This is a genomic window from Bradyrhizobium sp. F1.4.3 (genome assembly GCF_040548375.1).
Lineage (GTDB): Bacteria > Pseudomonadota > Alphaproteobacteria > Rhizobiales > Xanthobacteraceae > Bradyrhizobium.
Genome location: NZ_JBEPRN010000012.1, coordinates 171,679 through 226,624 on the forward strand (window position 1 = coordinate 171,679; position 54,946 = coordinate 226,624).

The following is a 54,946-nucleotide window of genomic DNA, read 5'->3' on the forward strand; positions in this document are numbered from 1 at the left end:
CATTCTTCCTCGCCTTCATTCCGCAGTTCCTCGATCCGGCGTCAAACCTCACGCTGCAATTCATCGTGCTCGGCGCGATCTCGGTGACGCTGAACACGCTCGCGGATGTCGTCGTGGTGCTGATGGCCTCCGCAACGCGCGCGCAGCTGATCGGAAGGCCCCACCTGATGCGACGACTGACACAAGGCTCCGGCCTGTTCATCGCTGGCCTGGGCCTCACGCTCGCGATGACACGGCGGCCGACACACGTCTAGCCAGTAACGCCGTAGCGGCTGGTCCGCGCGCAAACGCGTAGGAATCCGCAACGGCTACGGTGCGACGGCGATGTAGGGAATGCAGCCGACGACAACGACCAGCTGGAGCGCGTTGCTCAGCATGCCGCCCCAATGTAGCCGTCGCAACCCACGCACTGCATCGGCATTCCCGGCATCTCTGTCATGAAGCCGGGCATCCATCTGCCGCAAGAACCAGCGGCGCGACGAGACCGCGAGAACCGCGATCAAGCCGATGCCGATGGCTAAAACCACACGACCAGCCATAGCAACGGCGATCGTCCCGACCGCACCGGCAACGGCCAATGCCAGGAAATAGCCATTGAACATGCCGCGCAACAGCTCGGCGACGGTCGGGACATCCAGCCTCACCAGCAGAAAGGCGGGTGCTGCCAGCAGAAAGTAAAACATCGGAAGTAGCAGGATGATGGTGGCGAACAGGGCGACATTGTCTGGCGTCATCCACACACCCTTTCCTGTCCCTGCCGGGCAAGCGGCTTCTCGCGGCTTTTCGCGAACAATATCTGCCGCGTCCCGGCACGAACGCCATTGGGCTTTGGTCGGAGGCAACAGGCGGGAGCGCTAGCTCAGCGTCCCCGAATGCACCCACCAGCCGGGATGATCCTTGCGGATCTTTTCGGCGGCGGCATGCGCATCAGCGGGTGCGCCGAAGATCGCAAAGCACGTTGCGCCGGAGCCGGACATGCGGGCGAGCTTGACGCCGGCGGAATAGCGCAGCGCCTCCAGCACGTCGCCGATCACCGGTTCGATGCGCATCGCGGGCGCTTCGAGATCGTTGGCCACGGTTTCCAGAACCTCGACCCAGTCGGCGATGGAGGCGCCCTCCTCCGGCCAGGCCGAAGCGTCAAGGACATCGGTGGCGCCGACCAGGAGCTCGCCATTGCGCAGGCCAAGCGCCTGGAACACGTCCTTGGTCGCGACCGGCACGCGCGGATTGACCATCACGCACGGCATGCTCGGCAACGCGAGCGGCAGGAGCTGCTCGCCGACACCGGTCATGTCGCAGGCGCGCGAGAGCAGGCACACCGGCACGTCGGCGCCGGTCGCGAGCGCGACCTGCTGGAGGCGGGGATCGTCGAGCGACAGATTGTTGAGGCGCGCAAGCAAGCGCAGCCCCGCGGCCGCGTCGGCAGAGCCGCCGCCGATGCCGGCTGCAACCGGCAATACCTTGTCGAGCGCGAAGGCGCCGAGCTTCAGGTTCGGCACCGCTTCGGCCAGAAGCCTTGCTGCCTTGAACACGAGATTGTCGGAGGTCTCACCGCAGGCGGCCGCGAGCGGCCCCGTGGTGGTGAGCTTGAGCTCGCCACCCGGCTCCAGCGTGAGCCGGTCGGCGCAGTCGGCAAACGCAACCACGCTTTCGAGATCATGGTAGCCGTCGGCGCGACGGCCGACCACGCGAAGGCTCAAATTGACCTTCGCCCGCCCTTCTTCGATCAACGCCGGCATTCGCGACGACCCCCTACCCCTTTATCTGGATCAGCCGCCCTTGCCGTCGTCCTTCTTCTTCTCGGCCTGCGCGGCCGAAGAATTCGAATTGTCGTCCACCATGCCGTTGGCGATCTTGGCCTCGATCTTCGGCAGATCGTCCGGCTCGGGCTTGAGATCGCGGGCGTGTGCCCACTGGAATTTCGCTTCCAGCGTGCGGCCGACGCGCCAATAGGCGTCGCCGAGATGGTCGTTGATGGTCGGATCCTCGGGCTTCAGGTCGATAGCGCGCTCGAGGTTCTTCACCGCTTCCTCGTAATTGCCGATGCGGTAATAGGCCCAGCCGAGGGAATCGACGATGTAGCCGTCGTCGGGACGCTGCTCGACGGCGCGCTTGATCATCTTCATGCCTTCGTCGAGATTCACGCCCTGGTCGATCCAGGAATAGCCGAGATAGTTGAGGACATGCGGCTGGTCGGGCTGGAGCTCGAGCGCCTTCTTCATGTCGGTTTCGGCCTTGCCCCACTCCTTGGAGCGCTCCTCGCAGATGCCGCGATAATAGTACCAGACGCTGTTGGCCTTGTCGTTTCCGGCCGGCAGCACGTCGATGCCTTGCGAATAGGTCGCACCGCAATCACCGAACTTCTTACGGCCGCGCTCGAGATTGCCGAGGGCCATGATGGCTTCGAGATCCTTGGGGTCTTCGCTCACCACGCCCTTGAGGATCTTGATCGCCTCGTCGGTGCGGTCGGCGGAATCGAGGTCGACGGCGAGCTGGATCTGGGCGTTGCGCTTCAAGGGCGAGGACGACGGCACGCGCTCATAGACCTTGATCGCCATCTGCGGCCGCTTCACCGATTCATAGAGGTCGGCGAGCGACAGCAGGGCCAGCGGATGGGTGGGCTGGAGGTAGAGCGAGAGCTGGAGATAGACCAGCGCAAGATCCTCGCCGCCGCGGCGGGTCAGCGTGGCGCCGATGCCGTAAAGCGCCTCGGCCGCGCCGGCCTGTGCGGAATCGACCAGCGGCTGCATCTTCTTGCCGGCCTTGGTCTCGCGCAGGCCTTCCACTATCAGCGGATGGCGGGCGAGCTTCTTGTCGAAGGCCTCGTAGATCGCGGTCGCGGAAGCTGCGTCCTTGTTCCGCGACAGCCAGCGGGCATAGGCCTCGGTGACGCGCAGCATGGAATCGTCGAGCTTGTAGGCGCGCTCGAAGCGGGTGCCCGCGTCCTTTTCCTTGCCGGCGAGCTCGAGGATCATGCCGGCGTGCAGGTCCTTGAACAGCGGATACCATTCCGGCCCGGCCAGCTTGTCGATGGAGGCAACCGCACCCTTGGCATCGCCGGCGCCGTAGGCGGCCCAACCGGACAGCAGCGTCGCGACCAGATCGGTGATCGGTCCGCGGATCGACTGGTTGATGTTGCTCTGCGCGCTCGGATACTTCTTCAGCTTCAGGTCATGCACGCCGACGACGAGGCGCGCGACGCGGTTGGTCTTGTCGATGGTGAGGATGCGCTCGGCGAGCTTGACCGCTTCATCGATGTCGCCATCGGCAACCGAGGAGATGAAGGCCCGGTCGAGCAGCTCGTTGTTCTTGGGATCGGTGCGCAGCGCGGAGCGGTAGAAGGCGGCGGCGGAGGCCGCATCGCGCTCGACGCTGGCATGGCGCGCGGCGAGATAGCTGCCGGAGGTGGTGAGCGCCCTCAAATCGTTTCGGGTCGGAAACTGCGCCGCCGTGTCGGCCGGATGATCCGGCGTCTGCGCCATGACCCCGCCGGGGACCGCCACAATCGCAGAGCCAGCAAGGGCGATGGCAGCAGCAGTCCAGCGGTTGAAACGATTTGAAAACATCAGGGCTCGCCTTGAGTTGGTAGTGCCTGGGTTTGGAGCAAAAGGCCGTCTCGCATGCGAACGCGGCCGGCGACATCGGGACCCGGAACCGTCAGGCCCGGACAATGCCGCTTTTGGCGCTTCACCGCAAGGATTCGGACCGGGCGATCCCCTCCGCACGTCCCAAATCGGCCAAGTGAACGGTCAAGAGCGTCCCAAGACGCTGCTAGTATGGCCTTATCGTGACCGGGGGCGCCCGCTGTGCCCCGGTTCTCACGCGAACGTGCGTCACATGCCTTTGTGACCTGGCCGCCCTCACATCGCCTCGTAATTCGGGCCGCCGCCGCCCTCAGGGGGAACCCAGGTGATGTTGCCGTTGGGATCCTTCACGTCGCAGGTTTTGCAGTGGACGCAGTTCTGGGCGTTGATCTGGTAGCGGGGGCTCGTACCCTCCTCGACCCACTCATAGACGCCGGCCGGGCAATAGCGATTCGACGGACCGGCAAAGACATCATGCTCGGACATTTTCTGGAGGTTCATGTCGGCCACCCGGAGGTGGACCGGCTGGTCTTCCTCATGATTGGTGTTGGACAGGAACACGGAGGACAGCTTGTCGAACGAGATCTTGCCGTCCGGCTTCGGATAATTCTTCGGCACGTGGCGCTTGGCCGGATCGAGCGTCGAACGATCGGGCTTGGCATGCGATTGCGTACCGAACAGCGAACCGCCGAACAGCGTGTTGCACCACATGTCAAAGCCACCGAGGGCGACGCCGATCACGGTGCCGAACTTCGACCACAGCGGCTTGACGTTGCGAACCAGGAACAGGTCCTTGCCGACCGGCGAGGAGCGCCACGCATTCTCGTAATCCACGATCTCGTCGTTGGTGCGATCGGCAGCAAGCGCGGCGGCGACGTGCTCGGCGGCGAGCATGCCGGTGCCCATCGCATTGTGCACGCCCTTGATGCGCGGCACGTTGACGAAGCCGGCCGCGCAGCCGATCAGCGCACCGCCGGGGAAGCTGAGCTTCGGCACCGACTGATAGCCGCCCTCGGTGATGGCGCGCGCACCGTAAGCGAGCCGCTTGGCGCCTTCGAAGGTGCCGCGGATCGAGGGGTGGGTCTTGAAGCGCTGGAACTCGTCGAACGGCGACAGATAGGGATCGTCGTAGTTCAGATGCACGACGAAGCCGACGGCGACGAGATTGTCATCGTAGTGATACAGGAACGAGCCGCCGCCGGTCTTCAGATCGAGCGGCCAGCCGAACGAATGCTGGATCATGCCCTTCTGATGCTTGGCGGGGTCGATCTGCCAGACCTCCTTGAGGCCGATGCCGAACTTCGACGGCTCGCTGTTGGAGTCCAGTGCGTACTTTGCGATCAGCTGCTTGGTCAGGCTGCCACGGGCGCCTTCAGCGAACAGCGTGTACTTGCCGAGCAATTCCATGCCACGGGTAAAGGAGTCCTTCGGCTTGCCGTCCCTGCCGATGCCCATGTCGCCGGTGGCAATGCCCCTCACCGCGCCCTGCTCGTCATAGAGCACTTCGGCCGCGGCGAAGCCCGGATAGATCTCGACGCCGAGCGCCTCGGCCTTGCGCGCCAGCCAGCGGCAGACATTGCCGAGCGAGCCGATATAGCAGTGATGATTGTTCATCAGTGGCGGCATGATGAAGTTCGGCAGCTTGATCGCGCTGCCGCCCGTCATCCAGTAGAAGCGGTCGTCCTTGACCTGCGTCTTCAGCGGACAGTCGGAATCCTCGCGCCAGTCGGGGATCAGCTTGTCGAGCCCGGCCGGATCGATCACGGCACCGGAGAGAATATGCGCGCCGACCTCGGAACCCTTCTCCACCACGACGACGTTGAGATCGGTGTTGAGCTGCTTCAGCCGGATCGCGGCCGCCAGGCCCGACGGGCCGGCGCCGACGATGACGACGTCGAATTCCATGGATTCGCGCGGGGGAAGTTCTTCGGTGCTCATCTGATCTCAGCCCTTGAGACGGTTCCTTGGTCGTTTGCGCTCTCTTGTTTCCGATTTTTCCGGGTAGGACAACCACGGAAATGCGTTCCGCTGGGATGCAAGGCGGCCCAAACTGATATAAAAGCCTGACTTTCCAAATGATCCCCGAACCCGCGCCCACCGTCCGAGAGCTTCTCGCCTTCTATCTGGAGGCCGGAGTCGATTGCGCGCTCGCGGAGGAACCGATTGACCGCTTGGCGGAAGCAGACGCCCCGCCTCCGGTCCCGCGTGCGGCGCCGCCGGCCGAAGCGCCGCGGCCCGTTGCCGCGCCTGCCGTCCTGCGCGGCGAGGCCGCGCCCGCACCCGACATCGCGATCGCTTCGGCCCGCGATGCCGCGCGCACCGCACCGACGCTGGAGGTGCTGCGCGAGCTGATGCAAAGCTTCGAGGGCTGCGCGCTGAAACACACCGCGACGCGGCTGGTGTTCGCCGACGGCAATCCGCAGGCGCGTATCATGTTCGTCGGCGAGGCACCGGGCCGCGATGAAGACATCGAGGGGCTGCCCTTCGTCGGACGCAGCGGCAAGCTGCTCGACCTCATGATCGGCGCGATCGGGCTCAACCGCACCACCACCTACATCGCCAATGTGATTCCGTGGCGACCGCCCGGCAACCGCACGCCGACGCCGCAGGAGACGCAAATCTGCCTGCCCTTCATCCAGCGCCAGATCGAGCTGGTGAACCCGGATGTGCTCGTGACCCTCGGCAATCCCTCGACGCAGACGCTGCTTTCGACCCGCGAAGGCATCATGCGCACCCGCGGGCGCTGGTTCGACTATGACACGGGCCAACGCACCATCCGCGCGATAGCGACGTTCCACCCGGCCTATCTGCTGCGTTCGCCATCCTACAAGCGGCTGGCGTGGCAGGATTTGCGGGCGATCGCGAAGGTGCTGGGGCAGATTGGCTCACCCTCATCCTGAGGAGCACGCGGAAGCGTGCGTCTCGAAGGATGGGCCGCGGGCCTTCATGGTTCGAGACGTCGCTTCGCGCCTCCTCACCATGAGGGTCGCCTACGTCCCCTTCGGCCGCACGATGGCCCAGCCGATGCGCAGCAACTGCTGGCGGCCGGTCACCAGCCATTCGAATGCGCGCGGCACTTCCGGCACGATATCCGGGAAGCGCTTGAGGATTTCGGGCGGCGGGGTGCCGGCGGTGTCGGAGGCGCGCCAGACCACGACGCCGCCGGTCTCGCTGAACCGCGCCGATGTCATCCACGGCGTCCGCGCTGGCTCGGCATCGATGAAGAGATGCGGGCGGCCGGAATGCAGCGTGATCAGGCTCGCGAGCTGCGTTTCGCCGGCAACCGCGCGCAGACGATGATTGGTGCGGCGGGCAAAGCTGTCGTCGAAGAAGTCCGAGATCGCGCGCGCCGGCATCGAGGTCGCGATCTCGCCGGTGCCGCTCCAGGGCAAAAAAAGCACGGCCAGCACGACACCGGCGGCGGGCGCCACGACGGCCGCAGCCCACACCGTGCGCAGCATCCGTGCGCGGCGCATCGCGATGAGATCCCCGGCCACCACGACCACGGCGAGACCCGACATGGCCAGCACGACGCCGGCGCCACCGACGACGGCATCGAGGCCGAACACGCCGGAGATCAGGACGGCGCCGAGCGCAGGCGCCAGCGCGAAGAAGTAGACGAAGTAGCGCGCGAGCAGCTCGACCGGCGGCCGGTAGATGATCGGCGCCTCCTCGCTCTTGCCGGCGAACAGGCCGGTGTTGAGGAACGTCAGCACAGGGATTGCCGCCGCGCCGAGCACGAGGCCGCCGAGCAGCCAGGCCGCGTGCAGCGCACGGGCGTTCAGCTCAGAGACGTGTGGCAAGGCGGGCAGGACAAGCGTCTCGGCGCGCATCAGCCAGACCGCATAGGGCAGCGCCAGCACGGCGACGACGATCAGCGCGAACAGCGGATCGAGCGCACGCAGCGTCCGGCGGCCGCCGGCGGTCGCGACCGAGAAGATGACGAGCAGCAGCAGGAGGAAGATTGCCGCGGGCGTCGTCAACAGCAGCAAGCCGGCCTCGATCGACCAGGCGAACCAGGCCGTGCCGCGGCGCTGGCCGATGATCTGCCACGAGTGCAGGAGCAGCAGCATCCAGAGCGGCCGCGCCAGCACCAAGGGGCCGAAGTCGAGCGCGGGCGAGGAAAAGGCCAGCACGGTCATGGTCAGCAGCACGGCAAGCACGGCCTGCTGGGCGCCGACCACGGCGCGGGCCAGATGATAGAGCGTGATGAAGGTCGCGATCTCGCAGAGCTCGGCCAGGACGTAGACGCCGAACATGTGGCCACCGGCGGCGCGATAGGCGATGTCGGCGAGCCAGATCGGCAAGGGCGGGCCGAGATCGGTGCCGACCTGGTACTCGCGACCGAAAGCCAAGAGGGTCGCGAGGCTGCCGGGAGGGCTGCGGTAGAACACGAGTGCCACGAACAACCACATCGCGGCCTGCAACAGCACGGCGATCCACACGATCAGCCGCGGCCGGGCGCGAATGAGCTCGATGACCAGGGAGGTAAACCGCATGCAACGTCCGCAAGATGCAGCCAACCCGTCCAGCCGGCCCTATTCGCTCAGGAGTGTTTTGATAAAGGTCGCTGCGCGTCGTGGCAACGACAGTCTGGTCTAGAGGCCCGCTGAAGCATCGATTTCGACGGCCGTCTCCACCTGCACGTCGACCTCGGCGACAGCAAACAAGTCCCGCACCGGCTCGACCGTCCAGGGCATGTGCTTGGCGCGAGCGGCAGCAACCGGGGCGAAGAAGCTGCGGTGGTGGATGGAGGGGCCGAGACGGTCGAGCGCGTCGAGATGGTCCGGGACGGCGTAGCCCTTGTGCTGTTCGAAACCATAGCCCGGGCAGTCCTGCGCCAGCGCGCACATCAGCCGGTCGCGCGTCACCTTGGCGACGATCGAGGCTGCGGCTATCGACAGCACGATGCCGTCACCGCCGATCACGGCCTCGCAGTCGCACGCCGTGTCCAGCCGGTCACGGCCGTCGACGAAGACGTGCCTGGGCGACTCGGGCAGCGCCACCACCGCGCGCTTCAGCGCCCACAGCGATGCGCGCAGGATGTTGTCGCGGTCGATCCGGGAGCGGGAGGCAACAACGACCGAGACCTGCGCGGTCGCGCAGATCTTGTCGAACAGCCTTTCACGCTGCTCTGCGGTCAACCGCTTGGAATCGTCGATGCCGCGCGGAATGCGGTCGGAATCGAGGATCACGGCAGCTGCCACCACGGGGCCCGCAAGTGGCCCGCGGCCGGCCTCGTCGCAGCCTGCGACCGGCCAGATCCCGCGCTTGATCAGCGCGCGCTCACGGCGGAAGGTCGGCGAAGCGACGGCGATGATGCCCTTGCCGGCAGCGGCCTTGCCAGACTCCGCCTTGCCGGCTGTGGCCTTCGCAGCCTTTTGAGGCGCGGCCTTTTTGGCCGGCTTGCTGGCGGACTTGTCCCGAATCATAGGCGGGATCGTGCGCAAGCGGTCCGGGATGCGCAACCGGGAACTCCGGACAATTCCCGTTATTCAGCGACTCGTCAAAACAAACTGAGCTGATCACCGTTCCGCTTCGGCCTGGCAAAATGATCCGTCGTCAGTTTTGCGCGCCGCTTGTTGATCCCGAGCCTGTCGCAAGCGATCTCGAAGCGGCGGCCGATGGTCCAGGCCATCGGGCCGGTGCCCTTCATGCGCTCACCCCATTTCGCGTCATAGTCGCGCCCGCCGCGCATGTCGCGGATCAGCGTGAAGACGTGGCGATAGCGGTCCGGATAGTTCGCCATCAGCCATTCGCGGAAGAGATCGCGCACCTCAAGTGGCAGCCGCAGCAGCACGTAGGACGCTTCCTTGACGCCGGCATGGGCCGCTGCATCCAGGATGCGCTCGATCTCGGAATCGTTCAGCGCGGGGATGACGGGCGCGACCATGACGGTGGTCGGGATGCCGGCATCCGAGAGCTGTTTGAGCGCCTCCAGCCGCTTCGGCGGCGTCGACGCCCGCGGCTCCATGGTGCGCGCCAGTTTCGGATCAAGCGAGGTGACGGAGATCGCGACCTTGGCGAGGTTGCGTTTGGCCATGCGTGCGAGAATGTCGATGTCGCGGGTCACCAGCGCCGATTTGGTGACGATACCGACGGGATGGCTGGTGCGCTCCAGCACCTCCAGAATGCCGCGCATGATTTTGCGCTCGCGCTCGATCGGCTGATAGGGATCGGTGTTGGTGCCGATCGCGATCATCCGCGGCTCGTAGCCGGACGCGGCGAGCTCCTTCTCGAGCAGTGCAGGCGCCTCGGGCTTGGCGAACAGCTTCGACTCGAAGTCGAGCCCCGGCGACAGGCCTAGATAGGCATGCGTCGGCCGTGCGAAGCAATAGACGCAGCCGTGCTCGCAACCGCGATAGGGATTGATCGAACGGTCGAAGCCGATATCGGGGGAGTCGTTGCGGGTGATCACCTTGCGTGAGGTGTCGACCGCAACAATGGTCTTGAACGGCGGCAGCTCCTCCAGGCTCTGCCAGCCGTCGTCGAAGGCGACGCGCGCCTCGGCTTCAAAGCGGCCGCTGGCATTGGATTGGGCGCCTCGCCCTCGCCTGCGCTGGCGATCGATCGCGACCGCCAGCTCAGGAAAGTCGGCAGGGATATCTGAAAGCGCACCCGCCGGCTCGGAGGGCGCCGTGACCGGCGGGTGCTTGAGAGCATGAGAGGATGCTGGACTCATGAAGCCAACATAGCACGCCAAAGGAACAAATCAAGAACACAAACAAAAAACGTGAAAACAACCCCATGCAAAGTAGAGCTGCCCAAACTTCGCGCGCGTTCCTTTGACTTCACGCAACACCGGCGTCGCCGCGAACCCGTTTGATCCCGCCGAAGGATCGATCGCCCCCGAACACCGTTGGTGACGATCCCGGTGAAGGTCGGCAGGAACATGACAAATCAACGACAATCGGGCGCCGCGAGCAGTGAACTCGATCTCCTCGATCGCTACTGGCGTGCCGCCAACTATCTGTCCGTCGGGCAAATCTATCTGCTGGACAATCCGCTGCTGCGCGATGCCCTGCGGCCCGAGCACATCAAGCCGCGTCTGCTCGGCCATTGGGGTACGACGCCCGGATTGAACTTCATCTACGCCCATCTCAACCGCGTCATCCGCGCGCTGGACCTCGACATGATCTACGTCTGCGGTCCCGGCCATGGCGGCCCTGGCATGGTCGCCAACACCTATCTCGAAGGCAGCTACAGCGAGATCTATCCGAACATCGGGCGCGACGCGGATGGATTGCGCAAGCTGTTCAGGCAGTTCTCCTTCCCCGGCGGCATTCCGAGCCACGCGGCGCCGGAAACGCCGGGCTCGATCCACGAAGGCGGCGAGCTCGGCTACGCGCTGGTGCATGCCTATGGCGCGGCGTTCGACAATCCCGAACTGGTTGTCGCCTGCGTCGTCGGCGACGGCGAGGCCGAGACCGGCCCGCTCGCGGCGTCATGGCACTCGAACAAGTTCCTCAATCCCGCACATGACGGCGCGGTGCTGCCGATCCTGCATCTCAACGGCTACAAGATCGCCAACCCGACCGTGCTCGGCCGGATGCGCGACGAGGAGATCCGCGATCTCTTCCGTGGGCTTGGCCACGAGCCGCTGTTCGTCGAGGGCGACGATCCCAAATTGATGCACCGGGCCATGGCCGACGCGCTCGACGTCGCGCTCGCCAGCATCCGCTCGATCCAGCAGCACGCCCGCGACGGCCGCAAGAGCGTCGAGCGGCCGCGCTGGCCGATGATCGTGCTGCGCAGCCCGAAGGGCTGGACCGGCCCGAAGGAGGTCGACGGCAAGAAGGTCGAAGGCTTTTGGCGCGCGCATCAGGTTCCCGTCGCAAATTGCCGCGAGAATCCCGCGCATCTGAAAATTCTCGAAGACTGGATGCGCAGCTATCAGCCGGACAAGCTGTTCAACGCGAACGGCGCGCTCATGGCCGAGCTCCAGGCGCTCGCACCGGAAGGCCACCGCCGCATGGGCGCCAATCCGCATGCCAATGGCGGCTTGTTGAAGAAGGAACTGAAGCTGCCTGACTTCCGCAGCTTAGCACTCGATGTGCCGCAGCCCGGCGGTGTGACGGGAGAAGCGACGCGCGAGCTTGGAAAATTCCTGCGCGACGTCATCCGCCTCAATGCGCAAGAGCGCAACTTCCGCATCATGGGTCCGGACGAGACCGCGTCAAACCGGCTCGATGCCGTGTTCGAGGCGACCGAACGGGTCTGGATGGAGCCGACCGAGCCCTACGACGTGCACCTCGCGCAGGACGGCCGCGTCATGGAGGTCTTGAGCGAGCATCTCTGCCAGGGCTGGCTCGAAGGCTATCTGCTCACCGGCCGGCACGGCTTCTTCTCCTGCTACGAGGCCTTCATCCACATCGTCGATTCCATGTTCAACCAGCACGCCAAATGGCTGAAGGTCACCCGCCATCTGCCGTGGCGGCGCCCGATCGCCTCGCTCAACTATCTCCTGACCTCGCATGTCTGGCGCCAGGACCATAACGGCTTCAGCCATCAGGACCCCGGCTTCGTCGACCTGGTTGCCAACAAGAAGGCGGATATCGTCCGCATCTACTTCCCGCCGGACGCCAACACGCTGCTATGGATCGCCGACCACTGCCTGCGCACCTATGACCGCATCAACGTCATCGTCGCCGGCAAGCAGCCGGCGCCGCAATGGCTCTCGATGCAGGACGCGGCCAACCATTGCGACGCCGGCATCGGCATCTGGACCTGGGCCGGGTCGGAGGACGCGAATGGCGAGCCCGATGTGGTGATGGCCTGCGCCGGCGACGTGCCGACATTGGAGACTCTCGCCGCCGTCGACATCCTGCGCAAGGCGCTGCCGGATTTGAAGATCCGCGTCGTCAACGTGGTCGACCTGATGACGCTGCAACCGAAGGAGCAGCACCCGCATGGCCTATCCGATCGCGACTTCGACAGTCTGTTCACGCCCGACAAGCCGGTGATCTTCGCCTATCACGGCTATCCCTATCTGATCCATCGGCTGACCTATAACCGCACCAACCATGCCGGGATGCATGTGCGCGGTTTTGCCGAGGAAGGGACCACGACGACGCCGTTCGACATGGTCGTGCTCAATGGGCTCGATCGCTATCACCTCGCGATCGAGGCGATCGAACGCGTGCCGGGCCTTGCAACCAAGGCCGCCCAGGTGAAGCAGCAGTTCCGCGACGCGCTGATCGAGCATTCGCGCTACATACGCGAGCACGGCGAGGACATGCCTGACATCCGCGACTGGGTCTGGCCGGGCAAGGCGGGGTGACGTTATGCCGGTGTCCGACACGGTGCTCGTTCTCAATGCCGGCTCGTCGAGCATCAAGTTCGGCCTGTTCGATATCGCCGCGGCCGAACCTGCCCTGTTCTGCAAGGGCCTGCTTGACGAGCACGAGGCCAAGCCGCGGCTCGTCGTGAAAAGCCCCTCGGGAGAGAATCTCTTCGAGAAGCAAAGAGCGGCGGCTGATACGGACGGCGATCATCTGTTGGGCGACGTGCTGGCCTTTGTCGAGGACCGTTTTGGTGAGCACTGCTTGCGCGCCGTAGGCCATCGCATCGTTCACGGCGGGCCTGATTATTCAGGCCCGGTCGAACTGACGGACGATGTCTACGCGAAGCTGGAAGCACTGACGCCGCTGGCGCCCCTACATCAGCCGCGCTGCCTGGCACCGGTGCGCACCATCAGGGTGATCCGGCCTACCCTGACGCAGATCGCCTGTTTCGACACAGCTTTCCACCATGGCCTGACGCCGCCCGCGAGCCGCTTGGCCATTCCGCGGCGTTACGAGGCGCGCGGCATCCGGCGCTACGGCTTTCACGGACTTTCCTTCGAACATGTTGCGGGCCGCCTCGGTGAAATCGCGCCCGAGCTCGCGGCCAGGCGCACCGTCATCGCCCATCTCGGCAACGGCGCGAGCCTCTGCGCACTTCACAACGGCCGCAGCGTCGACACCACGATGGGACTGACGCCGCTCGACGGGCTGGTGATGGGAACGCGCTGCGGCACCATCGATCCCGGCGTCCTGCTCTATCTGCAACAGCATGAGAAGATGTCGGTCGAGGATGTCGAGCACCTGCTCTATCACGAGTCAGGCCTGCTCGGCGTCTCCGGCATCTCTGCTGACATGCGCACGCTGCTTGCGAGCGGCGAGGCCGCGGCACATGAGGCTGTCGATCTCTTCACCTTCCGTGTGGCGCAGGAAGTCGCGGTGATGGCGAACACGCTTCAAGGGCTGGATTGCCTCGTGTTCACCGGTGGCATCGGTGAACACAGCAACGACGTCCGTGCAGAGATCGGCGAACGTCTGGCCTGGCTTGGCGTGCGTATCGATCCCGTTGCGAATGACGCAACGCGCGAACGCATCAGCGGCAGCGACAGTGCCGTCGACATCTTCGTCATCCCCACCAATGAGGAACTGACGATCGCACGGCATTGCGCCGCGATGCTGCAAGGCGCTCAGTGAATGCCGGTATAAATCTGGAAGCAGCCGATCGCGACCTCGATCACGATCAGCACCACCACCGCAATTTCGAGGCGCAGCGAGCGCTGGGTGTCGATGATGTCGGTCAGCGCATTTGCGGTCGCCGACACGGCCGTGAGCTTGCGCTCGAGCGTATCCAGACGTTCCTTCAGTTCGTACTCGTCTTCGAGGCGCGCATAGAGCCGGTCGAGCTCCGGCTTCTCCCAGAGCACGTCGGGCTTCTCGGCAACGGCGACGCGGCCCGCCACGCGCTGCTGGACCAGCAGCGCGTTGCCGATCAATCGCAACATGCCCTTGCGCCGGGGCGGCGTGCGGCCGCGCTCGGCGAGCTTGCGCGCGAAGGGCTCGATCACATCGAAGACCGCGGCAACGCGCCGCTCGTCGCGCGCCAGCGATGTGCTCTTGGCGAGCGCGTCCGCAATCAGGAGCAGCCGGTCGTCGGAGAATTTGGCCAGGCAGATCGGGCCGCCCGGCTGGATCGCCTCGGCGTTTTCGTCTTTGCAGAGCTGCGCCTGCGCGGTCTCTTCCTCATAGGGGCTGAGCTCGCCGATCACCCGCGGCTTGAGGCTATCGATCAGAACCTTCTCCTCCGACGGAAGGAGGCCGATCAGCACCACGACCCCGTAGCGGAAGATCACGGCAAGGCCCGCATGGACGCGGAAGGCGGCCGGCGTCGAGGACACCAACGGGCCGAGCTCGAGACCCGAGGCATTGATGCGGTCGCCCAGCATCAAGGCACGGATCCGCAAGGTCGGCGCGGCCTCCTGTTTCGGCGATGTTGGCGTCGTGCCAATGGACAATTGATCGACGTTCACGCGGACATCCTGTACGGGCCACGGCGAAGCGACCGGCCGGTGGGCGGTGTGGGCGTAACCCGGCGGCAGCTGGCCACATGCTTCGGACGGATGACGTCGCCTCTTTCCATCATTGCAGGTTTTTCCTGGCCGAGCCGTCGATCGCGATACCGACGCTTGCGAGAACGTGATCGGCAGATGCCCGACAATCGCGTCGGCGATATCCGGTTTCCTACGGTCACGTGAGCGTTTGCCGAAACATTCGGCAATATGGCCACCCTGCGCGCGACACATTCGGCTGCGATGGTTTGGCGGGTTTACCATCGAACGCCGAAGCGCGGCCAAAAAGTTGCGCTCGGCAGCGCAGCATGTTTATGACAACATCATAACAAGCTACGCTTCTCCCGAAGTCGCAGATACCGAAGCCCAATCATGTTGAGCGTCATCATTCCGACCGAAGGCGTCGAGCAGACGGCGGTCGCAACTCTGGCCGCGCTGGTACCGGGTGCCGCGGCCGGCATCATCCGCGAAGTCCTCCTGATCGACGGCACCCGCAACGGCGTCATCGAGCGCGTTGCCGACGTCGCCGGCTGCCGTTTCATCGGCTACGAGGGGTCGTCACAAGGCGCAGCGCTGGCCGCCGGCGCGCTCCAGGCCCGTTCGCCCTGGCTGATGTTCCTCCCCGCCGGCGCCGTGCTGGAGACCGGCTGGATCGAGGAGACCACCCAGTTCATCCAGGCCGTCTCGGCGAGCGGCCGGGATCGTGCGGCCGTGTTCCGATACGCTCGTTCCCCTTACGCAGATACCGGGTTCCGCGACTTCCTGCGCTCCATGGTGCGAAAGCTTGCCGGCCCCCTCGGCGATCAGGGACTTTTGATCGCGCGTGATCATTACGACCGGATCGGTGGCTATCCACCCCAGGCCCGCCGTTCCGAGGCGCGCCTTTTGCGGCGGCTCGGCCGCTCATCACGCACGCTGCTGCGGAGCCGGATCGTCATGGTCGGGTGAGCACATCAAATACTTGCCAAAGTCAAATAGTTGATTGACAATGGCAAGTATCGAGGTGCCCCATGCCATCAAGCCCGACGCATTCGACTGACCCGTTTTCCGGCGGCCAGGTCTTCGAGGATCAGGTCTCCGAGGACCAGGTTCTCGCGGTTCGCGCCTTCAACCGCTTCTACACCCACAAGCTCGGCGTGCTCGACCAGCGGCTCCTGAAAAGCCCGTTCTCGCTGAGCGAGGCGCGCGTGCTCTACGAGCTCGCTCATGGTGGTAAGCAAACTGGCGGCGAGCAATCGGCCAAGGAGATTGGCGTCGCGCTCGGGCTCGACGCCGGCTATCTCAGCCGCATCGTGCAGAATTTTGACGAGGGCGGGCTGATTGCGCGCAAGCCGCTCGCAAGCGATCGCCGGCAATACCAGTTGAGCCTGACCGCGAAAGGCCGCCAGGCTTTCGCCAAGCTCGAACGCGTGACCCAGGACGACGTCGCCGCGATGCTGCGGCCGTTGCCCGGTGAGGACCGCAAGAAGTTGACCGGCGCGATGGAGACGATCGAGCGGCTGCTCGGCCTGCCGCGCACGCCGGCGCGAGCTGCGACCTTGCGCGATCCGCGTCCCGGCGACATGGGTTGGGTGGTGCAGAGCCACGGCGCGCTTTATGCCAGCGAATACGGTTTCGATTCCGGCTTCGAGGCGCTGGTCGCCGAGATCGTCGCCAAGTACATGACATCCTATGACGCCTCGCGCGAGCGTTGCTGGATCGCCGACATCGAGGGCCGCCCGGTCGGCTCGGTGTTTCTGGTGAAGGCGAGCGACGACGTCGCCAAACTTCGCCTGCTGCTGCTCGATCCGGCCGCGCGCGGACAGGGCCTCGGCCAGCGGCTGGTCGCCGAATGCGTCTCGTTCGCACGCGCCTGCGGTTATCGAAGGATGACGCTGTGGACGCAGAGCAATCTGATCGCCGCGCGAAAAATCTACGAGGACGCGGGCTTCAAGCTGACCGCGACCGAGCCGCACCGCAGCTTTGGCCAGAACCTGATCGGCGAGACCTGGGAGCGCGATCTCTGATGCGTCCGCGGCACGAGCTCGCGAACAACGTCGCCGCAGAGCTTGTCGATCTTTACAAACGCCGTGCCCGCCGGCTGCGCGCGGAGGCATGCCGGAATTTGCGGCGGATGGTGTGGGGTTCGCTAAGGCGGAAGAAGTAGCAACGGTCACTGGATCACCAGGCGCGATGCGCATTATTGCGCCCTCGCCCCTTGTGGGAGAGGGCAGCACCGCTGGTAGACGCGCACTCACTAGGGTGAGGGGTCTGTCTCAGCGAGCATCAGTGCGCGCGGATAGACACCCCTCATCCGGCGCCATAGCCGAAGCTTCGCTTCGGCGTTCTCTTAAGAACGGCGGCCGAAGGCCGCCTATGCCACCTTCTTCCACATCCGCCTTCGCCAAGGCTTCGGCGGACATGAGGGGAGTAGGGAAGAAAGCAAGCGCTTAGACCGTCGCGCCTTGCGCCTTCGGCCGTCGCAAATGCTCGTCCAGCCGCGGCATGATCTCGACGAAGTTGCACGGGCGGGTGCGGTAGTCGAGCTGGGCGGCGAGGATGCCGTCCCAGCCATCGCGGCAGGCGCCGGGAGAACCAGGGAGACAGAAGATATACGTCGCTCCCGCAACGCCCGCGGTGGCGCGGCTCTGGATCGTCGAGGTCCCGATCTTGGCGTGGCTCATCATATGGAAGGCGATCGAGAAACCGTCCATGCGCTTCTCGAACAAGGGCTCGATCGCCTCCGGCGTGACGTCACGCCCGGTAAAGCCGGTGCCGCCGGTGGTGATGACGACGTCGATGCCGGCATCCGCAATCCAGCGGCGGATCACCGCGCGGATCGCCTCGACGTCGTCGGTGACGATCTCGCGCGCGGCGAGATGATGCCCAGCCGCGGTGAGGCGATCGGCGAGCGTCTGCCCGGACTTGTCGTCGGCGAGCGCGCGCGTGTCGGAGATCGTCAGCACCGCGATGTTGAGCGGGATGAACTGTTTTGATTCGTCGATGGAGGGCATTTCAACGCACCTTCTTTCCCGCCCACCGACGTCATCCTGAGGTGCTCGCCGTGCGGTGCAAGCGCATCGCAGGGCGAGCCTCGAAGGATGGGCCACGGGCTCGCCATCCTTCGAGGCTCGCCAAGGGGCGAGCACCTCAGGATGACGTCACAACCAGTGTACTACAATGCCCCGCTGCCGAACGTGTTGCAGGCCTGCACCGTGCCCTGCTGATAGCCGGTCATGAACCACTGCTTGCGCTGCGCGGCCGAGCCATGGGTGAAGGAATCCGGCACCACCCTGCCCGTCGCCTGGCGCTGGAGCGTGTCGTCGCCGATCGCGCTCGCCGTGGTCAGCGCGGCGTCGATGTCGCCGGCTTCGAGGAAGCCAGGCCGCTTCTTCTCCTCGCGGTTGACCCAGACGCCCGACAGGCAGTCGGCCTGGAGCTCCACCTTGACCTGAAGCGCGTTCGACTCGGCCTTGCTGCCGGCCTGCTGCTGGAGCCGCGTCACGCGCGGGATGATGCCGAGCAGGTTCTGGATGTGATGGCCGGCCTCATGCGCGATGATGTAGGCCGCGGTGAACTTGCAGGCGTTGCCGGAGCAGCCGCGGAAGCGCGTCTCGACCTCGCGGAAGAAGCCGGTGTCGAGGAAGATGGTCTTGTCAGGCGGGCAGTAGAACGGCCCCATCGCCGACTGCGCCATGCCGCAGCGGCCGCCATTGGTGGCGTTGCGGAACAGCACGATCCTAGGACCGGTGTAGGACTGGCCGCTGGCCTGGAAGATCTCGCTCCAGCGATCGTCGATCTCGCCGAGCACGCCGGCGATCATGCTGCCCATCTCGTCGGTCGGCGCACCGCGCTTGGCGGTCGAGGACGACTGGCGATCGGTCTGGTAGCTCGGTGCCTGGCCGCCGCCGGTGAGAATCTCCGCGCCGCCGATCAGGATGCGCGGATCGATGCCGAAGGCGTAGCCGATCAGGCCGAGCACGATGACGGTGCCGATGCCGAGCCCACCGCCGCCCATCGGCAGACCGAACCCGCCGCCTCCGCCGCCGCCACCATCATCGCCGCGACGATCCTCGACGTCGTCGCTGCGGCGGAAATCATCATATCGCATGGCGGGCTTCCCTCAGGTCGTCGATTGCACGGCGTGGGCACGCAGAAACGCGAAAAGCTCAGCGTGCCACAGACGTAAAATTTCCATTGCGTTAATCAATATCCCGCTCGGCAATTATTGCCTAGTGCGGCAGCGTGCCGGGGCCAGCAATTTTTTCCGAGGATCGTGCAGTTTTTTCCGAGGGAAATTTGCAGTCTCGACTGCTCCCGCAACGCGAAGAAGCACGAAATACACTGCAAAACACGGAGAATGCGCGCAACGAACCACGCGCAAAGCGCGATGCGACGCCTGCTCACAAAAGCAGCGGGTTAAGTCGATTTTTACTTTGCCGCTTCAATGTAACGGTCAGTCGGTTGTTTGGTCCCGCGTCGCCGACAGCGTCGCCTGAGTCAGAGTTCTTGAGTCATGGTAGAGTCGCGTCGCGGGGCGTCTGCAAGGGCGCCCCGCACAAATTTTGAGTCCGCCTCGCATCGCATCATTCTCGGTGATTGCGTCGCCGAGATGTCGAAGCTTCAGGCAGGTTCGGTCGATCTGGTGTTCGCAGATCCGCCCTACAACCTCCAGCTCAAGGGCGATCTCAAGCGCCCCGACGAATCCCATGTCGACGCCGTCGACGACGACTGGGACAAGTTCGATTCGTTTTCCGCCTATGACGATTTCACCCGCGCCTGGCTGCTCGCCGCGCGCGCTGCGATGAAGCCGTCGGCGACGATCTGGGTGATCGGCTCATATCACAACATCTTCCGCGTCGGCGCGATCATGCAGGACCTCGGCTTCTGGCTCCTGAACGACATCGTCTGGCGCAAGTCCAACCCGATGCCGAATTTCCGCGGCCGCCGCTTCACCAACGCGCACGAGACCATGATCTGGGCCGCGCGCGACGAGAAGGCCAAGGGCTATACCTTCAACTACGAGGCGCTGAAGGCGGCCAACGAGGACGTGCAGGCGCGTTCCGACTGGCTGATCCCGCTGTGCACCGGCGAAGAACGCCTCAAGGGCGCCGACGGCAAGAAGGTTCATCCGACGCAGAAGCCGGAAGGCCTGCTCGCGCGCGTGCTGCTGTCGTCGTCCAAGCCCGGCGATCTCGTGATAGATCCCTTCAACGGCACCGGCACCACCGGCGCGGTCGCAAAGCGCCTCGGCCGCTCCTATATCGGCTTCGAGCGCGACAAGACCTATGCCAAGGCGGCAGAGGCCCGCATCGCCGCGGTCGAGCCGCTGCCGGAGGAGAGCCTCGCTCCCTTCATGACCGCGCGCGACGCGCCGCGGGTCGCGTTCTCCGAGCTGATCGAGCGCGGCATGATCATGCCCGGCACGAAGCTGTTCGACGCCAAGAAAAAGCTCGGCGCGCTGGTGCGTGCCGACGGCGCCATCATGCTCGGCGACAAGGTCGGCTCGATCCACCGCATCGGCGCGGTGGCGCAAGGGGCTGCCGCCTGCAACGGCTGGACCTTCTGGCACGTCGAGACCAAGAAGGGCCTCAAGCTGATCGACGAACTCCGCGCCGAAATCCGCGCAGGTATGGCGGCGGAGTAGTTTCCCTCTCGATCGTCATTCCGGGGCGCTCGCAAGGCGGGCGAGCCCGGAATGACGAGGGGTGGTTGAAAGCCGCCACCGTCAGGACTAGATTTGACCGATTAGCCCCGTCCTGACCGGCCGGCTCCCATGCGACGACAGTCCGAGACATTGCTGCTGGTGCCGCTCCTGCCGATCTTCCTGGTTGGCATGTTTCCGATGTTCCTGATCGGGCTGTTGGGATTCTTCGGCCTTGCCCTCTTCGGCGTGCTCATTGTTTGCGTCGGGCTCGCCAGCAGCAACGAGGCCCACGACGCCTTCAATCACGACGTCATCGTTCACGGCTATGCGCGGGGATCGGAACGCGCCACGCAGGCCTCCAACATGCACACGGCGACGCGGCTGGCCCTGCGGCTCGAGGCCGTGGGTGCGGCCATGATAATTACGGCGGCGATCGGCCTCTGTTACGCCGGCTGATCTGCGCGGCGCGCAGATACCGTACGGCAAACTCGCCGGTTGTGCCCCCGGACCAGGTTCAGGCAAGAGAAGGACGCCCGCGGCATGACGCTGCGTTCGTTCTCTAAAACGGGAACTGGGGAGACAAACATGCTCAAGTTCTATTTCAACGGATCGCCCAACCCGACCAAGGTCGCGCTTTATCTCGAAGAAGCCGCCCTGGCGTTCGAGCCGGTAAAGGTCGACACCCGCAAGGGCGAGCAGTTCACGCCGGACTATTTGAAGATCAATCCGAACAGCAAGGTACCGGCGATCGACGATGACGGCACGATCGTTTTCGACAGCAACGCCATCCTGCTCTATCTCGCCGAGAAGACCGGCAAATTCCTGCCCGCCGCCGCTGTGCGCGGCGAGACGCTGTCATGGCTGATGTTCGTCGCCACCGGCGTCGGGCCCTATTCAGGCCAGGCCGTGCACTTCAAGCATTTCGCGCCAAAGGACCAGAACCACGACTACGCCCACAACCGCTACCAGTACGAGACCGATCGCCACTACAAGATTCTCGACGGTCACCTCGCTGGCCGCCGCTACATGGTCGGCGACAGCTATTCGATCGTCGACATGGCGCTGTGGGGCTGGGCGCGGATGGTGCCGTTCAAGCTCGGCGACGACGCCTTCACGCGATATCCGAACGTGAAGCGGCTGGTGGACGAGATCACCGCACGCCCTGCGGCGGCGCGTGCGATCGCGCTGAAGGACAAGTTCACCTTCAAGGCCGAAATGGACGACGAGGCCCGCGGCAACATGTTCAGGCACATGACGACCAAGGTGGCCTGATCGCCCTACGCCGTTGTTTGAGGCCACGCGCATGCGCGTGGCCTTTTGCTTTTGCGAGGCGTGTCGACTAGGCCGCGTGGACCGAGTTCAGGAACCTGGCGACCTCTTGCTTCAACCGGTTGCTGTCGGCCGACAGCGAACGCGCCGCCGACAGCACCTGCGAGGAGGCCGAGCCGGTCTCGGAGGCGCCGCGCTGCACGTCGCCGATATTGGTCGAGACGCGCTGGGTGCCATGGGCTGCCTGCTGGACGTTGCGAGAGATCTCCTGCGTGGCGGCGCCCTGCTCTTCCACCGCGGCTGCAACCGTCGACGAAATCTCCGACAGCCGCTCGATGGTGCCGCTGATCTCCCGGATCGAGCCGACCGACTCCTCGGTCGCGGCCTGGATGCCCGACACCTGCTGGGCGATCTCGCCGGTGGCTTTCGCGGTCTGCTCGGCCAGCGCCTTGACCTCGGAGGCGACCACGGCGAAGCCTCGGCCGGCCTCGCCCGCCCGCGCCGCCTCGATCGTGGCGTTCAGCGCCAGCAGGTTGGTCTGGCCGGCGATGGTGCTGATCAGCTCGACCACATCGCCGATGCGGGCGGCGGCCCTGGAGAGTTCACTGACGCGATCGTTGGTCCTGCTCGCCTGGCCGACGGCCTCGCTGGCGATGCGGGCGGACTCCTGAACCTGACGCGCGATCTCGCTGACCGAGGAGGAAAGCTCTTCGGTGGCGGACGCAACGGCCTGCACGTTGGCCGTGGCTTCCTGCGACGCGGACGCCACTTCGGTCGATAGATCCTGCGCGTGCGTGGCGGTCGCCGTCAGCGTGCCGGCCGAGGCTTCGAGCTCGTGCGATGCGGACGACACGGTGTCGACGATCTCGCCGACCGCCTGCTCGAACTGGTCGGCCAGCCTGACCATGTCGGCCTTGCGGCTCTCGGCCTGCCGCGCCTCGAGCTCGGTCTGCTCGTGACGCAGGCGCTCGGTGGCGACCATGTTGTCCTTGAACACGTCGATCGCCTTGGCCATGTCGCCGATCTCGTCGGCCTTGCCGCGGCCGGGGATCTCGACCTCGAGATTGCCGCCGGCAAGCAGCCCCATCGCGCGTGTCATCGAGGTCAGGGGACCTACGATGCTGCGGGCGATCAGGAAGGCGACGATCAATCCGAACAGGGTGGCGAGGCCGCCTGCGATCTCCTGCACGGACGTCGTGCCGTCGATCACGGCTTCGGCGGTGGCGCGCGACTCCTTGTAATCCTTCTTGAGGGCGGTCTCGGCAACCTTGAGCTTGCCGATGCTCTCGACGATCAGGGGCGCGAGGCTCTTGTGGTAGATCTCGTCGGCCTGAAGCATCGCCGCGGATGTCGTCTCGAATGCGGATTTGTAGATTCCGAACGAGGTCTTCACCGGAGCGATGGCAGTTCGCAATTCCGCCGCCTGCGGGCTCTTTTCGAGCGCCGCGAGCCGTTGCGCCGCCCTGTCCGCATTCGTGCGGAAATTCGCAGGCCCCTTGGTGTCGCGCAAGGCCAGGAAACGCCAGTTTGCGATTTGAACGAGAAGGAGCCGGGATTCGAGGTCTGCGACGAGCGCTGCGGTGTCTTCATCAGCGGATGCGCGCGCCGCATCGACCAGTTTGCCCATCTTGACGGTCAGCTCATCGCCGCTCGGCAACAGTGTCGCCTTCCCGGTCCTCGCCTCATTGACGGCGTCGCCGAGATTGTCGCGCAGGGTCTTCATCTTCGCGATGTCTTCGATAAGATCGTTGTAAAGCTTCCGCCGCTCGTCGGAGAGCGTTCCCTTCGCCCCGACCTTCAACAGCTCGGTCGCAGCAGTCTCCCGTTCCGACGCCTCCCTCATCGCGGGCTCGTTGGCGTCGTAAATGTAACGCAAATTGGCCCGCTGGATCGCCTGGAGATGGGTCGAGATCTCGAGCACCCGCGCGGTGCTGTCCGAAAACGCCGAGGCCTTTGCGACCTGCTCCTGCACCGCCCGCAAATTCCAGACGGCAACCACCGCCATGACGAGACCAACCGCCACCAGGGCCATGAAACCTGCGTACAGGCGTCCCCTGATCCGCAAACCAAACTTCGGCATTCCCACTGTCCACCCAGAAGCATGTGAATTCGAGCGGCCGAACAACTCCGGCGATCGTCACCGGCCACCCTGGCAGCCACGCGTCGCGACCCGGCGACCCACGCTGCACCGCGACACAATGGGGGACACTCGTTAATTGAACCTTCAAATTCTTCGCGCGCACTCAAGTCGGCCCGCACAAAATCTGCTGATTTTATCAGCAGTTGCGCAAGGTTTTGGCGCAAGGCCAGCAGCGGCCGGCGACAAAGGCTCGCCACCGGCCGAGGGCATCCCATATCCAGTTCGGATCAACCGGCCGCCGTGCGCCGTGCCGACTCTGGAAATGGCCCCAGCGCCTTCTCGGTGAGGACCGAGTCGCAATATTCCCGGATCTCCTTGATCTTGCCGTCCTCGAGACGAAACACCAGGCAATAATCGTTGTCGTAGCGCACGCCTTCCGGGGTGACGTTGTCGCCCTTGGCTTCCACCACGACGATGTCACCATCGGCGATGAAGCGGTGGGCGACAGTGCGCGTCCGGTCGCGAAGGCGGGTCCGCACGTAGCCGTGCAAATCATTCATGATCGCCTCCTTTCCCATGAAGGTGCGCGACCAGGAGTACTGGCCGGTCACGACCCATTTGGCATCGTCGGCAAGGCTTGCGGTGAACAGAGCGCGGTCGCGCGCGGCCGGATCGGGATTGGCGGCGGCGGCAAAGATATCCTGCATCAGTTTCTTGTTGGCGCTCGCGCTCATGGCGGCATCTCCTTGTGGTGGCAACACGGAGATGATCGCTGCTCGATGAGAATTCTTCAAATCGATAGAGGATATGATATCTATTCGCCTCATGAATTTGAATTCGCTCGACCTCAATCTCCTCACCGCGCTCGACGCGCTGCTGCGCGAGGCCAATGTCAGCCGCGCCGCCCTGCGCATCGGCCTGTCGCAGCCGGCAACAAGCCACGCGCTGCAACGCCTGCGCGACATCTTCGGCGATCCGCTGCTGGTGCGCACCGGTGCGCGGATGGAGCTGACGCCCCGGGCGCAAGCGCTACGCGCACCGCTGGCGCAGGCGCTCGACCAGGTGCGCGGGCTGTTCGTGTCGGAGGACTTCGACGCGGCGCGCAGCGAACGGCAATTCCGGCTGATGATGCCGGATCTCGCAGTCGAGCTCTTGATGCCACCCTTGATGGAAAGGGTGACGCAGGCCGCGCCCAACGTCCGCATTGATGTCGTGCCGTGGCGGGGGCCGGCGATCTTCCACGTCGAGTTCGCCCGCACCATCGACCTCGTGATCTCGATCGGCAACGCCTTTCGGGGTTTTCACCGCCAGTTGCTCTACACCGACAGCGATGCGCTCGCGGTGCGGCGCGACCACCCCGGGGCTGCGAAGCTGAAGCGGCGCGAGGTGTTCCTGGCCGCGCGCCATGTCGGCGTGATCATCCGCGGCAATAGCGAGGATTTGATCGACACCTGGCTCCGGGCCAAGGGCATCGAGCGGCACATTTCGCTGGTGGTGTCAGGCTATCTCGAAGCGCTGCACGTCGCCGCCCGCACCGACCTCGTCGCCTTCGTGCCGCGCCGGCTGATCGCGGCGCTGTCAAAACAGCTCGGCCTCGCCGCAGTGACACCGCCGCTCGATCCCGGCATCGACGAGCAGTTCATGTTCTATCCGACGCGGGCACAGATGGATCCCGGCTCGATCTGGCTGCGGCGGCTGATGCTGGAGACGGGGCGGGAGCTGGAGAAGCGGAAGGCTGGATAGGATGCAGCTTCAACAAACACAGTGTCGTCCCGGACAAGCGCGCCCCAAGCGCGCGCCGATCCGGGACCCATAGCCACAGGAAGAAGTGGTTACGGGGACTCGGAGTTACCGCCTTCGCGCCACAACCGCTCCCTGTGGTTATGGGTCCCGGGCCTGCGCTTACGCTTGCCCGGGACGACACCGGGGTTGTTACCCCTTCTGCGCGTCCATCACCTTGCGCACGGCGGGGCGGTCGGACATCCGCTTGAAATGATCCGCGATCTTCGGCGTCGCGTTGATGTCGACGCTGTCGCCTTCGAGCCAATTCGAGAGCGTGTGGAGATAGGGATCGCAGATCGTGAACTGATCGCCCATCACCCACGGCCCCTTGAACATCTTCTGTTCAATCAGCGAGAAGCAGGCGCTCATGGTCTTCGGGATCATCGCCTTCATGTCGGCGAACGAGCTCTCCTGCGTCGCCCAGCGCGCGCCGCGCATCTTGTGGGCATGGTTGATGTGCACGGTCGAGCAGAGATAGGAGTTGAACGACTGCACCTGGGCGAAGTCGAAGTGATCGTCGAGCGGCGCGAGCTTCGCCTTGGGGAAGGTTTGCGCGATGTACGCCAGCATCGCCGGCGTCTCGGTGAGGACGCCACGATCGGTCACCAGGGCCGGCACGCGGCCCTTCGGGTTGATCGCGAGATAATCCGGGCTGTTCTGCTGGTTGTCCTTGAAGCTCAGCCGTTCAGCCGTGTAGTCGGCGCCGGCCTCCTCCAGGGTCATGTAGGTGGCGAGCGCGCAGGTGCCGGTGGCGTAGAAGAGCTTGAGCATGTCTGACCTCATGGGAAAGCTGGAAATTAACGGCTGTCGTCCCTAAGGTCTATAGCATGACATTCTCTTCGCAGTTGCCCACATCCGCCCGGCTGTGCCAAGACGCCCGCAATCGGAGGGGTTTTGTCATGACCGTACTCATCGCCGGTGGCGGCATCGGCGGGCTGACGCTTGCGCTCAGCCTGCACGGAATCGGCGTTCCCGTAAAAGTGTTCGAGAGCGTCGCGGACCTGAAGCCGCTCGGCGTCGGCATCAACGTGCTGCCGCACGCGGTGCGCGAGCTGATCGAGCTCGGGTTGATGGACAAGCTCGACGCCAGCGGCGTCCGAACCCGTGAGCTCGCCTATTTCTCCAAGCACGGCAAACCGATCTGGAGCGAGCCGCGCGGGCTGGAGGCCGGTTACAAATGGCCGCAATTCTCGATCCATCGCGGCACGCTGCAGCAGCTCCTGCTCGACACCGCGATCGAGCGGCTCGGCCGCGAGAACATCCTCACCAGCCATCACCTGACCGCGTCGAGCGAGACCGCCGACGGCATCCGCGCTGACTTCATCGACAAGGCGACCGGCAAAGCCGCAGGCACCTACGAAGGCGCGATCCTGATCGCCGCCGACGGCATCCATTCTGCGGCGCGCGAAAAGCTCTATCCGCAGGAAGGACCGCCGATCTGGAACGGCCGCATCCTCTGGCGTGGCGTCACGCCGTCAAAAGCCTTCCTCAGCGGCCGCACCATGATCATGGCCGGCCACGAGATCCTGAAATTCGTCTGCTATCCGATCTCGAAGGCGCCCGATGCCGCCGGCAACCATTTGATCAACTGGGTCGCCGAGCGCCACATGCCGCCGACCTATCAGTGGCGCCGCGAGGACTATAACCGCACCGCGCGGCTCGAGGAGTTCCTGCCCTGGTTCGAGAGCTGGCAGTTCGACTGGCTCGATGTGCCCGGCCTGATCAAGAACTGCCCGCACGCCTATGAATATCCGCTGGTCGACCGCGATCCGGTGTCGCAATGGACCTTTGGCCGCACCACGCTGATGGGCGATGCCGCGCATCCGATGTACCCGATCGGCTCGAACGGCGCGTCGCAGGCGATCCTCGATGCCCGCGTTATCACCCGCGAGATCCTGGCACATGGTCCCACGACGGCGGCGCTGCTCGCTTATGAGGCCGCGCGAAGGCCTGCGACCACCGACCTCGTCCTGCTCAACCGCAAGAACGGCCCCGAGCAGGTGATGCAGCTGGTCGAAGAGCGCGCGCCGGACGGCTTTGAGGTCGTCACCGACGTGCTGTCGCAGCAGGAGCTGGAAGACGTCGCCGCGAACTACAAGCGCGTGGCGGGCTTCCAGGTCGAAGCGCTGAATGCCAAGCCGCCGATCGTGAGTGGGGATGCGAAGCGGGTGGGGGCGTGAGTTTTTCTAGCGAGATGCACGTTGATGTGCCCTCGCCCCTTGTGGGAGAGGGCAGCGACGCAGGTGGACACAGACTCACTCGGGTGAGGGGTATGTCTCGGCGCGCGACTCTTGCGACTCTCTTGCGTTAGCGTTCGCTGAAGCGACCCCTCATCCGGCGCTTCGCGCCACCTTCTCCCACAAGGGGAGAAGGGACATCGCGCGCGGCCCGGCTATTTGCCCACCACCCTCGCCGCCTCCAGCAACCGCTCGCTCGCCGTTGCCGTCGCCAGCACCGTGCCGTCCTCGGCCATCAGTTTGGCCTCGACGAACGCGATGGTTTTGCCGAGTTGCGTGACCGTCGCCTCGGCGATGATCGGCCCGGGCTTTGCGGGCGCCAGAAAATTCACGGTCATGCTGATGGTGGTGGTGTAGAGCCGGCCTTCGCTCATCACGAGCACGGCCGGCCCCATCGTGTCGTCGAGCATGGCCGAGAGCATGCCGCCCTGGATGAAGCCCGCCGGGTTGCAGAACTCGGGCTTGCCCTCGAAGGCGAGCTTGATCCAGCCATCCTCGGGACGGGCATCGAGCAGGCGCCATCCCAGCAGCTCGGCGCAGGGCGGCCTCTTGAAGTTGTCGAGCGCGGTCTTGACCATGCGAAACCTCCGTTGCCGTCAACAGGTAGCGTAGGCCTGCTGACATCATCGTGTCAGCAGTCGATACGCCGCAGCGCGACACTCCTGGGAAATGCGGAAAGATGTACGAATGAGGTTTCAGCCCAATCCATGCGCGATCACCTTGCGCATGACGTTGGGCAGCGCCTCATCGGCAAGGGTCGCGATCGGCACCCAGCGCATCCCCTCGGGCGCCCGCGTGCGGGCTTCGGCCTTCGCCGTATAGACCACCACCTCCAACGGAAAATGCGTGAAGACGTGGGTGACCACGCCGACCTTCCGCTGCCAGCGCGAGAGCCCCTTCAGTTCCGGCACCTGCTGCTTCGCCGTCTTGTCCTCCTGGCCCGCGAGCCAGTCTGAGCCCGGCACCTCGGTCATGCCGCCGAGCAAGCCCTTTTCTGGCCTCGTGCGGACGAGCAGCTCGTCGCCGCGCGTGACGACGAAGGCAGCACCGCGCCGCAGCGTTCCGCTCTTCTTCGGCGCCTTGCGCGGAAATGTTTCCTGGGTGCCCTGCGCACGCGCGACGCAATCCTCGTTCAGCGGACATAGCGAGCAAGCCGGTTTCTTTGGCGTGCAGATCGAGGAACCCAGATCCATCAGCGCCTGCGCGCTGTCGCCGGCGCGAGACTTCTCGTCGCCTGCGCGAGTATCCGCCAGCAACGTCGCGGCCAGTTGCTGGATCAGCGGCTTGGCCTGCGGCAGTTCCTCCTCGACCGCGAAGAGGCGTGACACCACGCGCTCGATGTTGCCGTCGACCGGCATGGTGCGGCGATCGAAGGCGATCGCGGCAATCGCGGCGGCCGTATAAGGCCCGATGCCCGGCAGTGCACGCAGCCCCTCCTCGTTATCGGGAAAGGCCCCGCCATGGTCGCGCGTCACCGCGACAGCGCAGGCATAGAGATTGCGCGCGCGCGAGTAATAGCCGAGCCCGGCCCACATCCGCAGCACGTCGTCCAGCGAAGCCCGGCCGAGCGCGCTGACATCCGGCCAGCGCGCGACGAACTTTTCGAAATAGGGCCCGACAGCCTTCACCGTGGTCTGCTGGAGCATGATCTCCGAGAGCCAGACCCGGTAAGGGTCCGACGTCTCGCCGGAAGCGGCCCGCCAGGGCAATCGGCGACGGTGGCGATCGTACCATTGGAGCAGCAAGGCGGGACGAGCGGGCGAGGTGCGCGCCGCTGACCTCTGTTCCTTCTTGAGCGCGGTTGTGGAAGGCATTCGCCTTTCCTAAAGCAGGATTCGGTCTGTGGCCAGCACGCCAGAACGTTGCGCGCTATAACGCCTTACGTTATACATGGACATGATCCAGAGCTTCGCAAACTCCGAGACAGCGTTGATCTGGTCCGGGCGGCGAAGCCGAAAGCTGCCGCCAGATATTCAGAACGTCGCTTTGCGAAAGCTGCGCTTGTTGAATCAGGCACGCGTGTTGGTCGATCTCAGGGTTCCCCCGGGCAACCGGCCGGAAGCGCTGAAGGCCGACCGCCTGGGTCAACATTCGATCCGGATCAATGATCAGTGGCGCATCTGCTTTGTTTGGGACGAGGGAGGACCGAGAGATGTCGAAATCGTCGACTACCACGGCTAGGAACGGGCTCCTCCGCAATCCCCATCCGGGCGAAATCCTGCTGGAGGAATTTTTGAAGCCGATGGAGCTCAGCCAGAACGCGCTGGCGCGCGCCGTCCGCGTGCCGCCACGGCGGATCAACGAGATCGTCCTCGGCAAGCGTGACATTACAGCCGACACGGACCTGCGGCTCGCCCGCTATTTTGGTCTGTCGGAGGGCTTTTTCCTGGGCCTCCAGATGGATTACGATTTGATGCAGCGGCGCCGCGAGATCGATCGCGACTTGAAGGCCATCCGGCCCCGCGCGGCAGCATAGCTATGGCCCGCTTTTCCAAACCTGGCCCGATCAGCGCAAAGCCGCTGTCGCTGCTGCTCAACGACGTCTTTGCCGAGGCCTATGCCAAGCAGGGCTTTGCCGCGCGCGAGCTGGTGACACGTTGGGCGCAGATTGCCGGACCGGAGATCGCGGCCCATGCCGAGCCCCTCAAGATGCAATGGCCGCGGCCGGTCGAGGGCCAGCCACAGGAGCCGGCGACGCTGGTGCTGCGGGTCGAGGGCCCGATGGCGCTGGAGATCCAGCACTCGGCCGACGTGATCCTGGAGCGGGTCAACCGCTTCTTCGGCTGGAGCGCGGTCGGCAAGCTGGCCTTCCGCCAGGCGCCGCTGTCGCGGGCCCGTCGGCCGGTCCGGCCCGGCCCGCCGGACCCCAAGAGCGTCGCCAAGGTGGCGGAGAGCCTGGGCGACATCGAAGATGAACAATTGAAGACGGCGCTGGCGCGGCTCGGGGCCGCCATCAAGCGAAATTGAGCCTTATTCCGCCGCTAATCTGGACCCGTCCTTGCCGCTCGCCATTGCCTCAAACCACGTTTCAAGCTAGCGACAGGCCGCCCGAACGGGAACTTCGGGCGACGCCACGCCAATCCCGGGAGCCGACCTTGATCATCACCCGCCGCGCCTTCACCACGATGCTGTCGCTGACCGGGCTTGCCGCGCTCGCCGGGCTCTCCCCGCTGCGGTTCATCTCCGAGGCCATGATCCCTGAAGCAATGGCGCAGGCCGCGACCGATGTCGCCAAGCCGGTGTCGCTGCCGGACATGGCGCTCGGCCCGAAGGACGCCGCCGTCACCATCACCGAATTCGCCTCGATGACCTGCCCGCACTGCGCCGCCTTCAACGAGCAGGTGTTCCCCAAGATCAAGTCGGAATACATCGACACCGGCAAGGTGCGTTACATCTTCCGCGAGTTCCCGCTCGACATCAAAGCCGCCGCCGGCTCGATGCTGTCGCGCTGCATCGCCAATGGCGACGCGCCGAAATACTTCGCCGTCACCGACATGCTGTTCCGCCAGCAGAACGACTGGGTGGTGAAGAATACCACGGAGACGCTGACGCGGATCGGCAAGCAGGCCGGCCTCACCCAGCAGCAGGTCGAAGCCTGCCTGAAGGACCAGGCGCTGCTCGACAAGATCGCCGCCGACCAGAAATATGCGAGCGACGTTCTGAAGGTCGATTCCACGCCGACCTTCTTCGTCAACGGCGAGAAGATCAAGGGCGAGACCTCGTTCGAGGAATTCGCCAAGAAGATCAATCCGCTGCTCAAGAGCTGATTTTCACGCTCAACGCCTGATTCGCATCTCAAAAGCCGTATCTTTCCCGTCACAAATCCCTTGGGAAAAGCGGCTTTGGCCGGTTGCCCTCGCGGCGCACCGCGGCCATTGTCCAGCCGCATGAGGCGCCTCGCGCGACTCGCCCGGATAGCGACATTGCATTCCATGGTATTGTCCCGGCAGGGGGATTCGCGCCTGCCAACAGAGATGCGTGCCTATGAAAATCACCCGCCTGCGCCTTCACGGCTTCAAGTCCTTCGTTGAGGCCACGGATTTCGTCATCGAGCCCGGCCTGACCGGCGTGGTCGGACCCAACGGCTGCGGCAAGTCGAATCTCGTCGAGGCGCTGCGCTGGGCGATGGGCGAGACCTCGTACAAATCGCTGCGCGCCGCCGACATGGATGCGGTGATCTTCGCGGGCTCCGGCAACCGTCCCGCGCGCAACCACGCCGAAGTGACGATGACGATCGACAACGCCGATCGCACCGCGCCGGCGGCGATGAACGACAGCCAGCTTCTCGAAATTTCCCGCCGCATCGAGCGCGAGGCTGGCTCGGTCTATCGCATCAACGGCCGCGACGTGCGCGCCCGCGACGTGCAGATCCTGTTTGCGGATGCCGCCACCGGCGCGCGCTCGCCGGCGCTCGTCCACCAGGGCAAGATCGGCGAGATCATCCAGGCCAAGCCCGAGCAGCGCCGCCGCGTGCTGGAAGACGCCGCCGGCGTCGCCGGCCTGCACGCCCGCCGCCACGAGGCCGAGCTGCGGCTGAAGGCGGCCGAAACCAACCTCACCCGCGTCGAGGACGTGATCGGTCAGCTCGCGGGCCAGATGGAAGGCCTGAAGAAGCAGGCCCGCCAGGCCGTACGCTATCGCGAGGTCGCTTCCAAGGTCCGCAAGGCGGAAGCAACCCTATTCCATCTGCGCTGGATCGGCGCGCATGCCGATGTGAACGAGTCCGGCCACACCCATGATCTCGCCGTCCGCGAGATGGCCGAGCGCACCCAGCACCAGGCTGAAGCCGCGCGCATCCAGGCAATCCGCGCCGCCGAGATGCCGGCGCTGCGCGATGCCGAAGCGCGCGCCGCGGCGGGCCTTCAGCGCCTCACCAATGCACGCGAACTGCTCGACCGCGAGGAGGCGCGCGCCAAGGAACGCGTGGCCGAACTCGAGCGCCGGCTGACCCAGTTCGAGGGCGACATTGCCCGCGCCCAGCAACAGACCATGGATGCCGATGTCGCGCTCGAGCGGCTCGACACCGAAGACGCCGAACTCAAGGAAGAGATCAAGTCGCGCGTCGAGAAGCGCTCAGGCGTCGACGAGCGCGTCGCTGAGGCCGAGGCGGTGCTGACCGAAGCCGAGGGCCAGTTCTCCGAGCTTACCACCGCGCTCGCCGACCTCACTGCCAAGCGCAATCAGTTCGAGGCCAATGTCCGCACCCACCGCGACAAGCTCGCCCGGCTCGACCAGGAGATCGCGAATGTCGCCGCCGAAGAGCAGAAGCTTGCGGATGAGACCGGCGGCTTTGGCGATCTCGACGAGTTGACCGCAATCGTCGAGAACGCGGAGCAGACGTTGGCGGCCTCCGAAGCCGCCGCGCAGGCCAGCGAATCCGCGCACGTCGCCGCGCGCCAGACGCTGGAATCCTCGCGCTCGCCGCTGAACGAGGCCGACAAGCGCGTGCAGCGGCTCGAGACCGAGGCGCGCACGATCGCCAAGATCGTCAACGGCGAGACCAAGAATCTGTGGCCGCCGATCATCGACGGCATCACCGTCGACAAGGGTTTTGAGAAGGCGATCGGCGCAGCACTCGGCGACGATCTCGATGCACCCGTTGATCCGTCCGCGCCGATGCGCTGGACCAATGCCGGCGTCACCGAAGGCGATCCCGCGCTGCCCGCGGGCGTCGTGCCGCTCGCCAACCATGTGCAGGCGCCGGCCGAGCTTTCGCGCCGCCTGGCGCAGATCGGCGTAGTGCCGCGCGAACGCGGCGCCGAACTCGTCTCGCAGCTCAAGACCGGCCAGCGGCTGGTCTCGCCCGAGGGCGACGTCTGGCGCTGGGACGGCTTCGTCGCAGCCGCTCACGCCCCGACCGGCGCGGCGCGGCGTCTTGCCGAGCGCGCCCGCCTCGTCGACCTCGAGAACGAGCTGGAGCAGGCCCGCATCGACGCGCAGATCAAGCGTCAGGCGCTGGAGAATGCCGAAGCCGAGCTGCAGATGGCGGCCAGTACCGAAGGCGCCTCGCGTGAAGCCTGGCGTGCTGCCCAGCGCGAGCTCAATACGGCGCGCGAGCGCCATGCCACCACCGAGCGCGAGATCAACCGTCACTCCGCGCGCAAATCGGCGCTGATCGAAGCGCACAGCCGTCTCGCCGCCGACCGCGCCGAGGCCGAGGCCGCGCATGAATATGCTGCCGCCGCGATCTCCGAACTGCCGTCGAGCGAAGATACCGAGACCCGTCTCGCCGCCGTCCGCAGCGACATCGAAGGCCATCGCCGCATGGCCGCGCAAGTCCGCGCCGAGGCGCAGGCACTGGCGCGCGAGGCCGAGCTGGCCGACCGCCGCGTACAGGCGATCCTCGCCGAGCGCACCGAGTGGCAGAACCGCAAGGGCAGCGCGGCCTCCCACATCGACACCATTCAGGCCCGCATCACCGAAGTCTCGATCGAGCGCAGCGATCTCGAAAACGCACCGGCCGTGTTCGCCGAGAAGCGCAGCGCGCTGATCACCGAGATCGAATATGCCGAGAACGACCGCCGCGTCGCCGCCGACGCGCTTGCGGCCGCGGAAACCGCGATGGCGGAGACAGATCGTGCCGCGAAGCTGACGCTCGAGGCACTGTCGAGCTCACGCGAGGCGACTGCACGCGCCGAGGAGCGCATGGAAGGCGCCCGGCGCCGGCTCGACGACATCGAGCGCGAGATCCGCGACATGCTGGAAGTCGAGCCGCAGGCGGTCGCCGGCCTTGCCGAGATCGAGCCCGGCGCCGAGCTGCCGCCGCTCGGCGAGACCGAGGAAGAGCTGGAAAAGCTGCGCCGCGACCGCGAGCGACTGGGCGCGGTGAACCTGCGCGCCGAGGAAGAGCTGCGCGAGGTCGAGACCCAGCACACCAGCCTGACCACCGAGCGCGACGATCTCGTCGAAGCCATCAAGCGGCTGCGCCAGGGCATCCAGAGCCTCAACAAGGAGGCGCGCGAGCGGCTGCTGACCTCGTTCGAGGTCGTCAACAGCCACTTCAAGCGCCTGTTCGTCGAGCTGTTCGGCGGCGGCGAGGCGGCGCTGCATCTGATCGAGAGCGACGACCCGCTGGAAGCCGGCCTCGAGATCATCGCCAAGCCCCCGGGCAAGAAGCCGCAGACGCTGTCGCTGCTCTCGGGCGGCGAGCAGGCGCTGACCGCGATGGCGCTGATCTTCGCGGTGTTCCTCACCAATCCTTCGCCGATCTGCGTGCTGGACGAAGTCGACGCGCCGCTCGACGACCACAACGTGGAGCGCTACTGCAATTTGCTGCACGAGATGACCAGCTCGACCGACACGCGCTTCATCATCATCACGCACAACCCGATCACGATGGCGCGGATGAACCGGCTGTTCGGCGTCACCATGGCCGAGCGCGGCGTGTCGCAGCTCGTCTCGGTGAACCTGCAAGAGGCGGTGGACATTCTCGATCAGAACGTGGCGTGAGGCCGCGCGCGTTCCGCAACCATTGACGTCATCATCCGCCTTGTGCGCAATTGCGCACTGGGGCGGATGATCCAGGATGCTGCGGCCTCTCGGTTGACGGCACTGTCCCGGAATACTGGATGCCTCGCCTGCGCGGGGCATGACGATGGAAGATGATTTCACCAACGCTTCCCGCTGAGCTAAAGGCAGCCCTCGACGCAAAGCTCCAGGGCTTTTCGCGCACCGACGCGGCGCAGCGGTCGCAGAAAATCTCGAACACCTACCGGAGCGGCGGCGGCTCGGGCACGATCAAGTCGGACGCCGATGCGCTTGCCTATGCGCTCGCGCGGATGCCAGCGACCTACGCGGCGGTGGCCGCCAGCCTGAATGCACTGACCGAGATGGCACCGGACTTCGCCCCGGAAACGTTGCTCGATGTCGGCGCAGGCCCGGGTACCGCGAGCTGGGCCGCTGCGGAAGCTTTTGCCTCCCTGCAATCCTTCACCCTGCTCGACGCCAATGCCACCCTGAGCCGGCTGGCGCTCGAGCTCGCGCAAGACAGCACGCGGCTTGCCGATTGCCGCTACCTGCCCGGCGATGCCGGCGCGAACCTCGCCGGGGCCTCGCAAGCCGACCTCGTCGTTGCGAGCTACGTCATCGGCGAGCTCAGCGAGAGCGGCCAGCGCGCGCTCACCGACGCCATGTGGGCCAAGGCGCGCCACGCGCTGGTCGTGATCGAGCCCGGCACGCCAGCCGGTTACGCGCGCATCCTCGCACTACGTCATCAGCTGATCGCGGCCGGCGCCTATGTCGCGGCCCCCTGCCCGCACGAAAAGCCCTGCCCGCTCGCAGCGCCCGACTGGTGCCATTTCAGCCAGCGGCTGCCGCGCTCCCAGGCGCACCGCCAAATCAAGGGCGCCGACGTGCCGTTCGAGGACGAACGATTCATCTACGTCGCCCTGACCCGCACGCCGCTTACAGCCCGCGCCTCGCGCGTGCTGGCGCCGCCGGATGTCGGCAAGGCCGAGATCACCGCAAAGCTCTGCACCGAGCAAGGCGTTGAACTCGCGAAGGTCCCCCGCCGCGACAAGACCGCCTACGCAAGCGCCCGCCGTTGGCGCTGGGGCGACGCCGTCATGGCCGAAAGTTAACCTCGTTAGCCGCTTTTGCCTTGAACTTGGATGGTTCCCCATTCGACCAAGTCTTACCTTTCTTGCGCGCCGGGCTCTCGCCCGGCCCCGTTTTGGTTTACGCTGCGCGCCTCAATCCCCTTCAGGAGCTCTCCATGTCGACCGGCTGGATCGTTCTCGGCGTTATCGTCGTCCTCGTGCTGTTCGCCTTCAGCGCCTACAACCGGCTGGTGGCATTGGGCCAGCGCGTCGGCCAGGCCTTTGCCGATGTCGACGTGCAGCTGAAGCAGCGTCACGACCTCGTCCCGAACCTGGTCGAGACCGTGAAGGGCTATGCGTCCCATGAACGCGGCACGCTCGACGACGTCATCAAGGCGCGCAATTCGGCGATGTCCGCACAAGGCCCAACGCAGGTGTCCGCCGCCGAGAACCAGCTGTCCGGCGCGCTGGGCCGGCTGATCGCGCTGTCGGAAGCCTATCCGGACCTCAAGGCCAACGCCAATTTCCAGCAGCTTGCCAGCGAGCTCTCCGACCTCGAGAACAAGATCGCGGCGAGCCGCCGCTTCTTCAACAACGCGGTCCAGGAATACAACACCGGCATCCAGCAGATGCCCGCCGCGCTGTTCGCCGGCATGTTCGGCTTCACCAAGAAGGACTTCTTCGATCTTGGCGCCAGCCGCACCGAGGTCGAGGCCGCGCCGCAGGTGAAGTTCTGATTTGAGCCGATAGGCCGGCAGGGCAGCGCGTCATGGCCGCGTATGGTCTCTACACGCACATCGCCTCGAACAAGTTTCGTTCGATGCTGCTGCTCGCCGGCCTGTTCGCGCTGGTCTACGTGCTGGTCTATGCCGGCGCGCTGGTGGCCGAGGTCGTCATCAACGGCAATGAGACCGTCGCCACCTATCTGAACCGCGCCTTCGCCGACCTGCTCAAAGCCGCGCCCATCGCCACTGTTGCGGCAATCGCCTGGATCGTGATCGCCTACTTCTTCCACCAGTCGATGATCGATGCGGTGACCGGCGGCCACGACGTGACCCGGCAGGAGGAGCCGCGGCTTTATAATCTGCTCGAAAATCTCTGCATCTCGCGCGGCATCACCATGCCGAAGCTGAAGATCATGGATTCTCCGGCGTTGAACGCATTCGCGACCGGCCTCAACCCGCGGCAATATGCGGTCACCGTCACCACGGGCCTCCTGAAGGCATTGAACGACCAGGAGATCGAGGCGGTGCTGGGCCACGAGCTCACCCACATCAAGAACGGCGACGTGCAGCTGATGGTGGTCGCCGTCATCATCGCCGGCGTGGTCGGCTTCTTTGGCGAATTGTTCTTCCGCATGTTTACGAATTTGAGCTGGAGCTCCGGCGGCTCGTGGTCCTCCAGCTCCTCCTCGTCGTCGCGATCGTCCTCGTCATCGAGCGACAGCAAGAGCTCCGGCGGCGGCGCCATCGTGGTCATCATCATCGCGGTCGTGCTGATCGTGGTGGCCTGGCTGGTGTCGCAAGTGGTCAAGCTCGCGCTGTCACGTTCGCGCGAATATCTCGCTGATGCCGGTTCGGTCGAGCTGACGAAGAATCCCGACGCCATGATCTCGGCGCTGCGCAAGATCGAGAACCGTGGCGAACTGCCGGGCGCGACCTCGGCGGTGATGGAGCTTTGCCTCGACAATCCGCGCGAAGGTTTTGCCGATTTGTTCGCGACCCACCCGTCGGTGCAGTCCCGGGTCGATGCGCTGGTCAAGTTTGCCGGCGGCCATGATCCCGGTCCGCTGCCGCCGCCCACCGGCGAGACGGAACAGCCCGAGACGGAAGAGCCCGAAGCGCAGACCGATCAGCAGGACGCCCCGCCACCGCTGCCACAGGGTCCATGGAGCGATGCAGGCAGCCGGGCCAGTCCGCCGCCCGTGCCCACCCCAAGCCGCTCCGGAACCGCAGCCGGCAATCCGCTGGGCAATCCCATGGGTCCTTGGGGCCGCCACTAAGCGTGCAATTTGCCGCGTCTTGCGGCCGGTTTCACAACGATCGGGAAAAACCTCGGGAATTGCCGCAACGGCGTGCCGAGGAATTGAATTCTCCCTTGTTTCTGCCATGTTCGCGCCCAACAGCAGACTCGGGACATCGATTTGGGGCCCGGCCGATTGCGACCTCGCGATCGGGGGCGCGCGTTAGGGGACAGCAATGGCAAAGCCGGCAGTGGTTGTGGTGGGCGCGGACAAGGGCGGGGTCGGCAAGACTACGGTCTCGCGCACCCTGCTTGATTATTTTTCCGCCAACAACGTGCCGACCCGCGCGTTCGACACGGAATCCCCGCGCGGAACGTTGAAGCGCTTCCACCCCGAGATCACCGAGATCGTCGACATGACGACGACCTCCGATCAGATGAAGATCTTCGATACGCTCAACGCGACGAGCCCGTCGGTCACCGTGATCGACGTCCGCGCCGGTCTGCTCTCGCCGGCGCTCGCCTCCTTGCGCGACATCGGCTTCCTTGACGCCGCCAAGGCCGGCCAGATCACCTTTGCCGTGTTCCACATCCTGGGACCCTCGATCGCCTCGCTCGACGAAATCGCCGAGACCGCGGGCTTCATGGGCGGCGCAAAATATTTCCTGGTGAAGAACTTCATCAACGACACCCAGTTCTTCCAGTGGGACCAGGCGACCTACAATTCCTACTTCCACCGCATCAAGGACGCGACCGAGCTGACCATCCCCAAGCTCAACGAAATGGCCTATGAGCAGGTCGAGGTTTCCTCCGTTCCGTTCCTGAAATTCGTCGCCAACAAGGGCATCAACGACGAGGCCGCCAATTACTCGTTCGTGCTGCGCGGTTATGTCCGGCACTGGCTCGCGAACGTCTGGAGCGAGTTCGACCGGATCCGGCTGACCGACATCGTCGGCTCGAAGCCCGGCGCCCGCAGCAGCGAAAAATAGTTGCGCAAGCCGGGCGGATACGGCTGGATTGGGCGGTGAGTTGGCCTGATATAGCTATCGATGCCCGCGACGCCCCTCTACATCATCTGTTCGCCCCGCCCGCAGGTCGGCAAGACGTTGCTGGCGCGGGTGTTGAGCGAATTTTTGCTGCTCAAGAACGGCAATGTCACGGCCTTCGACGTCAATCTGAAGGAACCGTCGCTGCTCGACTATCTGCCGAGAATCACGGAAACCGCCGACGTGATCGACACCTACGGCAAGATGCAGCTGATGGACCGCGTCATCGTCGATGACGGGCTCGCCAAGGTGATCGACCTCGGCTTCCACGCCTTCGACGAGTTCTTCAAGATGACCGACGAGATCGGCCTGCTGAAGGAGGCGGCGCGGCGGCATGTCGCGCCGATGATCCTGTTCGTTGCCGACACCGACCGCGTCTCTGCCCGCGCCCATGAGATGCTGCGCGGGCAGACCCCGCGGATGAACCTGATCACGGTGGACAATGAATTCATCATCCGCGGCGAGCTGCCGCCCGCGATGGCCGGCGGCCGGCTGCTCCGCCTGCCGGCGCTGCCCGGCTTCCTGAAAACCTATATCGACCGGCTGAACTTCTCCTTCACCGGCTATCTGCGCCAGGAGAAGGACGCCTCGACCGAGCTGCACCAGTGGACCCGGCGGAATTACCTCGCGTTCCGCGAGCTCGAGCTGAGCCTGATCCTGCAACGGTCGTAGAGCTCGCCGGGGCGACGGTGACTCAACAAATATACCCGGACAATATTATCGACCCGTGATCTTTCAATGTCCCTCGAACGTCATCAGCGTGCGCACCGGCACGTCCATGGCGCGTAGCTTGGCGGCGCCGCCGAGCTCGGGCAGGTCGATGATGAAGCAGGCGGCGACGACATTGGCGCCGATCTGCCGCAGCAGCTTCACTGCGCCTTCCGCGGTGCCGCCGGTGGCGATGAGATCATCGACCAGGATGACGCGCTCGCCGGGCGAGATGGCGTCAACATGCATCTCCATCTCGTCGATGCCGTATTCGAGGGAGTAAGCGATGCGCACGGTGGTGTGCGGCAGCTTGCCCTTCTTGCGGATCGGTACGAACCCGGCCGAGAGCTGATGCGCCACCGCGCCGCCGATGATGAAGCCGCGCGCTTCCATGCCGGCGACCTTGTCGATCTTGTTGCCGGCCCAGGGATTGACGAGCTCGTCGACCGCGCGGCGGAACGCGCGCGCATCGGCAAGCAGCGTGGTGATGTCGCGGAACATGATCCCCGGCTTGGGATAGTCGGGGATGGTGCGGACGCTCGCCTTGAGATCGTGGTCAAATGTCATTCGTGCCTCTCAATTGACCGGCGCATCCAGCCGGAACGCATTCTCGACAATACGCAGTCCCACCTCGTTGCCGAGCGACATCAGCGATTCCGGATGGAATTGCACGCCGGCGACCGGCAGGGTCTTGTGCTCGAGCGCCATGGCGACGCCGTCCTCGGTGCTGGCAGTGACGTTCAACACATCCGGCATGCTGTCGCGCTCGACATAGAGCGAATGATAGCGGCCGATCACGATTTCGTTCGGCAAATTGCGCATCAGCCGTCCGCCGCGCACCTGGACCCGCGAGGGCCGGCCGTGGGCGGGATGGGTGAGCTGCCCGAGTTCGCCGCCAAAATATTCGCCGATCGCCTGCACGCCGAGGCAGACGCCGAACACCGGCAGCTTGTTCTCCAGCGCCGCATCGATGGTTGTCTTGATCCCGAAATCCTCCGGGCGACCCGGGCCGGGCGACAGCACCAGCAAATCCCACCTTTTCTGCTTGAGCATGTCGAGCGCATGCACATAGCGGACCACGGTGACGCTGGCGCCGACCTGGCGGAAATAATCGGCGAGCATGTGGACGAAACTATCGTCGTGGTCGATCAACAGTACCCGCTTGCCCGAACCGGTGGCATCGGGCGCAAAGGCTGATAGCGGCTTCGGCGGATCGCCGCGCAGCGCCTGGAACAGGGCTGCCGCCTTGACCTGGCATTCGCGGTCTTCGGCAGCGGGGTCTGAATCGAAAAGACAGGTGGCGCCGACGCGAACCTCGGCGAGACCATCTTTCATGCGGATGGTGCGGATGGTGAGGCCGGTGTTGATGCTGCCGTCGAAATTCACCGCGCCAATCGCGCCGGCGTACCAGCGCCGCGGCGACCGCTCGTGATCCTCGACGAACTGCATCGCCCAGAGCTTTGGTGCGCCGGTGACGGTGACGGCCCAGGCATGGGTGAGGAAGGCATCGAGCGCGTCGAAGCCGGGGCGCAGCATGCCCTCGACATGATCGACGGTGTGGAACAGCTTTGAGTAGGTCTCGATCTGCCGTCGCGCCAGCACCTTGATCGTGCCGGGGACGCAGACGCGCGCCTTGTCGTTGCGGTCGACGTCGGTGCACATGTTGAGCTCGAACTCGTCCTTCTCCGAGTTCAGGAGCTGGCGGATCTGCTCGGCATCGCCAATCGCATCGGTGCCGCGCGCGATGGTGCCGGAGATCGGGCAGGTCTCGACGCGGCGTCCGTCGGAGCGCACGAACATTTCCGGCGAGGCGGAGACGAGAAACTCTCCGTCGCCGAGATTCATCAGCGCGCCGTAAGGCGACGGGTTGATCACGCAGAGCCGCTGGAACACTTCGGCCGGCGAACGGTCGCAAGGCTCGGCGAAAAGCTGGCCCGGCACGGCCTCGAAGAGATCGCCACGCGCAAACGCCGCACGCGCGGTCTCGACGGTGGCCTGATATTCGCCGGGCGCGTGATCAGCAAAGCCCTGGCGCAGCGTCTTCTGATATGGGCTCTCGGCCGTCTCGCGCGGCCGGCCTTCCGTGGATTTGCCCTTCCATGCGAAGTCGTAGCTCAGCACCACACCGCGTCCGGTGGCGCGGTCATAGGCGAGCAGGCGATCGGGGACGTAAAGCACGATGTCGCGCTGGTCCTGCTCGCGCGGACGCTTCTGGACGAGATCCTCGATCTGGAACACGAGGTCGTAGGCGAAGGCACCGAACAGGCCAAGCAGCCCGTCCTCATTGGCGGAGAAGGCGGCAACGATATCGCGCACCAGCGACATCACGCTGGCGCGCCGCGTGCGCTGGTCTTCCTCGATCGGGGCATCGCCGCGAATGATGTGGCCGGACAGACACGTGGCGGTCTTCTCGGAGATCACGAGGCAGGGTTCGCGCAGCACGTCAGCGATGAAGGCGATCAGCACCTGCCCGCGTTCGTTGAGCGCTTCCAGCTTGAAATTGACGCCCGTGGTCTCAAGCTTGAGCGGTGGATCGGAGAAGCCGAGGTCAAAGCTTTCGTAGCGGCCGGGCACAGTCGTGCCCGACGACAGCACGACGCCGTGGCGGCGGTCGAGCAGGCTGACGAGATCGTCGAGCCGGTTGGCGCCGCCGGTAAACTGCTCCGCCACGCGCGTGATCGCGAGACCGCCACGGGTCACGTAATCGCTTCTGGCCGGGAGAGCAAACACTGTCCTGTTCATGGGGTCCTCTTACGAAACTTGCCGAGGGAACGCCACACAGGACAAACGATCAGGCCGCCGCGCTGTGCTGGCGACCTTCGACGATTTTGAGAAAAGAAATCGCACCGGCCACCTCTCAGGAGGTGTGCCACCAAAGACGGGATGGGCGGACGGCGGTGCTCATGGGCGGATACTCACCATGGCGCGCGGACGGCGTCAAGGCGGTTGGGCCCCGCTGGATCATCAAAATGGCGCGGGATCGTGCCGCGGATCATGATTGGCCCCGCATGCTGTCACGACCAGCGGCCGCCTCCGCAGCATGGCGCTCAATTTCGGCTCGCGTCACCGTGAGCGCGGCTCTTCCGTCTAAGCCGACGACGTCAGCACGGTCGCCGAAGGTTGCGACCACGATGCGTGCCTCTCGCGTGACCGCATACCATGTCGCCGATCCATCGCCGACTCTGATTGCCGTGATCGTCCCAGCTGGATCCAGGTCCGACCTTCGCAGCAGCAAATCGATGGCTTCGGCCGCCAGATTCTGCTCAGCAATTCTTGTGAAGGTCCTGATCGTATCAGCCCCTACGACCGATAGCCGCACACCCACATGCGGCAGGAAATTTCCCAAATTCTGTGGTGTCATCCGTGCCTGCCCTGGCATTGGGCGGGGCTCGCGCAATTCGTAAAGCCGTCCCCCCGTTTCTTCAAAGACGCAAATCCGCGTTCCCTTGTCGGTGAGAACGACGAAGGCCAGACATTCCTCTCCCTCTACGTCCATATGGCTACCCGAACGGACCGCAAGCTTGATTTCCGGGTCCGGCGCCACCGCTCCGCACGCCGCAGCGACCGTGATTTGCAACGGGTCAGTCATCTGGAAGCTGATCTGGCGAACGCTTCGCCAAATCCGACGCTGCGACAGATGCGGGTGAAGTTGCGCAAGCCGCTCGATTTCGGACGAGTACTGCTCTGTCGCTACGGCGCGCAACTCGGACCAGCTCGCAATCCATCGGGCAGCGAGTGGCGTCATCGGCTGAAGTCGCTCTGCCCCATAGAAACGCTCGTCAAGCGCTTTGAGCGTCGCTGCGCGTTCGGTGAATCCGTTTTGCAGTGCAGCTTCGTCGGGGTGAGCCTCGACCCAAGCCATCGCTTCCAGCAATATCTGGTATTGTGCGTCGGCCCCCATGGCCTTCAGTCCGGCAAGTGCATCGCCAGATGTCGTCGGAAGCATTTTGATGCCGGTGTTACCGATGAACTGACTATGACCGCCGTTGCAGACCTGAGAGAGATAGTAATCGGCGTGATAGGCCTGCATGGCCGCAGCAGGCAGCTCAGGCCCCGTGTAGATGCCGACACGTTGAATGTCGTTGACGTAAGCGACCACAGCGCAGGTCAGAGACTCAGCGTTTCGCGGCTCGCGAGCGGCCTCGAGCGCATCGCGAGGCACGACAACCGTTGCTAACCGGCCACCTTCGATCATCGCGCCCCCCGCGCTCACCATAGCGAAACGTCACGCAATTACGACTTATGATTGCAGAATACAATTGCAATCATGACGCAGCAAGAGGCATCGGCCGGCCCGCGCGCTCTGGCAGGCCACAATCACCCCAGATGCTTCCGGAAAAACTCCGTTGCCCTTCCCCAGGCGAGCTCGGCGGCTTCGCGGTCGTGCACGGCCTGGCGCTGCTCGTTGACGAAGGCGTGCTCGGCGTCATAGCGGAACAGCTCAAGCGACTTGCCGGCGGCCTTCATGGCCTTCTCGAAGCCGTTGACCAGCTCCGGCGTGCACCAATCGTCCTTGTTGGCGAAATGGGCCTGGAGCGGAATCTTGACGTCGGCGGGCTTGGCCGCCTGCTCCGGCGGGATGCCGTAGAACACGACGCCGGCCGCGAGCTCCGGGATCTTGGTGGCGCCGATGATGGTCACGGCGCCGCCGAGGCAGAAGCCGGTCAGGCCAACCTTGGCGCCGTTGCGCGACAGATATTGCGTGGCGCCGCGCACGGTCTGCGTGGTGGCGTCCATGAAATCGAGCGAGTTCATCTCTTTGCCGGCCGCGTCCGTGTCGTGATACGGCACGACCTTGCCCTTGTAGAGATCGGGCGCCAGCGCATCGAAGCCGGCGATCGCAAAGCGGTCGCAAAGGCCCTTGATCTGGTCCGACAGCCCCCACCATTCCTGGATCACCACCACGCCGGGCGCATTGCCGCGCGCGGCATTGGCGAGATAGCCTGATGCGTCCTTGCCGTCCGGGCGCTTGAAGGTGATCGCGGTTCCCATGGTGTCCTCCGACGAGTTTCTGGGGAATGGTTGGGGTATTTTGGCCGCTGGGAGCGCGATAGGCAATCGCGCCAAACAACACACGCTCGTGTCCAACAAAAAAGCCCCCTTTCGGGGGCTTCTTCATTCTCGTCCCGCGTGCGCCGCTCAGTGCGAGTCGGCCCAGACCTTCTTCTTGGTGAAGTACATCAGGAACGCGAAGATGATCAGGAAGATGAACACCTGGAAGCCGAGGCGCTTGCGCGCTTCCATGTGCGGCTCGGCGGTCCACATCAGGAAGGTGGTGACGTCCTTGGCGTATTGCGCGACGGTCGCCGGCGAGCCGTCGTCGAAGGTCACCTGGCCGTCGCTGAGCGGCTTCGGCATCTTGATGGCGTGGCCCGGGAAGTACTTGTTGTAGTAGGAGCCCTCCGGGATGGTCACACCTTCCGGCACCTTCTCCTCAAAGCCCTGGAGCACGGCCGCGACATAGTCCGGGCCCTGCTCCTGGTACTGGCTGAAGAAGTCGACGAGGAACAACGGGAAACCGCGGCCGTAGGAACGCGCCTTGGTGATCAGCGACAGATCGGGGGGCGCCGCGCCGCCGTTCGCCGCACGCGCCGCCTGCTCATTCGGGAATGGCGAGGGGAAGTAGTCGGCCGCCCGGCCGGCGCGCTCGAACATCTCGCCCTGGTCGTTCGGACCGTCCTTGATCTTGTAGTCGGAGGCAAACGCCGCCACCTGCGCCACCGAATAGCCCGGGCCGCCGGCATCTCCGAGATTGCGGAAGGCGATATAGGAAAGGCCGTGACAGTTGGAGCAGACCTCCTTGTAGACCTTCAGACCGCGCTGAAGCGCACCGCGGTCATATTTGCCGAAAGGGCCGGCGAAGGACCAGTTGTTGCCGGGCGGCTTGGTGCCGCCTTCCTCGGCGCGGGCATCCTGCAGGGTGCCGACAAACAGCGCGCCGGCCGCCGCGAGAGCGACCGCGATGGAGGCCGCGGCCTTGCCGCCCTTGGCCAGAATCGCCTCCGAGATCGAGTTCGGCACCGGCCGCGGCGTCTCGATGCGCGAGAGCAGCGGCAGCACGATGAGGAAGTAGGCGAAGTAGCAGACTGTCAGGACCCGGCCGGCGATCACGTAGATGCCTTCCGGCGGCTGCGCACCGAGATAGCCGAGCAGGATGCAGACCGCGACGAAGATCCAGAAGAACTGCTTGGCCAGCGGCCGGTACTTCGACGATCTCGTCTTCGCGTTGTCGAGCCAGGGCAGGAAGCACAGGATGATGATCGCCGAGAACATCCCGATCACGCCCGCGAGCTTGTTCGGGATCGAGCGCAGGATCGCGTAGAACGGCAGGTAATACCATTCCGGCACGATGTGCGGCGGCGTCACGCCCGGGTTCGCCGGAATGTAGTTGTCGGCGTCGCCGAGATAGTTCGGCATGTAGAAGATGAACCAGGCGTAGAGGAGAAGGAAGCAGGCGACGCCGAACCCGTCCTTGATGGTCGCGTGCGGCGTGAACGGAACCGTATCCTTTTCCGTCTTCGGCTCGACGCCGTCAGGATTGTTCTGGCCGGCAACGTGCAGCGCCCAGACGTGGAGCACGACGACGCCCGCGATCAGGAACGGCAGCAGATAGTGCAGCGAGAAGAAGCGGTTCAGCGTCGGGTTGCCGACCGAATAGCCGCCCCACAGCAGCGTCACGATGCTCTCGCCGACATAGGGAATGGCGGAGAACAGATTGGTGATGACGGTGGCGCCCCAGAAGCTCATCTGGCCCCACGGCAGCACGTAGCCCATGAAACCGGTCGCCATCATCAGGAGGTAGATGATGACGCCGAGGATCCACAGCACCTCGCGCGGCTCCTTGTAGGAGCCGTAGTAGAGGCCGCGGAACATATGGACGTAGACGGCGACAAAGAACATCGAGGCGCCGACCGCGTGCATGTTGCGCAGCAGCCAGCCGTAATTGACGTCACGGACGATCAGCTCGACCGACTTGAAGGCGAGATCGGCGTGCGGCGTGTAGTGCATCGCCAGGATCACGCCGGTCAGGATCTGCATCCCGAGCATGAAGGAGAGGATGGCGCCGAAGGTCCACCAGTAGTTCAGGTTGCGCGGGGTGGGATAGGCGACGAACGAAGAATGGACGAGACCCATGATCGGCAGACGTCGCTCGATCCATTGCAGGGCCGGATTGCTCGGCTGGTAGTCGGATGGTCCGCTCATGATGCGATCCTGAGGAAATAATACGACGTGACGGTTCGAGGCTTCGGACGCAGGCCCGAAGCTCAGCCGATCTGGATTTTGGTGTCGGAAACGAACTGGTACGGCGGAACCGGCAGGTTCGCGGGCGCGGGCCCCTGGCGGATGCGGCCGGACGAATCGTACTGCGAACCATGGCAGGGGCAGAAGAACCCGTCGTAATTGCCTTCATGAGCGATCGGGATGCAGCCGAGATGGGTGCAGATGCCGATCACGACCAGCCACTGGTCATGGCCGGACTTGACTCGGGCCTCGTCGGTCTGCGGATCGGGCAGGCTCGCTACGTTGACGGCGCGCGCCTCGTCGATCTGTTTCTTGGTACGGTGGCTGATGTAGATCGGCTTGCCGCGCCAGAACACCTTGATGTCCTGCCCCTCGGCGACCGGGGTGAGATCGACCTCGATCGGCGCACCGGCGGCGATGGTCGAGGCGTCCGGATTCATTTGGGAGATGAAGGGCCAAAGTGCGGCCGCGCCCCCTACTGCTGCGGCAGCCCCCGTTGCAACGAATAAGAAATCACGGCGTGTCGGATGGTCCGCCGAAGACGCTGTCGTCACGATTCCAACCCTTTCTTCTTATGCTGCCGACGGAACCGCTCCAGGGGGCGCCCAAAAGGTCCCCAGAACAGGCTGCCGGCGCCCGCGGCCCCCCGCGGCGGCAGAACTTCGCGTGTCCCCACCAAAACAAGGCGAAAACAGCAGTCCAGAATCGTTCTATTGGCACCCTTGCCGGGCGAGCGCAAGCCCGCTAACGGCGTGGAAGCGTGCAATGCACGAATTCCCGCGCCAGCGATGTTTTATTGAGACATTTCCGGCCCGCAACCAACCCGCCAACGCCCATGCAGATAGCGCTTTTCCAACCCGACATTCCGCAGAACACCGGCACGATTCTCAGGCTCTGCGCCTGCCTTGACATCGCCGCCCACATCATCGAACCGGCCGGATTCCCCGTCTCGGACCGGATGTTCCGCCGGGCGGGAATGGACTACCTCGACCATGTCAGCATCACCCGTCACGACTCCTGGTCGAAATTCGAGGACTGGCGCGCGGCGCAAGGCTACCGGCTGCTGCTGTTCACCACCAAAAGCGCCACCGACTACCGCGATTTCCGTTACCAGACGTCGGACATCCTGCTATTCGGGCGCGAGAGCGCCGGTGTCACCGACGCGGTGGTCGAGGCCGCGGATGCGCGGCTGGTGATCCCGATCACCCCGGGGCTGCGGTCGCTCAATGTGGCCATGACCGCGGCAATGGCCGCAGGCGAAGCGCTGCGGCAGGTCCGGAACCCGCAAGTTTGATATGTTGAGGAGAGAGAGTTGAGTTACGCGGTCAAGGAAATCTTCCTGACCTTGCAAGGCGAAGGCGCCCATGCCGGGCGCGCGTCCGTGTTCTGCCGTTTTGCCGGCTGCAACCTCTGGAGCGGCCGCGAGGCCGACCGGACGGATGCCGTCTGCAAATTCTGCGACACGGATTTCGTCGGCACCGACGGCACGCTCGGCGGGCGCTATGCCTCCGCCGCGGAACTCGCCGGCACCATCGCCGCACAATGGCGTGCTACGGCCGACAACCGCTACGTGGTGCTGACCGGCGGCGAGCCGCTGCTCCAGGTCGACACCGCCCTGATCGACGCGCTCCACGCAAGCGGCTTCGAGATCGGCGTCGAGACCAACGGCACGGTCGTGCCGCCCAAGGGGCTCGACTGGATCTGCGTCAGCCCCAAGGGCGGCAGCGAACTCGTGCTGCGCCATGGCCACGAGCTGAAACTGGTCTATCCGCAGGCGCAGGCCGCACCGGAGACTTTCGAGGGACTCGCCTTCGAGCGCTTCTCGCTCCAGCCGATGGACGGGCCCGAGATCGCCCAAAACACCGCGCGCGCGATCGACTACTGCCTGCGCCATCCGCAATGGCGGCTCAGCGTACAGACGCATAAATCGCTCGGCATCAGATAGGATTGGTTGACGGACAGATGTGGGAATTGACGAAATCGTTCCGCTTCGAGGCGGCGCATTCGCTGTCGGGAACGACGTTTGGTGCAGCGAGCGAAGAGATCCACGGCCACTCCTTCCGCGCCGAGGTGACTGTGCGCGGCACGCCCGATCCCAGAACCGGCATGGTGGTGGACCTTGGCCTGGTGCAACGCGCGATCGAGGACGTGCGCGTGATGCTCGACCACAAGTTCCTCAACAAGGTCGAAGCGCTGGGCACGCCGACGCTGGAAAACCTCTCGCGCTTCGTCTGGGAGCGGCTGGCGCATATCGGCAAGCTCACCCGCGTCAGCATTCACCGCGACAGTTGCAACGAGAGCTGCACCTATTACGGTCCGCAGGGTTGACGGAATGGCATCCACAATGGACCTGAACTTGATCGACGATCGCAAGGCCCGCGCCCGCGGCTGGTTCGAATCTTTGCGCGACGACATCTGCGCGAGCTTCGAGCGGCTGGAGGACGACGCGCCGCAAAGCCTCTATCCCGGCGAGGCCGGCCGCTTCGCGCGCACGCCCTGGCAGCGCACCGATCACAGCGGCGCGCCCGGCGGTGGCGGCGTCATGTCGATGATGTACGGCCGCCTGTTCGAAAAGGTCGGTGTGCACTGCTCGACCGTGCATGGCGAGTTCGCGCCCGAGTTTCGTGCGCAGATCCCGGGTGCGGCGGATGATCCGCAGTTCTGGGCCTCCGGCATCTCGCTGATCGCGCATCTGCGCAACCCGCACGTGCCCGCCGTGCACATGAACACGCGTTTTGTCGTCACCACCAAGGCCTGGTTCGGCGGTGGCGCCGACCTCACACCGGTGCTGGATCGCCGCCGCACGCAGGACGATGCCGACACCATCGCTTTCCACGCCGCGATGAAGCAGGCCTGCACCGGGCCGAACGGCGTTGCCGACTACGCCAAATACAGGAAGTGGTGCGACGAGTATTTCTATTTGCCGCATCGGAACGAGGCGCGTGGCACCGGCGGCATCTTCTACGACTGGCATGACAGCGGCGATTGGGACGCTGACCTCGCCTTCACCCAGGATGTCGGCCGTACTTTCCTGAACATCTATCCGGACATCGTGCGGCGCAATTTCGCGACCGCCTGGACTGCGGAGGATCGCGAGGAGCAATTGATCCGCCGCGGCCGCTATGTCGAGTTCAACCTGCTCTACGACCGCGGAACGATTTTCGGACTCAAGACTGGCGGCAATGTGGACTCGATCCTGTCGTCGCTGCCGCCGGAGGTGAAGTGGCCATGATGACGATGAAGCCCGCTATCAAGCCGCTGCCCCGCGCCATGCTGATCGACATGGACGACACTATCCTGTCGGCCTATGGCCGGCCCGAGATCGCCTGGAACACGGTCGCGAACGAGTTCGCCGAAGAGCTTGCGCCGCTGCCGCCGGAGCAGGTCGCATCCGCGGTGCTGGCGTTCGCGCGAAACTTCTGGGCCAATGCGGACGCCGCGTGGCGGATGAAGCTGGCCGAAGCGCGGCAGCTGACCGTCAAGGGCGGCTTTGCCGCGCTCGCTGCGGCCGGCCACCGCGCCCTGCCCGACGATCTCGCCATTCGCCTGGCCGATCGCTTCACCACCTATCGCGAGGAGGAGATGTTCGTCTTCCCCGGCGCGCATGAGGCGATCGACAAACTGAATGCGCTCGGCATCAAGCTCGCGCTGGTGACCAACGGCGCCGCCGACACGCAGCGCGCCAAGGTCGAGCGCTTCGAGCTGGAGCACCGCTTCCATCACATCCAGATCGAGGGCGAGCACGGTTTCGGCAAGCCCGAGGAGCGCGCTTATCTGCACGCGATGGACGCACTCGGCGTCACCGCTGATGACACGTGGATGATCGGCGACAATCTGGAATGGGAAGTCGTGACGCCGCAGCGCCTTGGTATCTATGCGATCTGGATCGACGTGCATGGCGATGGCCTGCCCGAAGGTTCGACCGTCAAGCCCGACCGCATCATCCGCTCGCTGACCGAGCTCGTGCCGGACCGGGCGTAACCAGGGCGCGAAACAAAAATATCGAAAACAACCCCATGCACAGTAGCCGGCTGCTGCAATTTCAATGGCTTGCCGCAAACGCAAGTGCATTGCTGATTTTACGAAATCCTTTGACTCGTCGGGCAAAACAGGCGCATGATGCCATCATCGCCGCGCCTGGGATGGAATAGTCCTTGGGCGACTATCGAGCGATCCCCCACTCGAACCTCTGCCATCGACGTTTCGCGCAGTCTACGCAAGCCAGCGCAAATTCACGGGTCACGCAGCCCGTGATCGGCGTGTCATGACGGCTTGCTAGCCTTCCCTCGTCGATCAACCCGAAAGGACCATCCATGGAACTGAAAACCGGCGACGTCGTGATGCTGAAATCCGGTGGCCAGCCGCTGACTGTCGCGGAGGTGAAGGGCGACGACATTCTCTGCCTCTGGATGGGCTCGGAGGGCGATCTGTTCCGCGAGACGCTGCCGCTGGCCACGCTCGACCGCCTGGAAGTGGAAGACGAGGACGACGAGGATGAGGACGACGAGGACGAGGACGAGGACGAGGAGTAGGCACGCCTAAGACCGCATCCTGGTTACGTCGGAACGTTTCGCTCCGGTGCTCCCGATGTCCGCTTCTCTGCCAACAACGGCGCAATAGCGGACATCGCTGGATGTCGCACATTTTCGAGTTTTAGGGCAAGAACCGGAGTTCGACACTCGAACACAACGCCTAGACATTGCAGCGATCGCCAGTCGATCCATGATTCCTGCAAATGAAGGGTGTTTTTCGATGAGCAAGCAAGATGAGAACAAGGCCGTCGTCGGTCGTTGGTTCACCGAATTCTGGGGCAAGACCGTCAATCTTGGCGTCATCGACGAGATCGCCGCCCCCGACATGCTGCTCAAATATTCGCTGCATGAGCCCCGGCGCGGCCGCGAAGACATCAAGGCGTTCATGACCGATTTCCGCGCCGCGTTCCCCGATCTCAACTTCTGGGGCACCGCGGATCTGATCGCTGAGGGCGACTATGTCGTCGGTCAATGGGAAGGCGGCGGCACCCACACCGGCCCGGCGTTCAGAGATTTCCTGATCGGCGGACTTCCGGCTGCGACGGGCCGCAAGATGCGCTTCACGGGCACCACGGTGCTCAAGGTCATCGACGGCAAGATTGTCGAGGAGATCGGTCTCGATGACGGCGTCACCGCACTGACCCAACTCGGGTTGCTCAAGGCTGCGGCCTGATCGGAACGCTTCCGTACCATCGGCACATCCGATGTCGTTGAACGAGGCTCGCAATTCGTGCGGGCCTCGTCTGCTTTTACGCGCCGGGCGCATATCATCTGCTTTGCGCGGTCCGCGCCCCCGATCCGTCGCCGGCGCCATCGATTGAACGCACGGAACAGAGTGCGTCCTCGGAAATCGGGTGGCACCGTCTGCGCTATCGTGGAGACTAGAACCTATGACCGCAGCGCCCGCTCAGTTCCGCAAGCAGATGCCCCTGCCGGTCGCGGATGATCCGCGATGGGCCCGCGTCCTGGCGCGCGACAAGGCCGCAGATGGCCACTTCTGGTATTCGGTGTCGACGACGGGAGTCTACTGCCGGCCGTCCTGTCCCTCGCGCGCGGCAAACCCGAAGAACGTCCAACTTCACGACAGCCTGTCGAGTGCCAAGGCGACTGGATTTCGGCCCTGCAGGCGTTGCAATCCGGACGGGCCCTCGGTCGAAGCCGGGAATATCACGCTGGTCGCCAAGGTTTGCCGCATCATTGAGACGAGCGAGGAGGAGCCGTCGCTGGAGGAGCTGGCCGGAGCAGTCGGCTTGAGCCCCAGCTATTTTCATCGCGTCTTCAAGGCCGCCACCGGGCTGACGCCGAAGAGCTATGCCGCCGAATTCCGTGCCAGGAGGGTTCGTGAAGGTCTGGTTTCCGGCAATTCCGTAACCGAGACGATTTACGACGCCGGCTTCAATTCGAGCGGGCGGTTCTACGAAAAATCGATGGGGATGCTCGGCATGACGCCAACCCAGTATCGCGCCGGAGGGGCGAACGAGGAGATCAGGTTTGCGGTCGGTCAAAGTTCTCTCGGCCCAATCCTGGTCGCATCGAGCAGGAAAGGCGTGGTTGCGATTCTTCTTGGGGATGACGCAGAGGAGCTGGTTCACGATCTTCAGGATCGCTTCCCCAAGGCGGGTCTGATCGGCGCTGACCAGGACTATGAGGCGATGGTCGCGCGAGTGGTCGGCTTCGTGGAAGCGCCGGAGATCGGTCTCGATCTGCCGCTCGACATTCGCGGCACCGCGTTCCAGCAGCGGGTCTGGCAGGCGCTTCAGGAGATACCCGTCGGTGCGACGGTCTGCTATGCCGAGCTCGCGCAGCGGATCGGTGATCCCAAAGCGGTGCGCGCGGTCGCCGGCGCTTGTGCGGCCAACAAGCTCGCGGTCGCCATTCCGTGCCACCGCGTGATCCGCAACGACGGATCGACCTCCGGATATGCCTGGGGAGTGGAACGCAAGCGCGCCCTGTTGGACAGGGAAGCCTCGCGAGCCACCTGAGCCGCGCGGCACGGCCGGACGCCATAGCGTAAGATTACGGTAAGATTACGGTGACAGTGCACTTAACTAGACGTGGGTTGAGCCGGGTTGAGTGCACTGTCACCGTAACTCCGCATGGGTGTCGAGCGGCCGAGCAAGGGCAGCAGCCGAACCAGCTAGACCAATAATGAATTTCCGCCGTCGCATATGCCCCCCTTGTAAGGACCACGACCTGGCATTCGGAGACTAGCACTTTGTGGCCTTGTACGGAGGCCTATTGAGGACCGCCCGATGCAAGGCGTTTCGGGCCGCTTAGGGTCAAAGGCGACATTAGCAGTGTGGCCCGGTCACCCGATCCGTCGTACAATGTCTCGTTGGTTGGGTTGAGAGCCATGGTGCAGGAGCGGCCGGTCCGAGTCGAGCGCAGGTTGGCCGCGATATTGGCGGCCGACGTGGCTGGTTACTCGCGGCTCATGCACAGCGACGAAGAGGCTACGCACACCAAACTGAAAGTGCTCCTCGCGGGCAGTGTCGAACACGCGATTGCGGAACACGGCGGCCGCATCGTCAAGAACACCGGCGACGGATTCTTGGCGGAATTTCCCAGCGCTGTCGAAGCAGTTCGGGCTGCTATGCAGTTCCAGACTCGCATTCGTGAACTGACCATCGCCGACGTGGAGGACAGGCGTATTGCTTTCCGCGTGGGCATCAATATTGGCGACGTAATTGTCGAACCCCACGATATCTTTGGGGATGGCGTGAACATTGCCGCTCGTCTTGAGAGCATTACAGAACCGGGCGGTATCTGCATCTCGTCCGCCGTCTATGATCATGTCCGCGGCAAGGTCGCTGTTGAATTTGCTGACCTGGGTGAGCAGAACCTCAAAAATATCGCCCGCCCGGTCCGGGCCTACGCTGTCGTCCGGGATGGGCCTAGCTGTGGAGCCTCAAGAGGTTGTCCTCGGTTAGACCGAGTCTGCTGATAGGCGTTTGAGATTTTATACCACCGTGGGGCCGGTGCCAGTTGTATTGG

50 protein-coding genes and 2 pseudogenes (1 of these 52 cut by a window edge) are annotated in these 54,946 nt (G+C 64.6%); 30 read left to right on the top strand and 22 right to left on the bottom strand.

Annotated features, from left to right (window positions below):
• Nucleotides 1-254, top strand: the end of a protein-coding gene (locus ABIB73_RS26675; protein WP_354228766.1) for a LysE family translocator. The gene continues 376 nt to the left of window position 1, outside the view; 254 of the gene's 630 nt are visible here — the last part of the coding sequence; its start codon lies beyond the left edge, outside the window; its stop codon occupies nucleotides 252-254.
• 54 nt (nucleotides 255-308) lie between these two features.
• Here ABIB73_RS26675 and ABIB73_RS26680 read toward each other — a convergent pair whose 3' ends face one another.
• The 4 genes from ABIB73_RS26680 to ABIB73_RS26695 all read right to left on the bottom strand — a co-directional run bounded on the left by ABIB73_RS26680 (nucleotide 309) and on the right by ABIB73_RS26695 (nucleotide 5,522).
• On the bottom strand, nucleotides 309-734 hold the full coding sequence (locus ABIB73_RS26680) for a hypothetical protein (protein WP_354228768.1): 426 nt from the start codon (nucleotides 732-734) through the stop codon (nucleotides 309-311).
• Between the two features lie 120 nt (nucleotides 735-854).
• Nucleotides 855-1,739, bottom strand: coding sequence for a 4-(cytidine 5'-diphospho)-2-C-methyl-D-erythritol kinase (locus ABIB73_RS26685; RefSeq protein ID WP_354228770.1), 885 nt, complete (start codon nucleotides 1,737-1,739; stop codon nucleotides 855-857).
• A 30-nt stretch (nucleotides 1,740-1,769) separates the two neighbouring features.
• A complete protein-coding gene (locus ABIB73_RS26690; RefSeq protein ID WP_354228772.1) occupies nucleotides 1,770-3,566 on the bottom strand; it encodes a tetratricopeptide repeat protein in 1,797 nt (598 codons plus the stop codon).
• 294 nt (nucleotides 3,567-3,860) lie between these two features.
• Entirely contained in the window at nucleotides 3,861-5,522 is a 1,662-nt protein-coding gene (locus ABIB73_RS26695; protein WP_354228774.1) for an electron transfer flavoprotein-ubiquinone oxidoreductase, read from the bottom strand.
• A 137-nt stretch (nucleotides 5,523-5,659) separates the two neighbouring features.
• Here ABIB73_RS26695 and ABIB73_RS26700 point away from each other — a divergent pair, with 137 nt between their 5' ends.
• On the top strand, nucleotides 5,660-6,484 hold the full coding sequence (locus ABIB73_RS26700) for a uracil-DNA glycosylase (RefSeq protein ID WP_354228776.1): 825 nt from the start codon (nucleotides 5,660-5,662) through the stop codon (nucleotides 6,482-6,484).
• A gap of 90 nt (nucleotides 6,485-6,574) precedes the next feature.
• Here the strand turns inward: ABIB73_RS26700 and ABIB73_RS26705 are convergent, their stop codons facing one another.
• From ABIB73_RS26705 to ABIB73_RS26715, 3 genes are all read right to left on the bottom strand, one after another.
• Nucleotides 6,575-8,083, bottom strand: a complete 1,509-nt coding sequence (locus ABIB73_RS26705) for a glycosyltransferase family 39 protein (protein WP_354228777.1) — start codon at nucleotides 8,081-8,083, stop codon at nucleotides 6,575-6,577.
• A 99-nt stretch (nucleotides 8,084-8,182) separates the two neighbouring features.
• Complete coding sequence (gene rnhB, locus ABIB73_RS26710; protein WP_354228779.1) at nucleotides 8,183-9,016, bottom strand: ribonuclease HII; 834 nt, start codon at nucleotides 9,014-9,016, stop codon at nucleotides 8,183-8,185.
• A gap of 74 nt (nucleotides 9,017-9,090) precedes the next feature.
• Nucleotides 9,091-10,266, bottom strand: a complete 1,176-nt coding sequence (locus ABIB73_RS26715; protein ID WP_354228781.1) for a PA0069 family radical SAM protein — start codon at nucleotides 10,264-10,266, stop codon at nucleotides 9,091-9,093.
• 210 nt (nucleotides 10,267-10,476) lie between these two features.
• On the opposite strand from ABIB73_RS26715, the gene ABIB73_RS26720 reads away from it, so the two are divergent.
• Together ABIB73_RS26720 and ABIB73_RS26725 are read left to right on the top strand one after the other, a co-directional pair.
• A complete protein-coding gene (locus ABIB73_RS26720; RefSeq protein WP_354228783.1) occupies nucleotides 10,477-12,864 on the top strand; it encodes a phosphoketolase family protein in 2,388 nt (795 codons plus the stop codon).
• Nucleotides 12,865-12,868: 4 nt separating this feature from the next.
• Nucleotides 12,869-14,059, top strand: coding sequence for an acetate/propionate family kinase (locus tag ABIB73_RS26725; protein ID WP_354228785.1), 1,191 nt, complete (start codon nucleotides 12,869-12,871; stop codon nucleotides 14,057-14,059).
• Here ABIB73_RS26725 and ABIB73_RS26730 read toward each other — a convergent pair.
• A complete protein-coding gene (locus ABIB73_RS26730) occupies nucleotides 14,053-14,892 on the bottom strand; it encodes an RMD1 family protein (RefSeq protein ID WP_354228787.1) in 840 nt (279 codons plus the stop codon). The two genes, ABIB73_RS26725 and ABIB73_RS26730, sit on opposite strands and share 7 nt — an antisense overlap.
• Nucleotides 14,893-15,303: 411 nt before the next feature.
• On the opposite strand from ABIB73_RS26730, the gene ABIB73_RS26735 reads away from it, so the two are divergent.
• Entirely contained in the window at nucleotides 15,304-15,879 is a 576-nt protein-coding gene (locus ABIB73_RS26735; protein ID WP_354228789.1) for a glycosyltransferase family protein, read from the top strand.
• A gap of 62 nt (nucleotides 15,880-15,941) precedes the next feature.
• Complete coding sequence (locus ABIB73_RS26740) at nucleotides 15,942-16,937, top strand: bifunctional helix-turn-helix transcriptional regulator/GNAT family N-acetyltransferase (RefSeq protein WP_354228791.1); 996 nt, start codon at nucleotides 15,942-15,944, stop codon at nucleotides 16,935-16,937.
• A gap of 423 nt (nucleotides 16,938-17,360) precedes the next feature.
• Here the strand turns inward: ABIB73_RS26740 and moaB are convergent, their stop codons facing one another.
• Nucleotides 17,361-17,924 (bottom strand): molybdenum cofactor biosynthesis protein B, encoded by a 564-nt coding sequence (gene moaB, locus ABIB73_RS26745; RefSeq protein WP_354228793.1) that lies wholly within the window; start codon nucleotides 17,922-17,924, stop codon nucleotides 17,361-17,363.
• 161 nt (nucleotides 17,925-18,085) lie between these two features.
• Entirely contained in the window at nucleotides 18,086-19,021 is a 936-nt protein-coding gene (gene ypfJ / locus ABIB73_RS26750) for a KPN_02809 family neutral zinc metallopeptidase (protein WP_354228795.1), read from the bottom strand.
• Nucleotides 19,022-19,426: 405 nt separating this feature from the next.
• Here ypfJ and ABIB73_RS26755 point away from each other — a divergent pair, with 405 nt between their 5' ends.
• The 3 genes from ABIB73_RS26755 to ABIB73_RS26765 all read left to right on the top strand — a co-directional run bounded on the left by ABIB73_RS26755 (nucleotide 19,427) and on the right by ABIB73_RS26765 (nucleotide 21,829).
• Nucleotides 19,427-20,557 carry a site-specific DNA-methyltransferase gene (locus ABIB73_RS26755; protein ID WP_354228797.1) on the top strand — a complete coding sequence of 377 codons (1,131 nt, stop codon included), beginning with the start codon at nucleotides 19,427-19,429 and terminating at the stop codon, nucleotides 20,555-20,557.
• A gap of 129 nt (nucleotides 20,558-20,686) precedes the next feature.
• Nucleotides 20,687-21,013: a hypothetical protein gene (locus ABIB73_RS26760; protein WP_354228799.1), complete on the top strand. Its 327-nt coding sequence runs from the start codon at nucleotides 20,687-20,689 to the stop codon at nucleotides 21,011-21,013.
• Nucleotides 21,014-21,142: 129 nt separating this feature from the next.
• Nucleotides 21,143-21,829, top strand: coding sequence for a glutathione S-transferase family protein (locus ABIB73_RS26765; RefSeq protein ID WP_354228801.1), 687 nt, complete (start codon nucleotides 21,143-21,145; stop codon nucleotides 21,827-21,829).
• Nucleotides 21,830-21,896: 67 nt separating this feature from the next.
• On the opposite strand, the gene ABIB73_RS26770 is transcribed toward ABIB73_RS26765, so the two are convergent.
• Together ABIB73_RS26770 and ABIB73_RS26775 are read right to left on the bottom strand one after the other, a co-directional pair.
• Entirely contained in the window at nucleotides 21,897-23,906 is a 2,010-nt protein-coding gene (locus ABIB73_RS26770; protein WP_354228803.1) for a HAMP domain-containing methyl-accepting chemotaxis protein, read from the bottom strand.
• Nucleotides 23,907-24,193: 287 nt separating this feature from the next.
• Complete coding sequence (locus tag ABIB73_RS26775; protein WP_354228804.1) at nucleotides 24,194-24,640, bottom strand: nuclear transport factor 2 family protein; 447 nt, start codon at nucleotides 24,638-24,640, stop codon at nucleotides 24,194-24,196.
• Between the two features lie 91 nt (nucleotides 24,641-24,731).
• Between ABIB73_RS26775 and ABIB73_RS26780 the strand changes: the two genes are divergently transcribed.
• Nucleotides 24,732-25,649 carry a LysR family transcriptional regulator gene (locus tag ABIB73_RS26780; protein ID WP_354228806.1) on the top strand — a complete coding sequence of 306 codons (918 nt, stop codon included), beginning with the start codon at nucleotides 24,732-24,734 and terminating at the stop codon, nucleotides 25,647-25,649.
• A gap of 189 nt (nucleotides 25,650-25,838) precedes the next feature.
• On the opposite strand, the gene ABIB73_RS26785 is transcribed toward ABIB73_RS26780, so the two are convergent.
• Nucleotides 25,839-26,459 (bottom strand): glutathione S-transferase family protein, encoded by a 621-nt coding sequence (locus tag ABIB73_RS26785; protein ID WP_354228808.1) that lies wholly within the window; start codon nucleotides 26,457-26,459, stop codon nucleotides 25,839-25,841.
• A gap of 128 nt (nucleotides 26,460-26,587) precedes the next feature.
• On the opposite strand from ABIB73_RS26785, the gene ABIB73_RS26790 reads away from it, so the two are divergent.
• The gene (locus tag ABIB73_RS26790) at nucleotides 26,588-27,868 is read left to right on the top strand and encodes a flavin-dependent oxidoreductase (RefSeq protein WP_354228810.1); all 1,281 of its coding nucleotides are present in this window, start codon (nucleotides 26,588-26,590) and stop codon (nucleotides 27,866-27,868) included.
• 212 nt (nucleotides 27,869-28,080) lie between these two features.
• Here the strand turns inward: ABIB73_RS26790 and ABIB73_RS26795 are convergent, their stop codons facing one another.
• Together ABIB73_RS26795 and mutY are read right to left on the bottom strand one after the other, a co-directional pair.
• A complete protein-coding gene (locus ABIB73_RS26795) occupies nucleotides 28,081-28,503 on the bottom strand; it encodes a PaaI family thioesterase (protein ID WP_354228812.1) in 423 nt (140 codons plus the stop codon).
• A gap of 117 nt (nucleotides 28,504-28,620) precedes the next feature.
• Nucleotides 28,621-29,739, bottom strand: coding sequence for an A/G-specific adenine glycosylase (gene mutY, locus ABIB73_RS26800; RefSeq protein WP_354228814.1), 1,119 nt, complete (start codon nucleotides 29,737-29,739; stop codon nucleotides 28,621-28,623).
• Between the two features lie 82 nt (nucleotides 29,740-29,821).
• Here mutY and ABIB73_RS26805 point away from each other — a divergent pair, with 82 nt between their 5' ends.
• The 10 genes from ABIB73_RS26805 (at nucleotide 29,822) to ABIB73_RS26850 (ending at nucleotide 40,142) form a co-directional block, all read left to right on the top strand.
• A complete protein-coding gene (locus ABIB73_RS26805) occupies nucleotides 29,822-30,106 on the top strand; it encodes a type II toxin-antitoxin system RelE/ParE family toxin (RefSeq protein WP_354228857.1) in 285 nt (94 codons plus the stop codon).
• Nucleotides 30,078-30,401, top strand: coding sequence for a HigA family addiction module antitoxin (locus ABIB73_RS26810; protein ID WP_334535905.1), 324 nt, complete (start codon nucleotides 30,078-30,080; stop codon nucleotides 30,399-30,401). The genes ABIB73_RS26805 and ABIB73_RS26810 overlap by 29 nt, the downstream gene beginning before the upstream one ends.
• A gap of 2 nt (nucleotides 30,402-30,403) precedes the next feature.
• Nucleotides 30,404-30,892 carry a DUF721 domain-containing protein gene (locus ABIB73_RS26815; RefSeq protein ID WP_354228816.1) on the top strand — a complete coding sequence of 163 codons (489 nt, stop codon included), beginning with the start codon at nucleotides 30,404-30,406 and terminating at the stop codon, nucleotides 30,890-30,892.
• Between the two features lie 128 nt (nucleotides 30,893-31,020).
• Entirely contained in the window at nucleotides 31,021-31,692 is a 672-nt protein-coding gene (locus tag ABIB73_RS26820) for a DsbA family protein (RefSeq protein WP_354228818.1), read from the top strand.
• Nucleotides 31,693-31,909: 217 nt separating this feature from the next.
• Nucleotides 31,910-35,374, top strand: a complete 3,465-nt coding sequence (smc, locus tag ABIB73_RS26825) for a chromosome segregation protein SMC (protein WP_354228819.1) — start codon at nucleotides 31,910-31,912, stop codon at nucleotides 35,372-35,374.
• Nucleotides 35,375-35,526: 152 nt separating this feature from the next.
• Nucleotides 35,527-36,504: a small ribosomal subunit Rsm22 family protein gene (locus ABIB73_RS26830; RefSeq protein ID WP_354228821.1), complete on the top strand. Its 978-nt coding sequence runs from the start codon at nucleotides 35,527-35,529 to the stop codon at nucleotides 36,502-36,504.
• A 134-nt stretch (nucleotides 36,505-36,638) separates the two neighbouring features.
• A complete protein-coding gene (locus ABIB73_RS26835; RefSeq protein WP_354228823.1) occupies nucleotides 36,639-37,199 on the top strand; it encodes a LemA family protein in 561 nt (186 codons plus the stop codon).
• Between the two features lie 32 nt (nucleotides 37,200-37,231).
• Nucleotides 37,232-38,464, top strand: a complete 1,233-nt coding sequence (locus ABIB73_RS26840; RefSeq protein WP_354228825.1) for a M48 family metallopeptidase — start codon at nucleotides 37,232-37,234, stop codon at nucleotides 38,462-38,464.
• A gap of 196 nt (nucleotides 38,465-38,660) precedes the next feature.
• Complete coding sequence (locus ABIB73_RS26845; protein WP_354228826.1) at nucleotides 38,661-39,413, top strand: P-loop NTPase family protein; 753 nt, start codon at nucleotides 38,661-38,663, stop codon at nucleotides 39,411-39,413.
• Between the two features lie 60 nt (nucleotides 39,414-39,473).
• Nucleotides 39,474-40,142, top strand: a complete 669-nt coding sequence (locus ABIB73_RS26850; RefSeq protein WP_354228828.1) for a hypothetical protein — start codon at nucleotides 39,474-39,476, stop codon at nucleotides 40,140-40,142.
• A gap of 63 nt (nucleotides 40,143-40,205) precedes the next feature.
• Here the strand turns inward: ABIB73_RS26850 and ABIB73_RS26855 are convergent, their stop codons facing one another.
• The 6 genes from ABIB73_RS26855 to petA form a co-directional block, all read right to left on the bottom strand.
• The gene (locus ABIB73_RS26855; RefSeq protein ID WP_027529190.1) at nucleotides 40,206-40,745 is read right to left on the bottom strand and encodes an adenine phosphoribosyltransferase; all 540 of its coding nucleotides are present in this window, start codon (nucleotides 40,743-40,745) and stop codon (nucleotides 40,206-40,208) included.
• A gap of 9 nt (nucleotides 40,746-40,754) precedes the next feature.
• A complete protein-coding gene (locus tag ABIB73_RS26860) occupies nucleotides 40,755-42,920 on the bottom strand; it encodes an anthranilate synthase component I (RefSeq protein WP_354228830.1) in 2,166 nt (721 codons plus the stop codon).
• 250 nt (nucleotides 42,921-43,170) lie between these two features.
• The gene (locus ABIB73_RS26865; protein WP_354228832.1) at nucleotides 43,171-44,373 is read right to left on the bottom strand and encodes a DMP19 family protein; all 1,203 of its coding nucleotides are present in this window, start codon (nucleotides 44,371-44,373) and stop codon (nucleotides 43,171-43,173) included.
• Nucleotides 44,374-44,495: 122 nt separating this feature from the next.
• Nucleotides 44,496-45,170: a dienelactone hydrolase family protein gene (locus ABIB73_RS26870; protein ID WP_354228834.1), complete on the bottom strand. Its 675-nt coding sequence runs from the start codon at nucleotides 45,168-45,170 to the stop codon at nucleotides 44,496-44,498.
• A gap of 147 nt (nucleotides 45,171-45,317) precedes the next feature.
• Entirely contained in the window at nucleotides 45,318-47,381 is a 2,064-nt protein-coding gene (gene fbcH, locus ABIB73_RS26875; protein ID WP_354228836.1) for a cytochrome b/c1, read from the bottom strand.
• A 62-nt stretch (nucleotides 47,382-47,443) separates the two neighbouring features.
• Nucleotides 47,444-47,974, bottom strand: a complete 531-nt coding sequence (gene petA / locus ABIB73_RS26880) for a ubiquinol-cytochrome c reductase iron-sulfur subunit (protein WP_354228837.1) — start codon at nucleotides 47,972-47,974, stop codon at nucleotides 47,444-47,446.
• Nucleotides 47,975-48,255: 281 nt separating this feature from the next.
• Between petA and ABIB73_RS26885 the strand changes: the two genes are divergently transcribed.
• The 9 genes and pseudogenes from ABIB73_RS26885 to ABIB73_RS26925 all read left to right on the top strand — a co-directional run.
• Nucleotides 48,256-48,714, top strand: a complete 459-nt coding sequence (locus ABIB73_RS26885) for a tRNA (cytidine(34)-2'-O)-methyltransferase (protein ID WP_354228839.1) — start codon at nucleotides 48,256-48,258, stop codon at nucleotides 48,712-48,714.
• An 18-nt stretch (nucleotides 48,715-48,732) separates the two neighbouring features.
• On the top strand, nucleotides 48,733-49,365 hold the full coding sequence (queE, locus tag ABIB73_RS26890; RefSeq protein ID WP_354228841.1) for a 7-carboxy-7-deazaguanine synthase: 633 nt from the start codon (nucleotides 48,733-48,735) through the stop codon (nucleotides 49,363-49,365).
• A gap of 17 nt (nucleotides 49,366-49,382) precedes the next feature.
• A complete protein-coding gene (locus ABIB73_RS26895) occupies nucleotides 49,383-49,748 on the top strand; it encodes a 6-pyruvoyl trahydropterin synthase family protein (RefSeq protein WP_354228843.1) in 366 nt (121 codons plus the stop codon).
• Nucleotides 49,749-49,764: 16 nt separating this feature from the next.
• Nucleotides 49,765-50,652: an oxygen-dependent coproporphyrinogen oxidase gene (gene hemF / locus ABIB73_RS26900; RefSeq protein ID WP_354228859.1), complete on the top strand. Its 888-nt coding sequence runs from the start codon at nucleotides 49,765-49,767 to the stop codon at nucleotides 50,650-50,652.
• Nucleotides 50,649-51,401, top strand: a complete 753-nt coding sequence (locus ABIB73_RS26905; RefSeq protein ID WP_354228845.1) for an HAD family hydrolase — start codon at nucleotides 50,649-50,651, stop codon at nucleotides 51,399-51,401. Before hemF ends, ABIB73_RS26905 begins: the two co-directional genes overlap by 4 nt.
• A gap of 332 nt (nucleotides 51,402-51,733) precedes the next feature.
• Nucleotides 51,734-51,952, top strand: coding sequence for a YodC family protein (locus ABIB73_RS26910; protein ID WP_354228847.1), 219 nt, complete (start codon nucleotides 51,734-51,736; stop codon nucleotides 51,950-51,952).
• Nucleotides 51,953-52,172: 220 nt separating this feature from the next.
• Nucleotides 52,173-52,625 (top strand): ester cyclase, encoded by a 453-nt coding sequence (locus tag ABIB73_RS26915; protein WP_354228849.1) that lies wholly within the window; start codon nucleotides 52,173-52,175, stop codon nucleotides 52,623-52,625.
• 217 nt (nucleotides 52,626-52,842) lie between these two features.
• On the top strand, nucleotides 52,843-53,934 hold the full coding sequence (ada, locus tag ABIB73_RS26920; RefSeq protein ID WP_354228851.1) for a bifunctional DNA-binding transcriptional regulator/O6-methylguanine-DNA methyltransferase Ada: 1,092 nt from the start codon (nucleotides 52,843-52,845) through the stop codon (nucleotides 53,932-53,934).
• A gap of 371 nt (nucleotides 53,935-54,305) precedes the next feature.
• Nucleotides 54,306-54,845 (top strand): annotated as a pseudogene (locus ABIB73_RS26925) (adenylate/guanylate cyclase domain-containing protein); the annotation flags it as partial.
• A gap of 1 nt (nucleotide 54,846) precedes the next feature.
• Here the strand turns inward: ABIB73_RS26925 and ABIB73_RS26930 are convergent.
• Nucleotides 54,847-54,946: pseudogene (locus ABIB73_RS26930) on the bottom strand (IS481 family transposase); the annotation flags it as partial.

Coding starts and splice junctions, on each gene's coding strand:
- ABIB73_RS26870 (WP_354228834.1), bottom strand. CDS start 45,170: ATGGGAACCGCGATCACCTTCAAGCGCCCGGACGGCAAGGACGCATCA.
- ABIB73_RS26685 (WP_354228770.1), bottom strand. CDS start 1,739: ATGCCGGCGTTGATCGAAGAAGGGCGGGCGAAGGTCAATTTGAGCCTT.
- ABIB73_RS26705 (WP_354228777.1), bottom strand. CDS start 8,083: ATGCGGTTTACCTCCCTGGTCATCGAGCTCATTCGCGCCCGGCCGCGG.
- ABIB73_RS26785 (WP_354228808.1), bottom strand. CDS start 26,459: ATGCTCAAGCTCTTCTACGCCACCGGCACCTGCGCGCTCGCCACCTAC.
- ABIB73_RS26725 (WP_354228785.1), top strand. CDS start 12,869: ATGCCGGTGTCCGACACGGTGCTCGTTCTCAATGCCGGCTCGTCGAGC.
- ABIB73_RS26690 (WP_354228772.1), bottom strand. CDS start 3,566: ATGTTTTCAAATCGTTTCAACCGCTGGACTGCTGCTGCCATCGCCCTT.
- ABIB73_RS26810 (WP_334535905.1), top strand. CDS start 30,078: ATGTCGAAATCGTCGACTACCACGGCTAGGAACGGGCTCCTCCGCAAT.
- ABIB73_RS26895 (WP_354228843.1), top strand. CDS start 49,383: ATGTGGGAATTGACGAAATCGTTCCGCTTCGAGGCGGCGCATTCGCTG.
- ABIB73_RS26910 (WP_354228847.1), top strand. CDS start 51,734: ATGGAACTGAAAACCGGCGACGTCGTGATGCTGAAATCCGGTGGCCAG.
- ABIB73_RS26865 (WP_354228832.1), bottom strand. CDS start 44,373: ATGATCGAAGGTGGCCGGTTAGCAACGGTTGTCGTGCCTCGCGATGCG.
- ABIB73_RS26855 (WP_027529190.1), bottom strand. CDS start 40,745: ATGACATTTGACCACGATCTCAAGGCGAGCGTCCGCACCATCCCCGAC.
- ABIB73_RS26760 (WP_354228799.1), top strand. CDS start 20,687: ATGCGACGACAGTCCGAGACATTGCTGCTGGTGCCGCTCCTGCCGATC.
- moaB (WP_354228793.1), bottom strand. CDS start 17,924: ATGCCCTCCATCGACGAATCAAAACAGTTCATCCCGCTCAACATCGCG.
- ABIB73_RS26680 (WP_354228768.1), bottom strand. CDS start 734: ATGACGCCAGACAATGTCGCCCTGTTCGCCACCATCATCCTGCTACTT.
- smc (WP_354228819.1), top strand. CDS start 31,910: ATGAAAATCACCCGCCTGCGCCTTCACGGCTTCAAGTCCTTCGTTGAG.
- ABIB73_RS26765 (WP_354228801.1), top strand. CDS start 21,143: ATGCTCAAGTTCTATTTCAACGGATCGCCCAACCCGACCAAGGTCGCG.
- rnhB (WP_354228779.1), bottom strand. CDS start 9,016: ATGATTCGGGACAAGTCCGCCAGCAAGCCGGCCAAAAAGGCCGCGCCT.
- ada (WP_354228851.1), top strand. CDS start 52,843: ATGACCGCAGCGCCCGCTCAGTTCCGCAAGCAGATGCCCCTGCCGGTC.
- ypfJ (WP_354228795.1), bottom strand. CDS start 19,021: ATGCGATATGATGATTTCCGCCGCAGCGACGACGTCGAGGATCGTCGC.
- ABIB73_RS26815 (WP_354228816.1), top strand. CDS start 30,404: ATGGCCCGCTTTTCCAAACCTGGCCCGATCAGCGCAAAGCCGCTGTCG.
- ABIB73_RS26845 (WP_354228826.1), top strand. CDS start 38,661: ATGGCAAAGCCGGCAGTGGTTGTGGTGGGCGCGGACAAGGGCGGGGTC.
- ABIB73_RS26735 (WP_354228789.1), top strand. CDS start 15,304: ATGTTGAGCGTCATCATTCCGACCGAAGGCGTCGAGCAGACGGCGGTC.
- ABIB73_RS26790 (WP_354228810.1), top strand. CDS start 26,588: ATGACCGTACTCATCGCCGGTGGCGGCATCGGCGGGCTGACGCTTGCG.
- ABIB73_RS26860 (WP_354228830.1), bottom strand. CDS start 42,920: ATGAACAGGACAGTGTTTGCTCTCCCGGCCAGAAGCGATTACGTGACC.
- ABIB73_RS26885 (WP_354228839.1), top strand. CDS start 48,256: ATGCAGATAGCGCTTTTCCAACCCGACATTCCGCAGAACACCGGCACG.
- hemF (WP_354228859.1), top strand. CDS start 49,765: ATGGACCTGAACTTGATCGACGATCGCAAGGCCCGCGCCCGCGGCTGG.
- ABIB73_RS26700 (WP_354228776.1), top strand. CDS start 5,660: ATGATCCCCGAACCCGCGCCCACCGTCCGAGAGCTTCTCGCCTTCTAT.
- ABIB73_RS26715 (WP_354228781.1), bottom strand. CDS start 10,266: ATGAGTCCAGCATCCTCTCATGCTCTCAAGCACCCGCCGGTCACGGCG.
- ABIB73_RS26905 (WP_354228845.1), top strand. CDS start 50,649: ATGATGACGATGAAGCCCGCTATCAAGCCGCTGCCCCGCGCCATGCTG.
- fbcH (WP_354228836.1), bottom strand. CDS start 47,381: ATGAGCGGACCATCCGACTACCAGCCGAGCAATCCGGCCCTGCAATGG.
- ABIB73_RS26830 (WP_354228821.1), top strand. CDS start 35,527: ATGATTTCACCAACGCTTCCCGCTGAGCTAAAGGCAGCCCTCGACGCA.
- ABIB73_RS26805 (WP_354228857.1), top strand. CDS start 29,822: ATGATCCAGAGCTTCGCAAACTCCGAGACAGCGTTGATCTGGTCCGGG.
- ABIB73_RS26915 (WP_354228849.1), top strand. CDS start 52,173: ATGAGCAAGCAAGATGAGAACAAGGCCGTCGTCGGTCGTTGGTTCACC.
- ABIB73_RS26780 (WP_354228806.1), top strand. CDS start 24,732: ATGAATTTGAATTCGCTCGACCTCAATCTCCTCACCGCGCTCGACGCG.
- ABIB73_RS26795 (WP_354228812.1), bottom strand. CDS start 28,503: ATGGTCAAGACCGCGCTCGACAACTTCAAGAGGCCGCCCTGCGCCGAG.
- ABIB73_RS26720 (WP_354228783.1), top strand. CDS start 10,477: ATGACAAATCAACGACAATCGGGCGCCGCGAGCAGTGAACTCGATCTC.
- ABIB73_RS26695 (WP_354228774.1), bottom strand. CDS start 5,522: ATGAGCACCGAAGAACTTCCCCCGCGCGAATCCATGGAATTCGACGTC.
- ABIB73_RS26850 (WP_354228828.1), top strand. CDS start 39,474: ATGCCCGCGACGCCCCTCTACATCATCTGTTCGCCCCGCCCGCAGGTC.
- ABIB73_RS26835 (WP_354228823.1), top strand. CDS start 36,639: ATGTCGACCGGCTGGATCGTTCTCGGCGTTATCGTCGTCCTCGTGCTG.
- mutY (WP_354228814.1), bottom strand. CDS start 29,739: ATGCCTTCCACAACCGCGCTCAAGAAGGAACAGAGGTCAGCGGCGCGC.
- ABIB73_RS26740 (WP_354228791.1), top strand. CDS start 15,942: ATGCCATCAAGCCCGACGCATTCGACTGACCCGTTTTCCGGCGGCCAG.
- ABIB73_RS26775 (WP_354228804.1), bottom strand. CDS start 24,640: ATGAGCGCGAGCGCCAACAAGAAACTGATGCAGGATATCTTTGCCGCC.
- ABIB73_RS26770 (WP_354228803.1), bottom strand. CDS start 23,906: ATGCCGAAGTTTGGTTTGCGGATCAGGGGACGCCTGTACGCAGGTTTC.
- ABIB73_RS26840 (WP_354228825.1), top strand. CDS start 37,232: ATGGCCGCGTATGGTCTCTACACGCACATCGCCTCGAACAAGTTTCGT.
- ABIB73_RS26755 (WP_354228797.1), top strand. CDS start 19,427: ATGGTAGAGTCGCGTCGCGGGGCGTCTGCAAGGGCGCCCCGCACAAAT.